The 57,671-nt window shown below is 29.8% G+C and carries 47 protein-coding genes, 2 tRNA genes and 1 pseudogene (2 of these 50 running past the window's edge); 25 read left to right on the plus strand and 25 right to left on the minus strand.

Annotated elements, in window-relative coordinates; genetic code table 11:
* Both HN587_07805 and HN587_07810 read right to left on the minus strand, forming a co-directional pair.
* A protein-coding gene (locus HN587_07805; protein MBT7903742.1) for a hypothetical protein crosses the window boundary here: on the minus strand, window positions 1-3,960 show its 5' portion. Its footprint begins 6,996 nt before the window's first position; 3,960 of the gene's 10,956 nt are visible here — the first part of the coding sequence; the start codon lies at window positions 3,958-3,960; the stop codon falls past the left edge of the window.
* Entirely contained in the window at window positions 3,936-5,093 is a 1,158-nt protein-coding gene (locus HN587_07810; GenBank protein ID MBT7903743.1) for a hypothetical protein, read from the minus strand. Before HN587_07810 ends, HN587_07805 begins: the two co-directional genes overlap by 25 nt.
* 279 nt (window positions 5,094-5,372) lie before the next feature.
* On the opposite strand from HN587_07810, the gene HN587_07815 reads away from it, so the two are divergent.
* From HN587_07815 to HN587_07840, 6 genes are all read left to right on the plus strand, one after another.
* Window positions 5,373-5,819, plus strand: coding sequence for an HIT domain-containing protein (locus HN587_07815; protein ID MBT7903744.1), 447 nt, complete (start codon window positions 5,373-5,375; stop codon window positions 5,817-5,819).
* On the plus strand, window positions 5,816-6,349 hold the full coding sequence (locus HN587_07820) for an HIT family protein (protein MBT7903745.1): 534 nt from the start codon (window positions 5,816-5,818) through the stop codon (window positions 6,347-6,349). The genes HN587_07815 and HN587_07820 overlap by 4 nt, the downstream gene beginning before the upstream one ends.
* Before the next feature lie 141 nt (window positions 6,350-6,490).
* The gene (locus tag HN587_07825) at window positions 6,491-7,630 is read left to right on the plus strand and encodes a putative DNA modification/repair radical SAM protein (protein ID MBT7903746.1); all 1,140 of its coding nucleotides are present in this window, start codon (window positions 6,491-6,493) and stop codon (window positions 7,628-7,630) included.
* Between the two features lie 46 nt (window positions 7,631-7,676).
* Window positions 7,677-8,267 (plus strand): DUF4130 domain-containing protein, encoded by a 591-nt coding sequence (locus tag HN587_07830; GenBank protein MBT7903747.1) that lies wholly within the window; start codon window positions 7,677-7,679, stop codon window positions 8,265-8,267.
* A 77-nt stretch (window positions 8,268-8,344) separates the two neighbouring features.
* Window positions 8,345-8,896 (plus strand): HTH domain-containing protein, encoded by a 552-nt coding sequence (locus tag HN587_07835; protein MBT7903748.1) that lies wholly within the window; start codon window positions 8,345-8,347, stop codon window positions 8,894-8,896.
* A 68-nt stretch (window positions 8,897-8,964) separates the two neighbouring features.
* Window positions 8,965-9,303, plus strand: coding sequence for a hypothetical protein (locus HN587_07840; GenBank protein MBT7903749.1), 339 nt, complete (start codon window positions 8,965-8,967; stop codon window positions 9,301-9,303).
* A gap of 30 nt (window positions 9,304-9,333) precedes the next feature.
* On the opposite strand, the gene HN587_07845 is transcribed toward HN587_07840, so the two are convergent.
* Entirely contained in the window at window positions 9,334-11,031 is a 1,698-nt protein-coding gene (locus tag HN587_07845; protein MBT7903750.1) for a glutamate--tRNA ligase, read from the minus strand.
* Between the two features lie 299 nt (window positions 11,032-11,330).
* On the opposite strand from HN587_07845, the gene HN587_07850 reads away from it, so the two are divergent.
* Window positions 11,331-11,546: a histone family protein gene (locus HN587_07850; GenBank protein MBT7903751.1), complete on the plus strand. Its 216-nt coding sequence runs from the start codon at window positions 11,331-11,333 to the stop codon at window positions 11,544-11,546.
* Window positions 11,547-11,609: 63 nt separating this feature from the next.
* Here the strand turns inward: HN587_07850 and HN587_07855 are convergent, their stop codons facing one another.
* Window positions 11,610-12,044 (minus strand): NUDIX hydrolase, encoded by a 435-nt coding sequence (locus HN587_07855; GenBank protein MBT7903752.1) that lies wholly within the window; start codon window positions 12,042-12,044, stop codon window positions 11,610-11,612.
* A gap of 44 nt (window positions 12,045-12,088) precedes the next feature.
* Entirely contained in the window at window positions 12,089-12,829 is a 741-nt protein-coding gene (locus HN587_07860) for a TrmB family transcriptional regulator (protein MBT7903753.1), read from the minus strand.
* Between the two features lie 65 nt (window positions 12,830-12,894).
* Between HN587_07860 and HN587_07865 the strand changes: the two genes are divergently transcribed.
* The 5 genes from HN587_07865 (at window position 12,895) to HN587_07885 (ending at window position 15,990) form a co-directional block, all read left to right on the plus strand.
* The gene (locus HN587_07865; protein ID MBT7903754.1) at window positions 12,895-13,431 is read left to right on the plus strand and encodes a hypothetical protein; all 537 of its coding nucleotides are present in this window, start codon (window positions 12,895-12,897) and stop codon (window positions 13,429-13,431) included.
* A gap of 67 nt (window positions 13,432-13,498) precedes the next feature.
* The gene (locus tag HN587_07870; GenBank protein MBT7903755.1) at window positions 13,499-14,299 is read left to right on the plus strand and encodes a prolyl oligopeptidase family serine peptidase; all 801 of its coding nucleotides are present in this window, start codon (window positions 13,499-13,501) and stop codon (window positions 14,297-14,299) included.
* 121 nt (window positions 14,300-14,420) lie between these two features.
* Window positions 14,421-14,996 carry an HAD-IB family phosphatase gene (locus tag HN587_07875; GenBank protein ID MBT7903756.1) on the plus strand — a complete coding sequence of 192 codons (576 nt, stop codon included), beginning with the start codon at window positions 14,421-14,423 and terminating at the stop codon, window positions 14,994-14,996.
* 5 nt (window positions 14,997-15,001) lie between these two features.
* The gene (gene rdgB / locus HN587_07880) at window positions 15,002-15,565 is read left to right on the plus strand and encodes an RdgB/HAM1 family non-canonical purine NTP pyrophosphatase (GenBank protein ID MBT7903757.1); all 564 of its coding nucleotides are present in this window, start codon (window positions 15,002-15,004) and stop codon (window positions 15,563-15,565) included.
* Between the two features lie 225 nt (window positions 15,566-15,790).
* Window positions 15,791-15,990: transfer RNA gene (locus HN587_07885), tRNA-Met, on the plus strand.
* Between the two features lie 45 nt (window positions 15,991-16,035).
* On the opposite strand, the pseudogene HN587_07890 reads toward HN587_07885, so the two are convergent.
* Window positions 16,036-16,611: pseudogene (locus HN587_07890) on the minus strand (hypothetical protein).
* Between the two features lie 121 nt (window positions 16,612-16,732).
* Between HN587_07890 and HN587_07895 the strand changes: the two are divergent.
* Window positions 16,733-16,908: transfer RNA gene (locus HN587_07895), tRNA-Ser, on the plus strand.
* Window positions 16,909-16,936: 28 nt separating this feature from the next.
* On the opposite strand, the gene HN587_07900 is transcribed toward HN587_07895, so the two are convergent.
* Window positions 16,937-18,868: a polysaccharide deacetylase family protein gene (locus tag HN587_07900; protein ID MBT7903758.1), complete on the minus strand. Its 1,932-nt coding sequence runs from the start codon at window positions 18,866-18,868 to the stop codon at window positions 16,937-16,939.
* 277 nt (window positions 18,869-19,145) lie between these two features.
* Here HN587_07900 and HN587_07905 point away from each other — a divergent pair, with 277 nt between their 5' ends.
* Both HN587_07905 and HN587_07910 read left to right on the plus strand, forming a co-directional pair.
* Window positions 19,146-19,931, plus strand: a complete 786-nt coding sequence (locus HN587_07905) for a hypothetical protein (protein MBT7903759.1) — start codon at window positions 19,146-19,148, stop codon at window positions 19,929-19,931.
* Window positions 19,932-20,033: 102 nt separating this feature from the next.
* A complete protein-coding gene (locus HN587_07910; GenBank protein ID MBT7903760.1) occupies window positions 20,034-21,212 on the plus strand; it encodes an MFS transporter in 1,179 nt (392 codons plus the stop codon).
* A 381-nt stretch (window positions 21,213-21,593) separates the two neighbouring features.
* Here the strand turns inward: HN587_07910 and HN587_07915 are convergent, their stop codons facing one another.
* The 7 genes from HN587_07915 to HN587_07945 form a co-directional block, all read right to left on the minus strand.
* On the minus strand, window positions 21,594-21,902 hold the full coding sequence (locus HN587_07915) for a 30S ribosomal protein S10 (GenBank protein MBT7903761.1): 309 nt from the start codon (window positions 21,900-21,902) through the stop codon (window positions 21,594-21,596).
* A gap of 137 nt (window positions 21,903-22,039) precedes the next feature.
* A complete protein-coding gene (gene tuf / locus HN587_07920; GenBank protein ID MBT7903762.1) occupies window positions 22,040-23,338 on the minus strand; it encodes a translation elongation factor EF-1 subunit alpha in 1,299 nt (432 codons plus the stop codon).
* 338 nt (window positions 23,339-23,676) lie between these two features.
* Window positions 23,677-25,836: an elongation factor EF-2 gene (locus tag HN587_07925; protein MBT7903763.1), complete on the minus strand. Its 2,160-nt coding sequence runs from the start codon at window positions 25,834-25,836 to the stop codon at window positions 23,677-23,679.
* Window positions 25,837-26,009: 173 nt separating this feature from the next.
* Window positions 26,010-26,495: a nucleoside-diphosphate kinase gene (ndk, locus tag HN587_07930; protein ID MBT7903764.1), complete on the minus strand. Its 486-nt coding sequence runs from the start codon at window positions 26,493-26,495 to the stop codon at window positions 26,010-26,012.
* A gap of 259 nt (window positions 26,496-26,754) precedes the next feature.
* The gene (locus tag HN587_07935; protein ID MBT7903765.1) at window positions 26,755-27,090 is read right to left on the minus strand and encodes a hypothetical protein; all 336 of its coding nucleotides are present in this window, start codon (window positions 27,088-27,090) and stop codon (window positions 26,755-26,757) included.
* Window positions 27,091-27,102: 12 nt separating this feature from the next.
* Window positions 27,103-27,384 (minus strand): 30S ribosomal protein S28e, encoded by a 282-nt coding sequence (locus tag HN587_07940; GenBank protein ID MBT7903766.1) that lies wholly within the window; start codon window positions 27,382-27,384, stop codon window positions 27,103-27,105.
* Window positions 27,385-27,398: 14 nt separating this feature from the next.
* Entirely contained in the window at window positions 27,399-27,746 is a 348-nt protein-coding gene (locus HN587_07945) for a 50S ribosomal protein L7ae (protein ID MBT7903767.1), read from the minus strand.
* Window positions 27,747-28,165: 419 nt separating this feature from the next.
* Between HN587_07945 and HN587_07950 the strand changes: the two genes are divergently transcribed.
* Window positions 28,166-29,065, plus strand: a complete 900-nt coding sequence (locus HN587_07950; GenBank protein ID MBT7903768.1) for a hypothetical protein — start codon at window positions 28,166-28,168, stop codon at window positions 29,063-29,065.
* Between the two features lie 54 nt (window positions 29,066-29,119).
* On the opposite strand, the gene HN587_07955 is transcribed toward HN587_07950, so the two are convergent.
* Both HN587_07955 and uppS read right to left on the minus strand, forming a co-directional pair.
* Complete coding sequence (locus HN587_07955) at window positions 29,120-29,650, minus strand: DedA family protein (protein MBT7903769.1); 531 nt, start codon at window positions 29,648-29,650, stop codon at window positions 29,120-29,122.
* A 142-nt stretch (window positions 29,651-29,792) separates the two neighbouring features.
* The gene (gene uppS, locus HN587_07960) at window positions 29,793-30,500 is read right to left on the minus strand and encodes a di-trans,poly-cis-decaprenylcistransferase (GenBank protein MBT7903770.1); all 708 of its coding nucleotides are present in this window, start codon (window positions 30,498-30,500) and stop codon (window positions 29,793-29,795) included.
* Window positions 30,501-30,615: 115 nt separating this feature from the next.
* Between uppS and HN587_07965 the strand changes: the two genes are divergently transcribed.
* Window positions 30,616-31,479 (plus strand): prepilin peptidase, encoded by an 864-nt coding sequence (locus tag HN587_07965; protein MBT7903771.1) that lies wholly within the window; start codon window positions 30,616-30,618, stop codon window positions 31,477-31,479.
* Between the two features lie 411 nt (window positions 31,480-31,890).
* A complete protein-coding gene (locus HN587_07970) occupies window positions 31,891-32,103 on the plus strand; it encodes a DUF1931 domain-containing protein (protein ID MBT7903772.1) in 213 nt (70 codons plus the stop codon).
* A 97-nt stretch (window positions 32,104-32,200) separates the two neighbouring features.
* Here HN587_07970 and HN587_07975 read toward each other — a convergent pair whose 3' ends face one another.
* A complete protein-coding gene (locus HN587_07975; GenBank protein ID MBT7903773.1) occupies window positions 32,201-32,521 on the minus strand; it encodes a hypothetical protein in 321 nt (106 codons plus the stop codon).
* 165 nt (window positions 32,522-32,686) lie between these two features.
* Between HN587_07975 and HN587_07980 the strand changes: the two genes are divergently transcribed.
* Both HN587_07980 and HN587_07985 read left to right on the plus strand, forming a co-directional pair.
* Window positions 32,687-35,095 carry a hypothetical protein gene (locus HN587_07980; GenBank protein ID MBT7903774.1) on the plus strand — a complete coding sequence of 803 codons (2,409 nt, stop codon included), beginning with the start codon at window positions 32,687-32,689 and terminating at the stop codon, window positions 35,093-35,095.
* Window positions 35,096-35,336: 241 nt separating this feature from the next.
* Window positions 35,337-36,980 carry a thermosome subunit gene (locus tag HN587_07985; protein MBT7903775.1) on the plus strand — a complete coding sequence of 548 codons (1,644 nt, stop codon included), beginning with the start codon at window positions 35,337-35,339 and terminating at the stop codon, window positions 36,978-36,980.
* A gap of 173 nt (window positions 36,981-37,153) precedes the next feature.
* Here the strand turns inward: HN587_07985 and HN587_07990 are convergent, their stop codons facing one another.
* The gene (locus tag HN587_07990; protein ID MBT7903776.1) at window positions 37,154-38,794 is read right to left on the minus strand and encodes a hypothetical protein; all 1,641 of its coding nucleotides are present in this window, start codon (window positions 38,792-38,794) and stop codon (window positions 37,154-37,156) included.
* Window positions 38,795-39,240: 446 nt separating this feature from the next.
* Between HN587_07990 and HN587_07995 the strand changes: the two genes are divergently transcribed.
* The 3 genes from HN587_07995 (at window position 39,241) to HN587_08005 (ending at window position 42,379) form a co-directional block, all read left to right on the plus strand.
* On the plus strand, window positions 39,241-39,984 hold the full coding sequence (locus tag HN587_07995; protein ID MBT7903777.1) for a hypothetical protein: 744 nt from the start codon (window positions 39,241-39,243) through the stop codon (window positions 39,982-39,984).
* Between the two features lie 49 nt (window positions 39,985-40,033).
* Window positions 40,034-40,981 (plus strand): hypothetical protein, encoded by a 948-nt coding sequence (locus HN587_08000; protein ID MBT7903778.1) that lies wholly within the window; start codon window positions 40,034-40,036, stop codon window positions 40,979-40,981.
* Window positions 40,982-41,116: 135 nt separating this feature from the next.
* Window positions 41,117-42,379, plus strand: coding sequence for a Glu/Leu/Phe/Val dehydrogenase (locus tag HN587_08005; GenBank protein MBT7903779.1), 1,263 nt, complete (start codon window positions 41,117-41,119; stop codon window positions 42,377-42,379).
* 83 nt (window positions 42,380-42,462) lie between these two features.
* Here the strand turns inward: HN587_08005 and HN587_08010 are convergent, their stop codons facing one another.
* Window positions 42,463-43,386: a hypothetical protein gene (locus HN587_08010; GenBank protein ID MBT7903780.1), complete on the minus strand. Its 924-nt coding sequence runs from the start codon at window positions 43,384-43,386 to the stop codon at window positions 42,463-42,465.
* A 205-nt stretch (window positions 43,387-43,591) separates the two neighbouring features.
* Between HN587_08010 and HN587_08015 the strand changes: the two genes are divergently transcribed.
* Window positions 43,592-44,071, plus strand: coding sequence for an Lrp/AsnC family transcriptional regulator (locus HN587_08015; protein MBT7903781.1), 480 nt, complete (start codon window positions 43,592-43,594; stop codon window positions 44,069-44,071).
* A gap of 117 nt (window positions 44,072-44,188) precedes the next feature.
* Here HN587_08015 and HN587_08020 read toward each other — a convergent pair whose 3' ends face one another.
* From HN587_08020 to HN587_08045, 6 genes are all read right to left on the minus strand, one after another.
* On the minus strand, window positions 44,189-52,990 hold the full coding sequence (locus tag HN587_08020; protein ID MBT7903782.1) for a hypothetical protein: 8,802 nt from the start codon (window positions 52,988-52,990) through the stop codon (window positions 44,189-44,191).
* A 287-nt stretch (window positions 52,991-53,277) separates the two neighbouring features.
* On the minus strand, window positions 53,278-53,886 hold the full coding sequence (locus tag HN587_08025) for a hypothetical protein (protein ID MBT7903783.1): 609 nt from the start codon (window positions 53,884-53,886) through the stop codon (window positions 53,278-53,280).
* A 134-nt stretch (window positions 53,887-54,020) separates the two neighbouring features.
* Entirely contained in the window at window positions 54,021-54,344 is a 324-nt protein-coding gene (locus HN587_08030; protein ID MBT7903784.1) for a hypothetical protein, read from the minus strand.
* Between the two features lie 396 nt (window positions 54,345-54,740).
* Entirely contained in the window at window positions 54,741-55,031 is a 291-nt protein-coding gene (albA, locus tag HN587_08035) for a DNA-binding protein Alba (GenBank protein ID MBT7903785.1), read from the minus strand.
* A 53-nt stretch (window positions 55,032-55,084) separates the two neighbouring features.
* Entirely contained in the window at window positions 55,085-55,279 is a 195-nt protein-coding gene (locus tag HN587_08040; GenBank protein ID MBT7903786.1) for a 30S ribosomal protein S17e, read from the minus strand.
* A 228-nt stretch (window positions 55,280-55,507) separates the two neighbouring features.
* Window positions 55,508-55,951: an Lrp/AsnC family transcriptional regulator gene (locus HN587_08045; protein MBT7903787.1), complete on the minus strand. Its 444-nt coding sequence runs from the start codon at window positions 55,949-55,951 to the stop codon at window positions 55,508-55,510.
* A gap of 288 nt (window positions 55,952-56,239) precedes the next feature.
* Between HN587_08045 and glnA the strand changes: the two genes are divergently transcribed.
* A protein-coding gene (gene glnA / locus HN587_08050; protein MBT7903788.1) for a type I glutamate--ammonia ligase crosses the window boundary here: on the plus strand, window positions 56,240-57,671 show its 5' portion. It continues 38 nt past the right edge of the window; the window shows 1,432 of its 1,470 coding nt (coding positions 1-1,432); it begins with the start codon at window positions 56,240-56,242; its stop codon lies beyond the right edge, outside the window.

A 57,671-nucleotide genomic window follows, 5' to 3' on the forward strand; every position in this document is an offset into this window, starting at 1 on the left:
GTTATTATTGTTGTCAATACATCCTTCTCTTAGACTATCATAATCTGAATAAAAATTACCTTGATTTGAATCATTAAGTACAACATTACTCCCCAATATAGGTGTGGAAATATTAATAAAATTATTTCCTAATACAACTGAATCCGCAGAATCATCAAAAACAATTCCAAAAACCCCATTTTTAACTAAATTATGAGAAAATAAAGTATTAGGTGATTGGTGTAATCTAATCATCTGAGAATCTGCAGCGCCCAAAATAATTGAATTAATAATTGAATTATTAAAAGAATTTAGGGAAGAATAATATGCATTTCCATAAGTAGTATTAACAATAGTAATTGAATCAAAAACATTAAATGAAGCCGAACTTAACTCAATTCCCGTTCCATAATTTTGCATAGTCAAATTTTTTATTTGAATTCCTTCCAAACCAGAATTTAAAAAAATTGCAGAATCATCCTCAACTTCTCCATCACCATTCAAAATAGAATTATTACCATAAACACTTACGTTGCCAACTTTAAAATCAAATATACCCCAAACAGTACTATCAATATTATAAGTATTAGCACACAATATAACACTATAATAAATATCTAAACTATCAACAACAGGAGTACAATCACCAATATAATATTTAGATGGAGTTGGATCATCTCCATAAGAATAGCCATCATACTCATCATCACAAATTAAATCATCATCTAAATCATCACACCCTTCTCGAATACTATCATAATCACTATAAAAATTACCCAAGTCAGACAAATTATAATTATTGCTTCCTGAAAGTTTTTGGCCAATTTGATAAGAGCCAGGATTGTTATCAATAAAGTTATTCGCCCAGATAGAGTTACCACTTGAACCATCCCAAATTATGAAACCATAACTGCCGTGATTAACAATTAAATTTTGGGACAAATTATTATTTTCAGAATCTCCTGTAAAAAAAATACCATATACTTCCCCATCTCTCACTTCATTACTTAAAATTTGAGAGTTGGAAGTATTTTCGAAATAAATAGGATAACTGCTAGAATTAATTATGAAATTATCCACCATATTAAGATAATTGGAATTAGTTGAATAAAATGCAGAATAATAATTATCAAAAGAACACCCCTTAATTTGCACCCCAGTTAACTCATAAAAACGAATTCCTCTAGAATTAGGTGTGTCATCACTAATAAACCGAGTATCATTACAATACACACTCACATTACTAACTTGAAAATCAACAACTCCTGTTGAACTAGTTGTATTTATGTTATAGGTATCATTACACAAAATAACACTATACTCAATTGCTAAATCTTCAACCGGCACAGTACAATCACCAATATAATAATTAGAAGGCAAATAATCTACCGACCCAGAAAAGGTTATTTCAGAATCACAAATTAAATTATTATCTGAATCATAACATCCTTCTCGAGGACTATCATAAAAAGAATAAAAATTACCTTGATTCGATGAGTTAAACGATAATGCTTCATCTAAAGAACCAAAAATAGAGCTAGAATTACTAATAAAATTATTTCCATAAATTAAACTATTAGTACTAGTACCCCCAAAAGATATTGCTTTCTCATAAAATGTGTTATTAATAACATTTAAGTTATTTACTCCCCCCACTATACTCAAACTATAAATCCCTAAATCACCAACTAAAGTGTTATTTGTTATAATAACATTATCCGAACCTAAACTTATCCCGCCATTTGAATTATTAAAAATAAAATTATTTTCTACTAAAGCAAACGGTCCAACACCATCTACCCCATAAACAGAATTATTCCAAATAGTATTATTTATCAAATGAAAATAATAATCATAAATTGACGTTCGCACACCTCTTGAAAATCCAGAAATATTACAATTAGCTAAGGTAGTATAATTATAATCCCCCATAAGAGTAATATACAAATTAACACCCAGATATGATCCTGATAAACCTTTAATCGAATAACCACCACAGTCAATAGTTGCTTCATTTGCCCCAAAATTTAGTCCATTATCAGAACAATAAGTCCCACCAGTATAATTAACTAAATCTTGATCTAATGTTAAATTACCAATTACATCCACAGCACACACAGGATATATTGTTTCTGCACTATATTGTCTTGTTAAATTAGCACAATTACTCGAATAACCACTAACACCAAGACCATAATAATTACCATAAAATTCATTTGAAGTATTAAACCTATAGTTAGAATGTTTAGAAATCATCGGCCCACAATAGTCTTGAGTATTTGCACCATTAACTATTCCTCCTGAACTTAAAATATTATTTAAATAAATATCAGTTATAGCACCATTAGGAGTTACCAAAATATCTTTATTGTTATTGTTTAAATTATTCCCATTAATAGTTGCATTAGTATTTCCTGAGTGTAATTTAATACCTGATGATTCAAGTTCACCAGCACAATAAGTGATTGTATTATCATAAATATCTACAATTGCAGGATCATTAAAAAAAATCCCATAATTAGAATTATTAATAAAATTGTAATAAATTTTTGTTCCCGCAATATCACCACTCGGCCAATTAAATGCGATTGCTTGATTAAAATTCTTTAAAGTACAACCCAATATTGAAACATCATCTGCAGATGAATTATCAACTTGAATTCCAGTATCGGATTTAATTCCAATAATAACAGTACCATCACAAATTAAATCAACATTTGCAGCACTAATTGAAATATAAGGATTAGACCCCCCACTCAAATTGTACTCTCCAGGACATAATAAAGTATCTTCAGTTATTACCATTCCCGCATATGGTATAGTACAACCACCCCTAGTCCAACCAAATGTTCTTGAAAATAAGTTCAAACCATCACTATTAAGATCATCTAATTCAGACATACCAAAAAAAGAATATCTAACATTAACTGTTTCATTAGTTCTAACTGCCAATACTGAACTTGAAGGCGAACCATATTTATCAATTAAACTTTGAGCACCAATTAAAAAATCAGATTTGTACAAATAATTAAGATGAGTGGTAACATCTGCAATTTGAGTATTTACTTCTGCATATTCAGAAGTAATAATATGAGAATTATTATAAATATCTACATCATCTTTATTAAGAAATTGTTCTGTTGATGTACTATCAACCAATCCTTTAAATCCCGCTTCAACTAAAAGTACCGGAATTAAATCTGTTCTTAATTTACTACCTGGATCAGATCCCAAACTACCAACACTTTCAGAAACAATTGCAACATCATAATTTAAATAATCAGTAGTTGATATGTTTGAATCATCAATATAAATTACGTCATATCCCCATCCAGTCAATTTATCATAAAATGGAACATCATAACTAGCATCAGGACTTGAGGGATTACCAACAACCAGCCCAACTCTTAAAGCTTCATTTAATTTTCTCGTTACAATATGTTGATTAACAACTTCTCCACCAACTATTGGATTTGATGGTAAAAAATCTGCCTCAGTCATAGAATCAATTTGTCGACCAAAAGAAGTCCTTCCAGTATAACTTGAAACAGAACTTATTAAACCTGGCGAGGCAGTATCAAAATAAACCATAAATGCGTATTGATTTCCGTTAAACAAAGGAACATTTAATTTACCGCTTGAAACTTCATTAGATGCACCAATTGAAACACCAAATAATTCTCTTTCAAATATATTTGTCCAAGTTCCACTATCATTTTTCCAAATAACAAATTTTAAATCAACATCACCATCAAGATCTAATCCTTCTTGTACAAAATATGATAAAATAACTGTTTCATCCATATCGTAAATATTACCTATTCCTTCTTGTGCGAAAGTATCAACTTCATCCAAAAACCCTGGCCCAACTAAATCTTCATAATAACCAAAAACATTAGAACTCATAACTACTAAAACTATTAAAACGAGTAAACTTAAAATTCCTCTTTTCAATTTCATTGCACTTGTTGTTTTAGCCATTGTTTAAATATGTTATCTTCTATTTCAAATTTGCCACGTTCTTCATTCACAATTATTTCTTTCTCCTCAAGGATTGATAAAAAACGTCGAACATTAGTTTGTGAATAATTTAGTTCTTTACTTATAGCAGAGGGAGTGTTAAGATCATGTTTTACCATGCAAACTAAAATCATTCTTTCTTTATTGCTTAACCGATTTAATTTCTCTCTAAATATAATAGTGCATTCTTCTTCTAAAAATTCATCAAACACTAAATTAAACTTATCTAAGTTTAAATCACCAACGCAATTTAATTTACGACCTAAAAATTGAAGATAAAACGGAACTCCCTGAGTTACTAAATGAATTTTTTGATATACCTCATCACTCAACTTCATCCCAAGATTTTTCTCAACAAGTTTTTGTCCAGTTTCTAAATCAAATGGTTTTACACTCATAACAAAAAAAACATCAGAAAATAGCGAAGAATCATCAATAATTAATTTTTGTGCAATAACTAAATTAGATAAAGTAATATTTAATAAAGTATTTTCATATCCTGCATGACTTTCTTTTAATATTTTTAAAATATCTTCAGAATCAAAACCATTTTTTAATTTTAATATATCCCCAAACTCATCAAAAAATAATAAACAGCTAGTATCCGTTTCTTTTGCTAATTGATCCGGCAAATCAAATAACGATTTAAACAAAGAATTCATATCCACTTCTTTTTCTCTTTCAAAAGTTAATAATAATTTTACAGAATCAAGAAGTTCTCCATCAAGATTCATTCCCCTAAGTAATGTATCAAGTATTCCTAATGGTGCTTGATATAATTCATCAATGTTAATAGTAAGTCCTAATATTTGTTTATATGATTCAAGAATTGTTTTTGATAATTTTCTAATAAAATTATGTTGTGAATTATCTGTTAAGCAATCAAGTGAAAAATATATTTTTACAATTTCTTTTTCTGGGGTTAACTTATGTATTGCTTGTTTTACTAATGAGGTTTTTCCAAGGTTTTTACTCCCAATTATTGCAAAGCCTTTTTGAGAACTAGGATTTTTTAGTGTAGCAACTAATTCTAATACTTGTTTATCTCTACCCACAAACTGTGTACCACTTACTGGACGCAGTGTAAAACCCACTTTTTTAGTACCTCTTTGTAATAAAATTTCTTAAGTTTTTTTCTTATAACACGAATTATAATAATTATTTTTATTAAAAAACAAATTGACTATTTAAATGTTTCCAAAAAAAGACCAAATAATAAAAAAAACAAACAAAAAAACAAGAAAAATAATTATTAAAAAAACAATAAATTTAATTAATTAATAAAAAAAGTGTAAATAATTTTTTTTATTATAATTTTTTTTAACAACAAGGTTATAAACATATAATCCTAAAACACTTTAAAAGAGGTCATAATGGATAATCAATCATCAATACCTGAATGCATTTTCTGCGAAATTTGTAAAAACACAATAGATTCACATAAATTATATGAAGATGAAATTTGTTGCGCAATCCTCGATATTAATCCTGCAGTTCCAGGACAAACACTCATAATACCTAAACAGCACATACCAATTATCCCATTAGCAAAAGAAGAAGTTTCTTCTCATTTATTTATCGTAGCAAAAAAAATATCCAAAGTTCTCCTTCAAACACTAAACGCGTCAGGAACTAACATTTTTATTCAAAATGGTGTGGCCGCAGGTCAAACTTCATCTCATTCTTTAATTAATATAATTCCCAGAATCAATGAAGATAAGTTAACTGCATTTAATTTAGAAAAAAATGAAGTTAGTGAAAAAATTCAAAAACAAATTTTTGAAATGATTCATCCCAAAATTCAAGAGGTGCTTAAATGAATTGCCCTTATTGTAATTTAATTAAAACCTCGAACTTCCCATTATTATTTGAAGACGATCAAGTTGTTGCATTTCTAACTCCAGTCCCACATATTGCAGGACATATTTTAGTTATGCCAAAAGAACATATCCCAATCTTAGAAAAAATCTCGGATGATCTAGCAAAACATTTATTCAACATCACAAATAAAATTAGTTCTGCTTTATTTGAATCATTCAATGCACAAGGAACAAATATTTTAATTCAAAACGGTCAAGGTGCAGGACAAGAAGTTCCTCACTTTTCAATAAACATTTTTCCCAGAAGAGATAATGATGGATATTCGTTTGAATGGGATGCAAAAGAAATTAACGAAAAAGAATTAGAATCTTTAAAAAAAGAGATTACCCAAAATTTAGATAAGAACCAACAAAATAATGAAAAAATAAATTCCCCTGCACCAACTAATCCAATAATTCAAAAAGAAATTGATGAAGAAAAAGAAGAAGACAAAAACTATCTTATAAAACAACTAAAAAGAACTCCATAAAAAACTATTTCAATAATTTAACAAACCACATCTCAATTTAATTCTAAACAAACACCTAATTCACACACACTCCCTCAGTCTCACTGGACACTGGACTTTCCCGTGTGAAGTATTTAAAGCAAAACAAACTAAAACTCATAAATGGAAATTGGTGAGAAAATTAAAATTTTAGGAGACGCAGGAAAATGGGATACTTGCGCTAGCACGTCTTCAAATAGAACAACCAACACAGATGATAGAATTGGCAATGTTGCAAAAGGAGGAATTTGTCATTCATTCACAGAAGATGGAAGATGCGTCGCACTATTCAAAACTTTAATGACTAATCAATGCAAATTTGATTGCAAATATTGTCAAAATGCAAATAATTGTACAAAAAATGCAACAATGTACAAACCAGATGAACTTGCAAAAGTTTTCATGCATCTGTACACCAGAAATTATGTTGAAGGTTTATTTCTCAGTTCAGGCGTTTGCAAAGATGCAAATTATACAACTGAAAAAATGTTAGAAGCAATTCAATTAATCAGAACAAAATACAAATTTCAAGGTTATATTCATTTTAAAGTTTTACCTGGAACAAGCAGATTTTTAGTTAATGAATCAAGTAAAATTGCAGATCGTTTATCAATTAACTTAGAAGCACCAAACACTTCAAGAATGGCAAATATTAGCAGCATCAAAGACTTCAAAACAGATATTATAAGACGACAATCTTGGATAAAACATTCAATTAAAAATAATAAGCAAACTTCAGGGCAAACAACTCAATTAGTAATTGGAAGTAGTGATGAAACTGATTTAGAAATTTTAAAAACAATTGATTGGGAATATAAAAATATGGATTTAAAACGTGCATACTATAGTGCTTTTGTTCCAGTACACGGAACTGATTTAGAATTTAAAGATAAAACTCCTTATGTTCGAGAAAATAGATTATATAATGTTGATTTTATGATGAGACAATATGATATAAAATTAAATGAGTTTAAAGAAGTCATGAATAACGATAATCTCCCAAAAGGAGATCCAAAAATTCATTTAGCAAGAAATTACTTTGATGGCCCAATTGATGTAAACGAAGCATCAAAAGAAGAGTTGTTACGAATTCCAGGAATTGGTCCCACTTGCACTCAACGAATTATGAGTATGCAAGACAAAGGCGCAAAGATTCAAAAAAAGAGTCAATTAAAATCAATCGGAGTTGTTCTAAAAAGAGCAGAACCATTCTTAAGAATTAATGGAATCAGTCAAAGAACATTAGCAGCATTCGCAGTTTAACAAAAAAATAACACAAAATAAATTAACAAAAAAGAGAATATAAAAAATGAATCCACTAGAAGACATGTTTAATTTAGCCAGCCGTCATAAAAATTTTAAACAACCATTATTAAACAAAGTAAAAGCTCAAGACATTCGTTTAGTTCAAAATCTAGCAACACCTGAAGCCCGACAACTTTACAAATTGCACCGCCAAGTAGGAAGAGAAACACATTTGAAAACTGGTTTTATGCGTTTTGAATCCTCCCCTAATGGAATTCTTTTTGGCAAAACTAGATTGGAACATAATACTCTTGATTTAATTCTTAATCATTTTACTCAACGATTTCCAATATTCCACATAGCAATTCAATTAAATGGAAAAACTTTTGTTCAAGGTCCAAAAATTAAAAAAACATTTAATTTTGAACTTGGAGCTACAATAAAACATTTAGAACTAATGCTTCCAGTAAATCCAATTTTAAGCGAATTAAATTTTGAAGAAAATAATATTTGGGAAAAATTTTATGATTCTCAATATATTGGCCAAAGAAGAAATCTTAGACTGCAAAGACAAATGATGCCATTTAAATACAGAGATTCTATTTTTGAAACCGCTAAAAGCAAAAGATCAAATGATCTAAGAAGTTATTTTTAGAGTAAAAAAACAAAACATTTTTATATAGGTGGTCATTTATATAACCAGCTGGTAAAAAATTTAACCACATAAGAAAAATGAATCAAATATTTAAAAACAACCAATATAAAATTCTTGAAAAATTTATAGAATTACCAACTAAAGAATTTTCAATCAGAGGCATTGCAAGAGAACTTAAAATAAGTCATGCCACAGTACTCAACCACATCAAAAAACTACAAAAATTAAATTTCATAATAAAAAAAGAAGAAACACTCTACCCCACATTCTATGCAAATACCGAAAATTCACAATTCAAATTTTATAAAAAAAATTATTTAGTTTTCAAGTTAATTAAATCTGGTTTAATTGAATTTATTCAAAAAGAAACTCTAGCATTTTCAATAGTTTTATTTGGGAGTGGAGCAAAAGGAACATTTAACTCAAAAAGTGACATAGATGTTTTTGTGGAATCAAAACAAAAAAACCTCAATTTATCAAAATACGAAAAAAAATTAAAACATAAAATTAACATGTTATTTGAAACAAACATAAACCAACTATCTAAAGAATTGCGCAACAACATAATAAATGGAGTTATTCTTTCAGGCTTTATAAAAATCGAGGCAAAACAAAAATGTCAGAAATGAGCTGAAAAGAATGCATTAATAAAAACATAATCACAAAAACAATCCCTGATAAAGAAAGATCGAATCAAATGATCAACATAGCAAACACCTGTTTAAGCTTTTGGGACAAAAAAATCGAAGATAAATATACTGCCCTTAAAGTCGAAGCATATTATGACATAATTAAAGAATTAATTTTCGCACACATTTACAAAAATGGGTTTAACTGCATAAATCATCTATGTTTAATTGCCTACTTAAAAGAAAAAATTCCAAATTTTGATTTTGAAATTCAAAAAATTGATGAACTAAGAAGGATTAGAAATGAAATAAATTACAGGGAAACAACAATACCTAATGAATTTTTAAATAGAAACGAACTAGAATATAAAAATATAATTAAAAAATTAAAAAAAGAACTAATATAAACACAATTAATTTTAAAATAAATCAAAACCTCACTTATGTGTGAACCAAAACTTAAAGACTTTCTTTCCGTCTACTTCGTCAATCGAATCTAACCTACAAAACCCAAATCTTTCGAATTGAACTACATCTCCAATCTTAACATCTAAAACTGCAGGTTCTGCAAGTCCAGTTAATTTGGTCGCATCATTCATGAAAATTTCCACATCAATATTATTATCATCAGCACCTAAAAAATGAAAAATTCCATTTCCATTATTTTTTTTGTAGCTTTCAAAATCTTCAGAATCAAAAACATATTCGTTTTCTTTTTTTCTAAAATTAATGCAGTCCATCAATCTATAAATCCCTTCTGAATTCATTTTAGCTAAATCTTTTGTAGGAATAATAAAATTATTTGTGATTTTTAATTTTCGCTTTCCAAGTTCTGGTTTTTCGGGATGAGACTCAAGTTCTAAAATTTTTTCAGGAGTGTCTTTAACACAAACTTTGTTAAAATCAGATATGAAAAAATATCTTTTAGCAGTTTTATCAAGAATTCTTCGATTATGAAGTATTAAATCATCCCAAGTAAGAGTACTTTCACTTTTAGTCATTCCAGTTGAAACTACAAAGTTTTTAATCGCTTCAGGTAAAAATCCTCGTCTACGTAACGCAACAATTGTTGTAAGTCTTGGATCATCCCAACCAGTTAGATTTCCTGAATCTACTTGTTCTCGAATAACTCTTCCAGAACTTAACACTCCCTCCATATTAAATCGTGCAAATTCATAAGTTGTAGTATTAGGTAAACCCAACAAATTTTGAATGTAAGTTTGTAATTCAGATCTCATTTCAAATTCTTTACTGCGAACTCTGTGAGTTACTCCAAATTTTCCATCCATTATTGCATTTTGAAAATCATAATTTGGCCAAACAGTATATTTGTTTGCATGCCTTGCATGTTCTATTCTAAGTACTCTAAATATTGTAGGATCTTTCATAGTACTATTTTTATGATTAAGATCAATTTTTAATCTAAGTATTGCTTTTCCTTCTTCGTATTGAGGGAGTTCTTTCCACAATTTCATATTTTCTTCAACACTTCGAGCTCTGCATTCACAAGCAACTCCAGTCATTCTAGATTCTTTGATGGCATCGCCATTACAAAAACACATATATGCATCATTACTTTTAATTACTTTTTCTGCAAGTTCATAAAAAAGATCCATATGATCTGATGCGTAGAATAATTCATCCCATTTTACTCCCAACCATGCAAGGTTATCAAGTAAAACTTCATAAAAAACTGATTTTACAAGTTTTGGATTAGTATCTTCAAATCTTAACACAAATTTTCCTTTGTATTGTTGAGCGATAAGATAATTTAACAAACATGCTTTTGCATGACCAATATGCGGATATTTTTCAGGTCCAGGAGGAAACGCAGTTTTAACACAGTCTCCTTCATTTATTCCCAATACCGCAAACATATTTCTCTCTTCTTTTGGTTTTTCTTCGAGCATTTCAGGAGCGATTTTTTTAAGTGTTTCAACTCTTGTGTCTTCACTCATCAAATTTACTTCTTCAACAATTGATTTTATAATTGGCATTAGTTCTTTTGCTTGTGCTCTTAATTCAGGTTGTTCTCCTAAAACTTTGGATATTATTTTTCCTGCTTGTGCACTACCAAATTTAACTGCATTTTGCAATACAAATTTTTTAATTGTTGTTTTAGTTTCGTCATCCATAGTGGAATATACAAAAAAATACTTGTATTTAAACATTACCATTAAAACGCATTCGCTTTGTTACCCCATAAAATTAGTTTCAAACCATCTTCTTTGAACCAAAGCAATTTCTAAGACGATAAATTCTTCAAAGAAAGATTCTAAATACCCTTAAATTAAGGACGTGGGCTCAGAGACCTTATTTTTGCTTGTTTTAAGCTAAAACCGCCATAAAAATAGAAACATTTAAATAAGAAGCATAGTTTTTAACCAATATCAAAATTAATTTTATTAATCAATTATTGCGAGGAGATCATAAAATGGCACGAAAAGTAAACATAATCCCAAAAGCACCTGTTGCTCGTATTATCATGAATGCAGGAGCTAAAAGAGTTAGTGCAGATGCAGTTGATGCTTTTGCAGACGTTCTTCAAGAAATAGCTGAAAGTATTGGAACTCAAGCAGTTAGAATTTCCAAACACAGTGGAAGAAAAACTGTTCAAGAAGGAGACATCAAATTAGCATCCAAACAATAAACAGTTAACATAACTCATAAATTTTTTATTTTATTTTCTTAAAACCACAATCCAAAAATAAAATTAAGAATTATTTTTTCTATCAAATTTATTAATATACCCAACCAATTCTAAAGTATCTTTTAAGCCATGAATTGGATTTGGTAAAGCATATGCCTTTTCTGCAGTAAACCAACCAAAACTATCATGTTCGTTAGAGTTTATTCGAATTTCAATTTTTTTAGGTAATTTTATTCTAAACACAGGAAACTCAACTGTTTTTTCATCAAAATTCCAAGTCCAATCACCCAACAATTCAAGATCTTCTTGTTTTGCGAAGTAACCAGTTTCTTCTTTTATCTCACGAAGAATAGTTTCTTTATCCGTTTCTCCAGAATCTACTTTTCCTGCAACAAGTCCCCACTTACCTCCTTGAGATTTATGTTCAGGTCTATGTAGTAAAACAAACTCATCTTTGTATTGTAGAAAACATCCAACTGTTCGTATTTTGTATGCCATACAAACTTAGACGACTAGAAGTATAAATAATTTATGTATATATTTTACTTTTTCAAATCCCACAACGAATCAAAATAATTAGTTAGTATTAATCCAAGAACTTTATTTTCTATCCAAAGAGAAACATAATCTTTATTGGATTTTTTGTTCTTAGATTCAGATTCTTCTTTTAATCCAATAGTCATTACTTTTCCATCCCACACAGTAAATCTTGTTGATTCAGGAATATAATGTTTTGTTAAAACACCCATTTCTTGCCAAATTTTTACGGTTTTCTGATTTTGTTTAGTAATCGGACCTAAAAATCTTATAGTTGCTCCTCGAGATATTGCCTCTTTTGTTAAATCAAATAATTCACGATCAATTCTCCAAGTTTTTACAATTGCAATAACTGAATTATTAGTCTCACTTATAGATTCCTTAACTCGTTTAAAAAAAGAATTTCGCCCATAAACAATTTGAAAAACTCCTTCAGACATATGTTCTAAAGGCAGAGTTAAAAGATCAATTTTTTTCTTAACTTCTTTTAAATCATTTATTTTTGATTCTACATCAGTTTTTAGTATTTTTTTAGGATTATTAGCTTTATATACTAAAGGTTTTTGAGAAATAATTGAAACATATCCATTTTCATGTAACCATTTCATTACTTCATATATTTTGCTACTCGGAATATTTGATTTTTTACTTAATTCGAGAGCAGATAACGTTCCAAATCTACACAATTCCGAATATGCTCGTGCTTTGTATTCACTAAATCCTAACTGTTGCAAAACTGAAATCATTCACTACCCCGAGTAGTTAATCACCTATTTAAAACTTATCATTTATGAAAAACACAGGTGATAAAATGTTACTCGGCACAACCAAATTATTAGAACTTGTAAAAACAATTAACTTAGTAGAAAATCTCTGCGAAAGAGAACTTAAAACCCCCGAAGGAGCCGGATTTGATTTAAGACTTGGAAATGTTTATCAACTCACAGGTTCAGGTTTTATTGGAATAACACACAGAAAAACGCCAGAAAGAAGATTAGTAGTAGAATATGGAAAAGATTCCAAGATAATTATCGATCCAGGACAATATTTTATTGGACAAACAATTGAAAAAATTAACTTACCTTCAAACATTACTGCATTTTTCGGTCCTCGAATCACAACTTACATGAATGGTTTAATTGTAAGAATTGGTTTAACTGCAAAACCTGGAAGTTCCAGCAATATTAATTTTGCAATTAGCAACCAAGGTCCAGTTCCAGTAGAAATTGAACTCGGTTCTAGATTAATTCATGTTTCATTTTGCAAAGTTGACGGATTAGTTAATCAGTACAAAGGGCAATGGAAAGGTAACAGAACTGGAACTCCTGGAATGGAAAAACAAATATGATAAAAACACATACAATAACTCTTCTCAAACCTAAATATTTTTATAGTTCTTTCTCACCAAATAGGTTATGGTTTTAGAACGAATTAATTTTCAAAACAAAAAAGGACACATACTTCAAGGAATAACTCAGTATATTGAAAAAGAAACTCTATTGCCAGCAGTAATTCTACTTCATGATTTAAATTCTCATTCTCAACACGAATTAATCATAAATTTATCTAATTTTTTAGTTGCGCAAGGTTTATTAGTACTGCGTTTTGATTTTCACGGACATGGTAGTAGTGAAGGAACATTGCAAGAATTCAACATCACTCAACAAATGGACGATCTTAATTGCGCAATTGATTATTTGAAAACATTAGATATTATTGATTCAAACAAAATTGGAATTTATGGTCATGGAATGGGTGCGGATGCAGCAATAATTGCAATTGCAGATGATGAAAAAACAAATATTGCTTGCATGATTTTACATGCTCCAAGAGCAGATTTAAATGATCACATTAATTCACGGTTTTTAGACATTGAACTTGAAGAAATGAAACAAAAAGGATTTATTAAACATGGAATTCATGGACGAATCGATAGAACTTTTTTTGATAATTTAAAAAAACATGCTCCATTAGATGAAATTCAAAAAATTAAAATACCTTTACTATTTATTCACGGTACAAATGATTTTGCAATTCCAGTTGTTAATTCAAAAAGTTTATTTTTAAAAGCAATTGAACCTAAACGATTAGAACTCGTAGAAGGTGCAGATCACGAATTTAGAAATGTTGAACATCGAGAATATTTTTTTGAAGTTTGTTCCCAATGGTTCAATAAATGGCTCAAAGGATCAGCAATGTATTCATATAAGTATTAACACACACAAAAATGAACACAAAAAAGAGTGTTGCCATGGCAAACTAAAAATGAAACAACAAAAATACAAACTAATCGTTTTTGATATGGACTGAGTAATATTCAAAGATACTAATTTTTGGATGCGAGTTCATAAAACGTATGGAACGCTTGAAGAAGGAAAAAAACTTACTGACAAATATTTATTAACTGATTACAATAAATTAGTAGAAGCAGTTGTAGAAACATTATGGAAAAATCTACCTTCAGATAAATTTGAAGAATTAATTCAACAATCAGAATATAATCCAGGAGTTAAAGAAACATTTGAAGAACTAAAAAAATTAGGTTTTAAAATCGCAATAATAACTTGCGGCCCAAATCAATTAATTGAAAAGATTAAAAAAGATAATATTTATTTTGATTATGCTTTTTCTAATCATATTGAAATTAGCGACGGAATAATTAAAGGAAATTTCAAAGGAACAGTTGCCGAAGGAAGACACCACAAAGTAAAATTATTAACTCGAATTTGTGATGAATTAAATATAACTAAAAATGAAGTAATTGCAGTTGCAGATGGAAAAACAGATTTAGAAATGATAGAATTTGTTGGAATGGGAATTGCATTTAGATCCACTAATGAACATATCAAAAAAGCAGCAACACATATAATACAAGGAGATAATTTAAAATCAATTTTAGAATTTATTAGGTGAACATCATGAAAAAAGAGATCAAATCAAAAATATTATTTATCACTGGAAACATGAATAAACTTCGTGAAGCAAAAGAGATCCTTAAAGATTATGATATCCAAAATAAAAAAATAGACTTACCCGAATTACAAGGAACTCCAATTGAAATTGTTAAAGAAAAAACTCGCATTGCATTAAAACTTTTAAAAAAACCAGTAATTGTTGAAGATACAAATCTTAGATTCAATGCATTAAATGGAATGCCTGGACCCTACATCAAAGACTTTTTAAAAGCATTAGGTACAAAAGATTTGCCAAAACTACTCACCGGATTCAAAGATAAAAGTGCAGAAGCAGTTGCATTAATTGGTTATGGTGAAATTGGAAAACCAATAAAAGTATTTGAAGGAAAAACAAAAGGAAAAATCATAAAACCAAAAGGAGATTCAAACTTTGGATGGGATCCAATTTTTATGCCTGAGGGATTTAAAGAAACTTTTGCTCAAATGAGTGCAGAACAAAAAAATAAAATTTCACATAGAAAAAAAGCTTTCATAAAATTAAAAAATTATTTAAAAAACAAAAATTAAATCTCTAAAAATAAATAAGAAACAGTTAAACTCTCCAAATAATCAATAAATACTCTAATTTTAATAACAAGATACTAAATTAAACAGCTATATAAATACAATAAAAAATAACTTGCAGAATATGGTCAAAAGATAGTAAGCTTTATAAAAGAGTAATTTTTGCAAAGTATTGTCTTTATTAAGACTAAAACACAATAATTTCTGAGTTAATTATTATGTTTAAATGGCGGTGTAACTCAGCCTGGTTAGAGTGCTACATTAGCTTTTTATAAAAGTTAAGGCAATGCTCATAAAGTTGAGCGGTGAGGCTTAGGCCTGTGAACAACTCGATCTAACTGGAGTCACGTAGATGTCCCGAGTTCAAAATTTAAACTGTGTTTAAATCTCATAAAAACATAGTTTTAATGAAAGTCTCGGCACCGCCATTTTCTATATTTTTTTAATTTTTGAATATGCTTAGGATTAACAAAACCTATACAGTCCACAAATATATTCAAATTATTCATACCATTAAACTGAATCCTATAAAGATCATGCCACTGATTTTTGTACTTATGACTCACATACAACTTACCTTTCATTCCAATATTTAACAAAAAAGATAAAACTTGTTTAAGCAAACTTTGTGAAATACTTGAAAATTCTATTCGAGGATACATAATTCCATTATTATTTGCAAGAACTAAACATCCATCAGTTGCGAAATAACCTTGAATTATTTCTTTATACAAAAAAGAATCAAGCTTATTAGTAATCTTTAAATCAGGACCTTTTTTACCAACTGGAAAATCATAACTTTCAAAAATAGAAAATAATTTTTTACTAGAACAACTCAATTCTGCTTTATTTTGATCCAATCTTTTTTTAATTCTAATTGATTTACCTCTTAACTTACTTAAAATACAATTCATATTATTTAAGAATTGAAAATCTTCTTTCAAATTACCACAAAGTTCAACAAAATAATGATATTTTCCAACTCTACTTAAACAACCATCGCCTAGCATAGCACCATAAACTAAAGCAAACTCTTTTTTTGACACCATTTTTAAATAAATTTAATAACAATAGAATTAATATAGTTTACGGGCACAGAAGTCCAGTGACCAATGCAAATATTACATAAAGATTTATAAATAAGACATTTTTCTCAATATCACATTATTAGCCAGCGTGGCACAATCTGGTACTGCGCGAGACTGGAATTTTTTCAGACTTTGAAGTCTATCGATTCGTTGGTTACACTTTAATCAAAAACTACCAGCGATCTCGTTCGCTTCGGCGTATCCCGGTTCAAAAAGAATTAAGGTGTTTCCTTGTTCATGAAAGTCCGGGCGCTGGCGTTTTATTTCTTTAATCGCATAGAATCATTCACTCATCAAGATTTAAATCTAAATCTCTTGCTTTAACAATTATTCCCCCATTAGAAATTATAGTTAATACATTTGCTCTATGTTTATTCAAAAGCAATGGATTTTCTACAAGATAAACTCCTTCATCATATGCCATGTTCCACGGATGATCTAGAGTAATAATATATGGTTTTGTTTTTAACATCTTACGCATCTCAGAATGTTTTATATCAGACATATATTTCCAATCTGAATTCCATTGTTTATGTTTAATAGATGTTCCATTAACAACACCTTTAAATTGCCCAAATTGAGAAAAATACTCATATCCCGTAATTTCGAGTGCTTTGGCATGTTGTAATTCATCACCTAGCATCACATTATATGGCGCCCTAAAACCAACAACAGTAGTATTGAAATATTCATTCAAAAATTCTCTGGACAAATTCATCTCCCTTAATGCAGTTGATTCATCAACCAAATTAACATGAGTATGATATCGAGTATGCGAACCAACTTCAATTAAATTTTTATCAACTAACTTTCTAGATTTTTTATCAAGTTCAGGACTAAGTTCTGCATACGCAAGCAAATCTTTCTTAACATAATAATTAGTTATAGGAATCCCATATCGGCCAGGATATTCAAGAATTCGTTCATATCCAACAAGTCCAGAAACGTGAGGATAAGCATAATTAGTAAACAAAACAGACTCATTTAACGGAGTCATCCAACCAACAAACTCAGGTTTATTACACACCAGTTCAGAATCTAAAAGACCTTGCGAATAATTCCCCGATTTACAAGGAGATATTGCAATACCACTCGAATCAAAAACATATCGCCCAGATTCAATATCAAAAGTAAATGCAACATCAATTCCACGCACTTCAGTATTAAGTTCTGAAAGTTTATAATTAATTGCGCCTTTTTCACCAAGAAGAGTTCTTGCCAATTCTTTATGAAGATGATTTTTCCCAATATTTTTGGGCACAGCACCAATCAATGATTTTTCATAACATTTAGTGACATTATTTACAGACTCAATTGTCCAGTAATTTTGATTTTTAGGCAGAAAATAAAAATCAGTATCAATTCCATTTTCTTGGTAAGCTTGTTTTTCACAAAATAAAAATAACATTTTCCCAAGAGAGATAACTGTATCAGTCCCATAAATATAAAATTGTTTTGGAAATCCCAAATCAGCATCATCAAGCAATTTTTTTTGAGATAATAAAATAAAATCTGCCAAAAAATTCATAGTATTCTCAGCTTCACGTTCAGAAATCAACATAAATTTATCATTAGGCTGCAACACAATTTTTTTTGATTCATTGCCATTTTGAACAAGCTCATCCCCTTTCATCAAGATTTGTGTTTCAAAGAAATTATTATAAACATATAATATGTAATCTCCATATATTAAAGAACCATTTGATAATTGTTCCTCATCAACATAATCGCCTAAAATGTTTTTTCCAATAATTTTTATCTTTGGCCCCATTTCAAGCGCAGTTGTAGGATCAAAAAAACTAAATTCAGTAAAACTAATAATTCTATAAGTCAACATTTTTGTTGCATTAATATCCTGATTTATTTTGAACCCTATTTTATTTACTACCTGAAATTTCTCAACTTCATACCCTGTAGAATTTAACACCACAGTATAATTTCCCTTCCAAAGTCTCAACTCAAGAACATGTCTTTCTCCTTCAAACAACACTTCACCTTTAGAATCTAACACAGTAATTTCACTAATAATTGGAGTTTCTTTAGAATTAATAATTGTCAATGCATAATTAAATGGCCACACCAAATAGGTGATAACTGTCGCTAACAACAAAACTCCCAGAACTAACAAAATTATCATCGGATTAAATTTAGATTTAGATCTAACTTTACGTTTTTTTACATGAACTAGTTTCGCTTTTTTACGTTCTTTTGATCTCATTGTTTTAATTCCACAGCAACAAACAGAATAAATCATTCCCTGATTTAAATAAATTCTGATTATTTCTCAAACAAAAATAAAATTAAAATTACAAAATTAAATTTATTCTTTAGAAACAGTAACTATTCTCACAATATCACTAATTACTCTAATCCTACATTCGCATTCTTCATCCCCATTCTTAAGTAAAACACAAGTCGACACCAAACAACATAAACAATTATTACCTAATAAGTAATAAGAAAATAATATAAATGCACTAAACTTAATTTTTCAGATGATCTCAAACTTATCAACAATTCAAATCATCGGTTTAAGTGTTGCAGTATTTCTTTTATTGTGGGCTTTAATTGTATTTCATTCTAGAAGAAAAACACATAGTCTCACAGGAACTGCTAAGCATGAAGCAGCAGCAAAAAAAAGAGATATCCATGCAGAAGATACACTAGCGCATGAAACAATTAAACGTTTGAGAAACGGTTCAAATCCTTTTAGTACAGATCAAATAAGATTCATAGTAACTGAAGGAGAGACAGTTCTTGCACACCTAAAAGAAGAAGTTAGAGTATTATTAGCAATCACTCAAGATTTGTGTCCTTGGTCAAATAAAAATGCATATGTTGTTGCAGATAAAAAAACTAAAAGAATTACATACATCAAACAAGGTCGACGACAAGATGTAGAAGAATCAATTCAAGCATTACATGATAAAGCAAAAACAACTAATTCAAGTAAATTATACAAAAGATTAGAAACATACAAATCAAAGATGTTACAACTAGAACAAAGACTATTAACAAATCATTTACCTGGAAATTATAAATTTAGCGATTATACAAAAAACTCCAAACTTTGGAAATCAAATGAAGTTTTAGGAAAGATCTTATACGGTACGGGAGTTTTAGCAACAATTATTCATGAAGCACATTCAGGAGACCCTCACGGTCAAAAAAACGCATATAAGTTTATTACAGAGATGGAATTAGACTTAAAAGAACTTGCAGATGCAATTGATGCACACTCAAAACATTTCTTAAGTCATCTTAAAAAAGAGTTAAAATAGAATCCCATAAAAAATCAACCCATTTAAGAAACTATTATAAATGATTAAAAGTTATTTATAAATAATTAAAAGTATTTTCAGAATTAAAGGGGTGTAATTTAAGTGCATAAGACTAATCATACTCATTCACTTTTCTTTTTCTTAAAAAACAAAGAAATGTCAGAGCTCTATCTTACCCTCGCATTTCGTAATTTCACATTAGGTTTATTATCATTATTTATTCCAGTTTTTTTATACAAACTAGGTTATTCATTCATTGCAATCATAATGTATTTTATTTGGTTTTATTTATTTGCATTTGTGGGTATTGCTAAAGGAACTTATCTTTGTAGTAAAATCGGAGTTAAACATACTATTTTTCTCAGTCTTCCTCTAACCTTAACATATTTTATTTTATTATATGGGTTAGAACAGTATAAAATTCCTTTAATTTTAATTGGACTTGTTAATGGTATTGGCGCAGGATTTTTTTGGAGCGCATTTCACGTTTATTTTTCTCATAATGGCAAAGATGGACATCGAGGTAAAGAAGTTAGTACTATGAATACAGTTCTTGCTATTGCCAGTGCATTCGCCCCAGTTATTGGAGGTGCAATTGCAGGCGGAGTATCATTCAAAGCATTATTTATTTTTGCAAGTGTTTGTTTGATGTGTTGTGCAATTCCCTTATTTTTAACAAAAGAAAAAAAGATGACAATTCCTTTCAAAACAAAACAATTATTCAGCAAAAAACATTTCTTAGAAGACGTTCCTTATATTGGCGAAGGAATGCGATTTACCACATTAGGTATTTTTTGGCCATTCTATATTTACTTATCAGGACTCGGAGTTTTAGTTATGGGCCTAAGTTTAACTCTTGCTAATTTCTTCTATATTATTTTTACAATAATTATGGGAATGATTACTGATACTGAAAAAAAAATGAGTTTAATTAAAATGGGTGCAGTTCTTCATAGTGCAAGTATTTTTCTTAGAGGATTCGTAACTGATGTTTATTCAATAATGTTTTTGTATGCATACGGGGGAATTACAGGTCCAATGCTCGAAGTTCCATTCCTTTCTTTATTTTATGAGAATACATCTAAAACTCATGGAATTTTAGTTGTAGTAAGAGAGTTTTATTTAGTTATTGGTCGAGTGTTCATTTTATTAACTGGTGCGATATTATATTATACAACCAATAGTTTCTTTTGGACTTTCGTTCCAATTTTCATTCTTGGAGGTTTGAGTTGTTATTTAACTGCTGTTGCTCATAAATTCAAAAAACCTGAAAAATCTTAAAACCTATTTTTTTAAAAACTCATTCATCAGATCAATTTATTCAATTTAATTTCTACTCAACTAAAAAAAACTATCAACTAATTTCAACATAATAATTTATTTAGCAGCCAATATAGACCATTAAGAAGACAAAATTATCAAAGACAATTATGTGGGCCTGTTAAACCTGAACGTTTAATGTAGTCCAAGTAATGAAGAAATAGAGCATAAAAAAAACTAATTCACACAAATTTAACTAACCAAAATAAATAAACCCAAATTTAAACCTAATTCAATCTGAAATAACAATAAAATTCTATTAAAAAACATACCAAAATTTAATTTAACAATCAAATGAATATTTTATTAAAGAAATATAGAAGTAATAAATAATTTTAAATTTTAATCGAGCATTTCAATTTCAATTTTTAATCCATCAGGAATTGGAACTCTCATAACAAGTCTTAACGCACGTTCATCCAGACCAAGATCAATCAGTCTTTTATGAATTCTCATCTCATAACGTTCCCATGAAGCCTTTCCTTCACCACAAGGTGTTTTTCTTGTTGTAATCTTAAGTTTCTTTGTAGGAAGCGGTATCGGACCACGTATTTGAACTCCTGTTTTATCTGAAATATCTTTTATGCTTTTAGATACTTCATTGATTCGATCAATGTTACTTGATGTTAATTTTATACGTGCTTTTTGCATTTTGTACCTTTTTATGTTATTAGTTCTTCAGATTTTTGTGCTTCCTTTTATGCTTTTTGGTTTTAGGCATACAAATCGGTTAAAACTTGCACCCCTTCCAAAAAAAATATGAAAAAAAATAAAAAATTTTAAAAAATTTATTGTTGCATTTTCTTTTCAACAAGATCAATACACATTCCTGCTGCAACTGTTTGTCCTGAGTCACGAATAGCAAACCTACTCATCTGAGGAATGTCTTTTTGTCGCTCAATACATAGTGCCTGTACAGGTTTGATCTTGATAATCGCTGCATCTCCATTTCTAATAAAGTCAGGATTTTCTTCTAAAACTTCTCCAGTTGTTGGATTTAGTTTTTTCTCAATTGCAACGATTCTACAAGCAACTTGTGCTGTGTGAATGTGGAATACTGGTGTATATCCTACAGTCATTACACTTGGATGGTTCAATACAACGATTTGTGCAGTAAACTCAGATGCTACTGTTGGTGGACTAGATACATGACCTAATACATCTCCTCTTGTTGCGTCTTTTTTACCAAGTCCTCTTACTGAGAATCCAATATTGTCTCCTGGTTCAGCTTGTTGCATCTGATCGTGATGCATCTCAATACTTTTTACTTCACCAAGAACTCCTTTACCTTCTCGTCCAGGTACAGCAATAATTTTATCACCAACTTTCATAATTCCTGTTTCTACTTTTCCCACTGGAACTACTCCAATACCTGTAATGTTATAAACATCTTGTAAAGGCAGTCTTAATGGTAATTGTGTAGGTTTATCAGGTTTTTCTAGTTGATCTAATGCTTCTAGAAGTGTAGGTCCTGTATACCAAGGCATATTTTCACTTTTCTTAATAATATTGTCTCCAACTAAAGAAGCAATAGGCAAGAATTTTACTGTATCAGGTTTGTACCCAACCATTTGAAGTAATTTTGATACTTGTTCTTTTACTTCATTAAATCTTGCTTCACTATACTCTACTCCTTTAATATCCATCTTATTAACTGCAATCATAACTTGACCAACACCTAATGTTTTGGATAAAAAGATATGCTCTTTTGTTTGAGCCATTACTCCATCATTAGCAGCAACTACTACTACTGCTGCATCTGCTTGAGATGTTCCAGTAATCATATTTTTAATAAAATCCTTGTGCCCTGGAGCATCGATAATCGTGTATTCGTATTTATCAGTTTCAAATCTTTTGTGAGCTAGGTCAATTGTTACTCCTCGCTCTCTTTCTTCTTTTAAACCATCCATTACGAAAGCGAATTCGAAACCAGATTTTCCAAGTTCTGCTGCTTTCTCTTTTAATTTTCTCATTGCTTGTTCATCAATTGTTCCTGAATCGAACATTAGTCTACCAACAGTTGTACTCTTACCGTGATCTACGTGTCCAATAAAGACAACATTCATGTGGGTTTTATCTTTTGCCATAAAATATCCCTCCGTTTTTATGCATTACGATAATCTTATCCTTTTTTGTGAATTAGACCAACATGTGGCCTTTTAAGTGGGTTTAAACAGTCATTCCGCCCCAACCCCAGATTTAAAAGGATAATGAGTGTATTTAAAAGGTTTTCGTCTTTTAATATGAAAAAAATACTAAAAAACCCTTTTTAACACCCTTACTTGTCTGATTTTGATTTTTGATATGCTCCTTAAAAAATCAGTTAAACAAGGAAATAATAAAAAAATAATAAAAAAATATTAAAATTTAAAAAATATTAAAAAATAATTAACGAATTCAAAAAAAAAAAAAAAATTATTCAAAATTAATCTTTAAGTCCTTTTCTTTGTCGAATCTGTTTTGCAACTTTATCTTGAAGTTCTCCAGGTAATCTTTCGAATGCTTGCTCAACTAAAGAGTAGTTTCCTCGACCACCAGTTGCACTTCTTAAATCATTACTTAGCCCAAACATGTCAGCTACAGGTAATTTTCCAAGAACAGTTACTGAATCTCCTTCTTGAGTCATATCTAATAATTGTCCTCGTTTGTTGCTGATTAATTTACTAATCTCACCCATGTATTCAGTAGGTGCTTCAAATTGTAATGTTTGTACTGGTTCAAATAATACTGGACTTGCAAGCGCCATAGCTGCTCTAATACCCTCTCTTACTGCAGGATAAAGCTGTGCTGGACCTCTGTGAATTGCATCTTCATGTAATTTACAGTCCATTAATCTTATCTTTACTTTTAAGCAAGGTTCATTTGCAACAGGTCCTGTTTTCATTACTGATTCAAACATATCAAGTACAAGTTCCATAATTTCTCCAATGTGAACTATTCCCCTTGTTGCATCAATAAAAACATTCCCATCAAATATATCTCTTACACCTTTAGAAATTTTTGTGTCATAACCAAGTTCCACGAATTTTTTTCCAATTTCTTCATCTTTTTTAGCTCTAACCCTACCAGATCTAATTTCACCTTTTTGAATTGCTTCAACAATAGCAGGCTCTAGTGGTTCAACTCTAAAATATAATTTGTTGTGTTTGTTAGGAGATTTTCCTTCAGCTTCTTCTGTGCTTGGTTTCAAAATACATTCTCTATATACAACAATTGGTGGAGAAGTTTGAATATCAATTCCTTTATCTTTTCTAATTCTATTTTCGATTACTTCTAAATGTAATTCTCCCATTCCACTCATTAAATGCTCTCCAGTTTCTTCATTAATTTCAATGTGAATACTTGGATCTTCTTTTCCTACAATGTGTAAAACTTCGATTAGTTTTGGTAAATCAGCAGGTTTTTTTGCTTCTACTGATTTTGTAACAACCGGATCAAATATGTGTGAGATCTGTTCAAATGGTTCGCATTCCACTGAAGATACTGTTTCTCCAGGACGACTTTTCAAACCACCAACTGCAACAATGTTTCCTGCAGGTACGTGATCTACAATCTCTCTTTTTGCGCCATTCATAACAAATACTTGTTGTAATCTCATATTTTGTTGAGCTTTACTCATATACATTGTATCGCCACGATTTAGCGTTCCCGAAAATAGTCTTCCAGTAGAAATTTCTCCTGCTTGTGGATCTACTACAATTTTTGTAACTACAAAAAATGCAGGCCCATCAGGATTACAAACCATCAATGATTTTCCATCTTCAGATTCTAAATCTCCGTGCCAAATTTTTGGGATTCTATAATTTTGCGCAACAATTGGATTTGGTAAATGTTCAACTACTGCATCAAGAATTACTTGGTGAATTGGAGCTACTTTTTTCAAATCTTTCCAGGTATCATTCTCATAAGCATCAATAATGTCTTTAAAACTTACTTCATGTTTCTTCATGTAAGGAATAGATAATCCCCAATTATGAAATGCACTTCCAAAACAAACACTTCCATCTAAAACATTGTTTTGCCATTTCTCACCGTATTCTTGCTCAGCAATTTTTTTAATAAGTCCATTTACTTGATTAATTATTTTTATGAATCTATCTTGCATAGCTTCAGGAGTTAATTTTACTTCTTTGATTAATCGATCTACTTTATTAATAAATAAAATTGGTTTAACTCTTTCTTTTAGTGCTTGTCTAAGAACTGTTTCAGTTTGTGGCATTACACCCTCTACTGCACAAGCAAGTACAATCGCACCATCAACTGCCCTCATAGCTCGAGTAACGTCACCACCAAAATCTACGTGTCCAGGAGTGTCAATTAAATTAATTAAATAATTATCATCGCCCATCTTGTGAACCATAGATACTGATGCTGAATCAATTGTGATTCCTCGTTCTTGTTCGTCGTCATGAAAGTCAGTAACTCTTGCTTTTCCTGCAAGATCTTCACTCATCATACCTGCACCTGCAAGTAAATTATCTGAGAAAGTTGTTTTTCCATGATCGATGTGAGCACAAATTGCAATGTTTCTAATTAATTTAGGAAACTTCATCGCGTCTAAAACACGTTCACTCATTTTAGCCATTAAATATCACCTTTTAAATTCATATTGATTTGTTAATTTGTTTGATTTTATTATAATTTGATTCTGCTTCAATCATAATTATTTTATTTGAGCATAATCATATTATTTGATCAGCAGTTATTTTCGATCAGCATTATTTTTAAAAAAATAATTTAATTAAACAATTAAATTTCTTAAAACACATGTTTTTCATTTACTGTTTCATATGTATGTAATTCTTCTGCGGAAAACCACAAATTAATTTCATATTCTGCCTCTTCATTGTTTCCTGAAGCATGCACGATATTTTTCATTGCAATTCCTTTACTATCTGCTTGAGAATAACTAATATGAGAATAATCCCCTCGGATAGTTCCAGGTGCTGCACTTTTAGGTTCAGTACTTCCAACAAGTTTTCTTACAAGTTCAATTGAATGAACTCCTTCAAGAACCATTGCAATAACTGGACCTTCAGTAATCATTGCTTCTAAACCAGGATAGAATGGTTTTTCTACATGAGCTTTGTAATGTTTTTTCGAAAGCTCTTTTGTAACCCAAACCATTTTCATACCGACAACTTTAAGGCCAGTTTTTTCGAATCGAGATATAATCTCACCGATGAGTCCTCTCTGAACAGTGTCAGGTTTTAGAGCAATAAATGTTCTTTCTATCATAAAAATCACCTTTTTATTATTAAATTCAATAAATTTTGTTAAATTCAACACAATTTTCCAACAAATTTAGTTAAAATTTATTTTATTCAACAAATTTATTTGAGATTAACAATCATTAATAATCATTAAATAAATAAAAAAAATTTAAATTCATAAAAAAATAAAAAAAATATCAACAACAAACAAATAATTATTAATCAAAGATTTAACAAATTAAATATTTAACAAATTAAATATTTAACAAATTAAATCTAAAATTATATTCTTATTCCTTAGCTGCAGTTGTTTTAGTTTCTGTTTTAGATACTGATTTAGTTTCTGTTACTGGCTTAGTTTCTGTTTTAGGTACTGTTTTAGCGCTTGATTTAGCAACAGGTTTGCTTTTTTTCGCTACTGCAGTTCCTTCTTTCTTCGCTTTTGCAAGTTTTCTCTCTTTAATACTATCTTCAGTCCATCTAATGTTTCTTGGTTTTCTTTTCAATAACAACATATTTTTTTCACATTTTCTACTACAGAAATTTAAGACTCTACCGTCAGTTTTGATATATAATTTACCGCAACCTTGAGCAACTTCTTTTCCGCAAAATGAACAAATAACCATTTTTAAACTCACCTACTTACGTCTACTTTGAAGAGGTCTTGCCTCAATCTCAGTTTCTCGCAGCATTAAGACATCATTTAACTGTACAGGACCTTTAACATTTCTTCTAAGAATTTTGTTTTGATCTCTTCCAGAAAGTACTTTACATCGTACTTGAATTGCTTCCCCTCGAGTTCCTGTTCTGCCGATAATTTCTTCAACTCTAGCAGGAACTGCAAACGTAAAGTTAATTCCGCCCTTACCTGCATCTCTTCCCTTTGAATCTTTTCTTGATTTTGTATCGATTTTAGCCATATTTTAACACCAATTTATTTTGCAAGTTCTGCAAGTAATTGTTTCAATGACTTTTCTGCATCTCCTTCATTAACTACTACTACCGCACTGGTCGGTATTGCAAGTCCTGACGCAGCACCTAATTCTTCTCTAGTTCCTACTTGAATACAAGGCACTTCTTTTTCTTTTGAAAGAACAGGAAGATGCATTACAATCTCAGCTGGACTTACATCACTAGCTATTGCTACTAGTTTTGCTTTTCCTTTTTCGAGAATTTTGGTTACTTCATTTGAACCTTTTTTTACTTTACCGGTTTTTTTTGCAATTTCAACTATTTCATAAACTTTTTCCATAATTTCTTTACTAACTTCTTGACCTACCATTTGTATACACCCCAAATTAGTATTTTACGCAATTTAACTATATTATTACGTGCTTAGATCGTTGGATTAATAGAATATTAACCCTCATTCAGGCTTGATCGCCGTCATAAATCATAGGTAATTTCATAAGAAAAAGTGACTATTTATAAATATTATGGTTAATTATGCCCAACTAGAGGTATTTTAACCAATAATTAAATTCTAACACACAAATTAAAACTCAAAACTTCAGTAATTTTTATATATTTAATAAAATCATACAATCACCACACATCAACAATACAATATCAACAACACAATATATGATAACTATAACAACACAATATATACTAAATATAACAACACAATATGTGCTAATTATACTAACATAATAATAAATAATCAACAATACACAAATCAACATAATAAGGGGGATTTATATGAAACTAAACAAATTAAAATCAATCATTATATTATTAACAATGGTTTGCATAATGGGATTAATGTTTGGCTGTGCAACCAGATATGTTTGCGATGATGGAACAACTTCAACCAGCCCAGAGAAATGTCAAACTAACAATCTAACAGAATCAACAAATACTCAACAAACAAACCCAACAAACACTCAACAAACAAAACCAACAAACACTCAACAAACAGACCCAACAAACACTCAACAAACAGACCCAACAACAACTCCAAAAAATGATGATCCAATCATAAAATTAGAAAATAAACCTCAAATTCTACCTCAGCCAGAACAAAAAGAAGAAATTAAAGAAAAAACTATGACTGCAAAAGCAGTAGAATTATTAGAAAAACATGAAAAAATTGAATCATATTATTATTATTTAGACAGCGGAACTTCTCAAGGTAAAGAAATTTGGGTTAAAGGAGATTTAATTAAAACAAAAAGAGCATCTTCATCTTATACTCCCGCAGAGCGTGTTGACGCAGTTTTTATTGACAGATCAAAACAAACTACAACCGGTTATTGTTATCTAGCAGAAACTGATAGTGATTGTTTAGATGAACGAAGAGGAAAAACATTTGATCTTAATTTTAAAGAAGAAAATATTGTTACTCCATTAGATTTAATAAAATCAATTAAGTACGCTGAAATTATTAGCGAAGAAATGCTTGAAGGAAGAACACTAAAATTAATTCAAACTGATGATAATAAAAAATTTTGGTTGGATAGTTTTTCAGGAATTGTTATGAAGTATCAAAAAATTAAACCTCTTGAAGTAGGCGAAGAAGTGTTAGAAGAACACACATATACAGAAGTTGCAATTAATACCTTAACAACTGATGATGTTAACATTCCCGTAGAAGAATAAAACAAACTAAAACTTCAACAAAAACTTTTAAAATTTTTTATTTTTTTTAAATTATTATATTGCAATTCCAATTAATCCAACAATTAAAAATCGAGTAAATCTACCCAAAAAACTAGTAAACACAAATAATTTCAAATTCATTCTATAAATTCCTAAAACCCAACATAATGGACTATAAGGTATTGGAGTTATTGCACCAATAATAAGTGCCCAAGCACCATACTTATCAAATAATACTTTCCCATTTGCCAAATGTTCTTTACCAAACCATTTTTTAAATTTTCTTTTTCCAATTTGTTTTCCTATTTGATAACCAATAAATCCACCAACACAACTAGCAAAAGCTGCAACAAAAACAACTGCAAAGAAATTTGCGCCACTTATTGCAACTCCAAAAACAAATACGTCAGGAGGTATGGGTTGTAAAAAACCATCAATTATTACTACTAAAAAAAACATAGCAATTAAACCATATGTGCTAACTAATTGCAAAGAAACTGATCTATATTCATAAAAAAATAATCCGCCTAGCGTAAATATTGCTATAACTACAAAACTAAAAAGCATCATTTCTGTTTTATTCATAAAAAATTGCCTCAACCTCTTTTTTTTAAAATTTTTAACACATAAACATTAAAAATATTCGCGCGCATCAAACGAATAGAATACACATCATTTCGCATTAGTATTTTAATTTATCTAAAAATAAATTCAGAAACCAACTTAATTATCTAGAATTATTTTGATAATATTTTATAGATTCAACAAAATCTTTTTCAGTAAAATCTATCCAAAAAATATCAGTAAAATCTATAATTGCATTAGGACTATCCCACAGAAGAAATGTACCTAATTGTTTACTCCTGCCAGTTTTAATTATCAAATCAGGCGGAAGAAAATATGAAGAATATAGATTATCTTTTATTGCTTCTTCATTTATTGCATCAATATCAATTTTATCTGCAAGAATTTTTCTAGAAATCATTTTACAACTATCAACAATTTCTTCTTTCCCATCATAATTTATGCACAAATTTAGAAAAAAATGATCATAATCTTTTGTTTCATCAATAATTTTTTTTATAGGATCAACAACTCGATTTGGAAGGTTATACCATTTACCCAGTATTGAAATTTTAATTTTATTATCATGAACCAATTCATTATGGGCCAAAACATTAAACTGTTCAACCAAAGAATCAATTATTTCAGTAAAATATTCTGAATCTGATACTTTACTTGTTAATAAATAAACGGTGGTGAGTGGAATTTCATATTTTAGTTGAAGTTCAATTATTTCATTTAATTTGGCAAACACATATTTGAATGTAGTTTGTATATCAACTTCATTTTTGGAAGCCCACCCTAAATGTCCACTAGCAGTTAATGCTACGTGTTTTGGCATTTTTTCTGGTTTTAATCTTGGTTTAAACATGATACTCCTCTAAAAAAAAACTCTAAAAAAAAAACATAACAATCTCAATTTATATAATATACTATTTCACAATAATAACATAAGTTATTAAATATTTAAAGTTTATCATGAATTTATGATATTTGAAGTGTTTGCATATTCTTTAATATTTCTAGCTTTAATAGTTGGAAGTTATTCTGATTTCAAAATTCGCGAAGTTGCAGATTGGATAAGCTATGGCCTTGTCTTTGCAGGATTAGGTTTAAGAATTATTTTTTCACTTATAACTTCCAATCCTTGGTTTATTTATGAAGGACTAATTGGATTCACAGTATTACTTGCATTCGCACTCATCATGTTTTATACAGGCCAATGGGGTGGAGGAGATAGCAAAATATTAATTGCAATGGGCGCAGTTATTGGAATCAAATTAACAACCACAACATTCTTAATTGGTTTTTTCATCAACTTAGTTATTTTCGGAGCAATTTATGGATTTGGTTATTCTCTTTACTTAGTTTACAAACATAAAGACAGATTTAAAGAAGCATTTATTCAAATAATAAAAGATCAAAAAATAGAACAAATAATTTTTGGAGGAGTAGCACTTCTCGTCGGAATAACTGCATTTTTAGTACCAAAAGAATACTTAATCGGACTCATTGGAATTTCCATTCTAATTATCACATCTTACTTTGCAATAGCATATCTTAAAGCAGTAGAATTAAGCGCAATGATAAAAGAAGTTAGTCCGGAAAAACTAACAGAAGGAGATTGGATTGTTGATGATGTAATTGTTAATAAAAAAATAATTTGCGGACCTAAAGATTTAGGAATTGAACAACACCAAATAGATACGTTAATTGCATTAAAGAAAAAAAAGAAAATAAATTTAATTACAATAAAAGAAGGAATTCCATTCATTCCAAGTTTTTTATTAGCATTTATTTCAACATATTTTTGGGGTAATTGGTTATTTATTTATTTACAAATTTTATAATTATAGTTTATAATTTAAATTTAGATATTCTTAATTAAACATTAAAATTAATCAATTAAAAACAACCACTCACTTTTCTGATTCACCACTCACAAGCCCTGAAACATCAAAATCATACTAATCTAAGCAAAACCTTTATATACCACTTCAAATTCTGTTAAAAACAACCATATGGTGTTTTAAGTGGTTTAAGGGGGTCTTAAACAAATACTTAGAATAAATATAAAAATATAAGATATTAATTTCGAGGTGATATATATGGCAGATATTTTAGTAGTAAAAGCAAAAATTAAAGACGCATGTCCAGGATGTAATGTTGCTGGAGATTTAGCTGAAGCTCTTAGTAAAAAAGTAGAAGCTGCAATTTCTGACGCAGTAAGTCGTGCTGAAGCTAATCAAAGAAAAACTGTTATGGCAAAAGACGTTCCTTTTGGATTTGCTTGTGCAAGCAAACACGGAGAGAACTTAATTGTTAAAGCAAAAATTAAAGAAGCTGCAAAAGGCGCTAATGTTGCAGGAGATCTTGCTGAAACATTAAATTGTTACGCACATTGTTTACTTAAAGCTGCTTGCGAAAGAGCTGAAGGAAATCAAAGAAAAACAGTTATGGCAAAAGATTTATAAAATTTTTAACCTAATTTTTTATTTTTTTTCTTATCTTTTTTTAAAAATTAATTCTAATTAAAAAAGTTTAAACACAAAAAAATCGTTCAATTTAATTTTATTGTAACTTCTCTAAATCTTTTATTTTCTCGAGTAGAATACGATTTTCTTCTTGATATTTTTGAAGTTGTAATTCTCTATGATCATTTTTTGAACTTTGTTTAAGCGCAGTTTTAAGAATAATCTCATTTTGTTCACGTAACGAATTAAGTTCATCAAGTCTAACTTTAAGCTCATGAGAATAATAATCTATCATTTCATTAAATCTTCTTGCGGAAACATCCGAATTTACTTTTTCCTTAATAGGCTTAACAACTGATCTTGATTTAACTTTCAAACCCTGTTTTTTCTTTTTTCTACCAAATAATGATTCAATCATATAAACTGTGATCTTTAGAATATATTTAAGAATTTCTTTTAAGTTATGCCAAAATTAAAATAAAACCAACAAGTTACAATTATTTACAGTTATTTAATAAATTCGTATTTATTTAGTGAATATAACATTATTTAAAATTTAAAAACAACCTAATTCAAGAAATTCATGGCTGATAATAAAAAATCAAACAAACCAGCGGATGATGAAAAAACAAGCGAATTCTTAGAAATTGGAATGGGTAAACGAGGAATTGTTGATCCAGAAACTTTTTTTAATGCAGCAGCAGATCATTTCAACTTACATGACAGACCAGATTATGAAGAACTAAGAACAAAATATTTAGAACATGAAGCAACCAGACCAAAAAATTCTGAATTAGAACAAATTATGATTGAAGAGCAATTACCCCCTCCCTCTGAGGAAATAACAATTTTCCCTCAAGGGTATTTAGATCATTCTGACGTTCTTGATTTTGATTGGGACTTCGCAGGTTCTCCCGAAGATAAAAGATTACGAGAAGATCCAAACTTTCTTGGTGAATGGGTCAGAATTAAAGAAGAAAAAGCAGCTCAAAGAGATCTTGATTCCATCGTACTTGAAAAATCAAAAAGAGATACTAACCAATTAGATTCTAAATTAAATCAAGAATTAGCACTAAAATTAGGTGCAAAAACAAATTACGAATTAGATTACGAATTAGAAAAAACAAGCAAAAATAATAATTCAAAAAGAAACATCATTAGAGTTGGAAAACAAATGTATTCCCGACCAGTATTAACCACCGGAGCAATTCATGCGGTGGCAATTTCAGGAATATTTGCTGCAAATTATTTTGGAATTTATTTAAATCCCCTAATTGATTTATCAGATTTAGGTTTTGATACTGCTACAACTCAAACGCAATTAGGACTAATACCATTTCAAATTAGCATTCCTTCATTCCTCAGTCTTTATGTTTTAAATCAAACAAAAGGAATAATTAATTTAGCTCTTGTCACAAAAAGTTGGACAAATGCATTATTGTTTAGATATCAAGCAAAACAAACAGATTTAGAAAAATTAATAGAATTAGATCCCAAAAGAATTTCATACAGATTAAGACTCGCAGAAGTGCATCACAAATATCAAGATAGTTATGGAGTTTTAGAACAAGTTTATTTTGCAACAAAAATAGCAACTGAAAAAAAATCAGAAGTTACTTCTTTTGATATGTTAGCAACTAAAATGTGGTTTGCTAGAAGAAAATTAAGACGCCATACTTTTTTAGATATTGCAACTAAATTATTACAACTTCAATTAAAAGAAGATTATTCGGGCGCAATAAAAGTTTGGCAAGAAATTATTGCAAAACGACCTACTGACTATAATTTAAGAATATTTTATGCTCAATCTCTTGAATTAATGAAAAAACAAAAACTTGCAGACACTCAATGGAAAATTGCAATTGATCAAATAGAAACTGAAAAATTAAATTCAAGCGATAGTGTTGGTGGACGAAATTTAGTGTTAAGAATTGGAGATAATGATTATGTGAGAAAAACTTTATTATTCAAAACTCATGCAGATCCGAAAAATCCAAATTCAAAAAAAGAAATTCAAGATCTTGAAGCACAACTTCTAGAAGAAAATAATAAAACAAAAATTTTTAGAGAATATTTGCCACCTCAAGTCGCTGATTGTTTAGATGTGCGCAGATTTAATGATAGATTAACACTTGTTTTAAAAATTGCAGGTAATGAAAGTTTATATGATTTATTAGCAAAAAGATCTCAAAAAAGTTTAGTTCGCGCGATTAATGAAAATAGTTCAAAACCAGTTTTTGATCTTTCTAATAGAGAACATATTTATGGACATCTTGAAGAAAGCGTAAAGTTACTCGCTCAAATCCACAATAAAGGATTTAATGCTGAGCAAGATGAAACTTTTTCTTTAGATGATATTGTTCAAAAAAACTTATATTATTTTACAGAGAGAATACATAATTTATTTTTAAACTCATTTGACAACGATCCAGATTTTAATATATCTTCCGAAACTAAAAATAAAATAACACACGCATATTTTGCAGTTAATAATTTTTTAGTTACTCTTCCAAGAGATTATTATAAAGATCACAACCCAAAAAATATTTTACTAGGATTTTTTGGAAATGTTATGGCAATTGATTTTGAAGGAAATAAAAAATTACCTTGTCAACTTGATTTAGTTAGTTTATTAGAATTTGGATCAAATTATGTGAGTGAAAAAGATAAAAGAACTCTTTTAGACATTTATGTGAAAACTAGATCAAAAGAAGGCCAAAATATGGATGAGTTTTTTTTAATGGGATATTATGCTTCCTCAATTCAAAGAAATTTAGAATTATTTGCGTATAGATCAAGAGATAAATTAAGAGCAAAATATTCACATGAAAAATTTGCACTTAGATTTGAACAAGAATATCATTTAATGCAAGCAAGGGATAGTTGTGAAAGTTTAATTCAAATGTATTCTCAACTAGGCCAATCAGATGAGGCAAAAAATGTATTACTCCTACGACAACAACTTAGCGAAATTGAAATAGTAAAAAATTAAAATAAAAGACAATAAAAAAACAAAAATAAATAATAATGCAGAACAATAAATAATATTGCACAACCACGAATAATAATGTATAACAATAAATAATAATCATAAAAGACTAAACCTTTTTCTTCTATTAGCGAAACCTTTAAATATGACCAAAAATAGCTTAAAACCAGCTTAAAAACGCTAAATCATACACTTAAAGAGTGTAAAATCACAATTCAAACCATTTTTAGGGGGTAAAAATAAAATGTCAGGAAAAGAAATACAACCAATTTTTATTCTTCCAGAGGGAACTCAAAGGAGTACAGGAAGAAACGCTCAAAGAACAAATATCATGGCAGCTAAATTAGTTGGCGAAACAGTTAGAACCACTCTAGGTCCAAAAGGAATGGATAAGATGATTGTTGATAGTCTTGGAGATGTAATTATCACTAATGATGGAGTTACAATTCTAGAAGAAATGCAAATTGAACATCCCGCAGCAAAAATGCTTGTTGAAGTTGCAAAAACTCAAGAAGCAGAAGTTGGTGATGGAACGACCACAGTAGTTGTTCTTGCAGGCGAACTTTTAAAACGTGCAGAAGATTTACTCGAACAAGATATTCATCCAACAGTTATTGCTAAAGGATATAGAATGGCTGCAGAAAAAGCAAATCAAATTCTTGAGACAATTGCAGAACCAATTTCCAGATCTGATACTCAAACACTAAAACAAATTGCGATGACTGCAATGGTTGGTAAAGGTGCTGAAAGTTCTAAAGAAAAACTTGCAGATTTAATTGTTCACGCAGTTGACAATATTACTGAAGAAAATAATAACGAAATAGTTATTGATGCTAACAATATAAAACTTGAAAAGAAAGTAGGCGGAGCAGTTGATGATACAGAACTAATTCAAGGAATTGTTCTTGATAAAGAAAAAGTTCATCCTGAAATGCCTTGCAGTGTAGAAAATGCAAAAATTGCATTAGTTGATTCTTCTCTTGAAATAAAAAATACTGAAATCGACGCTAAAATTCAAATTACAGATCCAAATCAATTACAAGCTTTTTTGGATATGGAAGAAAAAATGCTAAGAGACATGGTAGATAATGTTGCAAATAGTGGTGCAAATGTACTTTTATGTCAAAAAGGAGTTGATGATTTAGCTCAACATTTTTTAGCAAAAAAAGGAATTTATACAGTAAGACGAGTTAAAAAAAGTGATATGGAAAAATTAAGTCGTGCAACTGGTGCTAAAATTGTCAGCAAACTATCTGAATTAAAAGAATCAGATCTTGGTAACGCAGGAATTGTTGAAGAGAAAAAAGTAGGCAATGAAGAAATGACATTCATTAAAGAATGTAAAAAAGCAAAATCAGTTACTATTTTAATTAAAGGCGGAACTGAACATGTAATTGCAGAAGTTAAACGCGCAGTTGAAGATGCGATAGGAGACGTTGCAGCAGCATTAAGAGTTGGAAAAATTGTTGCAGGCGCAGCATCATCAGAAGTTGAAGTTGCAAAAGAATTACGAAAATTTGCTGAAAGTCTTAGTGGTCGCGAACAATTAGCAGTAGGTGCATTTGCAACTGCTCTTGAGATTATTCCAAGAACTCTTGCAGAAAATGCAGGTCTTGATCCGATTGATGTGTTAACTAATCTTAAATCAGCACATGATAGCGGCAAAAAATGGGCAGGCATTGATGTTTTCTCAGGAAAAGTAATTGATGCTAAAGCTGAAGGAATAATTGAACCTTTAAAAATTAAAAGTCAAGCAGTTAGTAGTGCTAGCGAAGTTGCAATAATGATTCTTAGAATTGATGATGTGATTGCAGGCAGCGCAAGTGGTCCTGGTCCAGGAGGTCCTCCAATGATGCCTCCAGGAATGGGTGGAATGCCTGACATGTAAGTTAAAATAAATTTTATCAAAAACTAACTTTTAATGTAACTATTTAAAAAATTTTTATTATCTATTTTCTTATTTCTTTTTTTTATTAATTTAATAAATTAGAATAAAAATAACCAACAAAAGTAAAAAAAATTAAAAATAATAATTAAAAAAATTTAAAAAATAAATTCAGTTTAATGTTGTCGTCCAAGCATACTCCAAACAAGGTTATCATCCCCAACTTGTGCAAGTTCAGGATGTTTTGAAAGAACATATGCTCGAGCTTGAGTAATTCCTTCTGAATCAATAACATTTCCACCAAAAACAAAATGATAGTTTAATGCTCTTTGAGGATTTGCTTCAATTAACGCAGTTCTAAATTCAGCTAATCTTTCATGCCCAAATTTTAACGCAACTCGATAACATTTTTCAACACTTGCAAGATCAGCACCAAAAGATTCAACATATAAATCAATTGCTAATGGATCTTTCTCACTCAACATCAAATCCGATTCAACCCCTTTTGAATCAAAAACTTTTAAACGTACTTGAGTTAAAAACTCTAAATCAACTGAACCATCACCCGACAAATGTAATCGATACGCTCGTTCAGGATCACTTTCTTCAAACAAATAACTTAATTGTCGATCATGATCGGTAACACCTAATCTTCCAAACATATCTGCAGCTTTTTTTGGATCTTCTTCTATTAATTGTTTTGCACCTGCTAAAACAACTTGAGGATAATTTTTACCATATCCATGTTCTTTAAATAATTCATCAGAAGAATTAGAACCAACCAATTCTTTTGCAAATTGCAAATATTCAGGTCCAACATATTCCGATTGAGAAAATGCAACTAATAAATTATATGATTTTGAAAGTCGATCTTCTTGTTTCATCAAATGCAACGCATATAATTTAAATCCTTCTTTATCAACTAGTCTAGTAACTGTTTGACCTGATTTTTTTTCTCTAAATTCAGAACTTGGATCATCACCACTTTCAGCATATGCTTTTCTTGCTCGAGCTAACAAGTCTAATTTTGATTCATCATCAGTTAATCTTGTTTGATGAACTGTTGCTCTTGCTCTTGCTTTTTGATATACCATTGAAGGCGCAATATAAACTGCTAATTCTATTGCTCGCACATTTAATATTTCTTTTTCTGCAACTGAATCCATTTCATAATTTGTATCCAAAGAAATCGCCTCAAACACAAATCTTAATTCGCGAGACGTAATAAATTCTAAAACATGTTCTCGATTCAACAATTTCTTTGCAAGACCCAACAATTCATGCACTCTACCTGCAGATTTATAACAATTCAATGTAAACATAGGATTTTTACTAAATTGTTTATCCCCTAATGCTTTAATTGCATCTTTATCACCTAATTCACGATAAAAACCAAATGAACTTTCTGGATCAACTTCTTCTGCAGCTCGTGCAAATAATCTTTGATCAATTGATTTTTGAACTTTATTTTGTTCACAATTTATTTTTCTCACCAATGATTCTCGATCATCTTTAACTTGAACTAGTCTCCCAATTAATCCACTCCTCAAAGAATTATCCTCATCAAGTATTAAAAATTTTAAACCACTATTCATTGCTTCGTATGCTGCCATCAATACATGAGATTGCCCTTGTTCAACCATGGCAGACATATACCCTCCAAGCAATTCTCTTGATTGATCATGAGATAAACCTTTTTCTTGAATGGTATTTTCAAGTCCACTTGGATAAAATCCAAAACTAACCATTTGTTCTCCTAAAACTCTAAATGGATCTTTACTTTCTAACCTATCTTCTACACCTGGATCATCAGCCATTTTTTTACCCTCTAAAAAAATATATTATTCTATTTTTAATAAATATAAATTCATTTTATGATAAATATAAATTAGCACACTCATTTAAAATAATTTGTTCTATTCATAATATAACTTTTAAAAACAAAACATAAACCAACACCAAAACATAACCTCAAAACATAAACCCAAAAATAAACTAAACCATAAAATCCCAAACATAAAACCAAATAACCCCCCTACCAACAACAATTTTGACCACATAAACAACAATCACAAACACACATCACCTAACCCATTCTCTCCGTCCACAAACCACTTAAAAAGCAAAGCTTTATAAATATAAAAATATAAGTATTTAAAAATATAGATTAAATTATATTTAATAAAGATATAATAAGAATCAATAAAAAACAAATAAATTTTTCATTTAATTTAATATTCGTTTAAAAAAAGAGGTGTTTATCATGGCAGAAGATGAAGAGTATGCTATTGTTTCTCAAAAAGAATTTTCTGGATTAAAAAAAGAATTGGAAAAATTTAAGAAAAATCCATTTTCTAGTGCTAAAGAAGGCGAGTCATTGCAAGATTCTATTTCAGGTTTAAATTCTAGTTTAACTACCATGATGGAAGTTTTTAAAACTGCTGCAGATGAAATGAAAATAGAAGAACATGACACTGAACTCGTAACAAAACAAATGGGACCTATTAAAGAACAGCTTGATATGTTAATTGAACAAAATCAAAAAATTGCTAAGGGTATTGTTGCAATTGCAGATATGGTTCGTGAAAAATTTGAAGAAATGGATAAAACATTATCAGAATTCAAAAACTCACATCCAAATGATTCTGCAAAACCAAAAGCTCCAATTCCTCCACCTCAACCAAGTCTTCCCCCTTTATCAGGCGGACCAGCACCCGATTTTGGAAACCCTACACAAAATAATAATCAATTCCCACCTCAAGGAATGCCCCCCGGACCTGCACCAGATTTTGGAGCGCCTATGCCTGACAACAATCAATTTGGACCTCCAGGCAATTTTGCACCTCAAGGAGCACCAGACCTTCCACCTTTAGATGGACCTGGAATGCCACCCGAAATGCAACCTCCTCAAAACATGGCACCACAGGGTATGCCCCCAGGACCAATGAATGCACCACCTCAAGGAGCACCTGAAAAGAAATCACTATTCGGCGGACTCATGAAATAATTTTTTATTTCTTAAATTTTTATAATTAAAATTTTAAAACTTAATTAAAATGGATCAAGTAGAACCTAAAAAAAAAATTAATCCTAAAAGAATTAAACACTACATTAATGCATTAGCACTAGCTTGCAAAAAAACTGCTGAAAAACGTCAATTAAAAAGTCAAATTTCAAAAAAACTCTTAGAACTTAAAGAAGTTGCAATGCATAAAGATAGTTCTAAATCAGATCTTTATGGACATATAAAAGAACTTGAAACTCAATTATCTAAAGTTTTAAAGGATGAAAAAGAATTAATTACCGAACAACGTGAAGAACATAACATGATTAATTTATTAAAAGAAAAAATTGAAGAATTAAATAATCGTGTTGAACAAATTAACTCACCCTCAAAAACACGAAAAAACAATTTAGATTTAGAAAAAAATACAATCGACATTAACAAAATAGAAAATAAAATTCTTGAAAAAATTGAAGTAAGAGAAAGTAAATTTCAAAAAAAAGTTGATGAAATTGATGATATTCGTGCAGAATTAACCAATCTTGAAAAAACGCATTCTCGTCTTGCAAGTTCAGGTTCACACCCAGAAGAACACATCAATAAATTAAAAGAAATTATTAATTCTCATAAAGCAGCAATTAATGAAATAGAAAAATCAAAAATCAAAGCAATACCTAAACTAGAATTAAAAATTCCTCACGACGTTAATAAAAAAGTTAAAAAAATAACAAAAAAAAAGCTTGCAACAAAAAGCTCTAATAAAAAACAGACAATAAAACAAAAACCAACTGTACTTAAATCAAAATCATCAATTAAATCAAACATAATCACCAAACCAAACTCAACAACAAAACCTAAATTACCCCAAATCTCAAATCCAACAACTAAAATCAAATCATCCAAAAAAACAACCTCAACAATTAAAGTTAATTCAAAAAAAATAGAAATTAATACCACAACCAAAACAAATTCAACTAAAAAGAGTACTGCCAAAAAATAGAAGTATATCGCAGCTCAACCAAATCTATATAAATATAGAATTCTTTCAAAATAATTAATCAATCAAATTATCTTACTAAAAATTAAAATATAGATTAAAATTAATAAATTTAAAATCTAACAGGAGGAGATTATAATGAGCAAAATTAACCCATTTCAAGACACAATAAATAGAATTAATGATATTCTTACACAAATAGAATCAATTGATGAGCTTAAAATTTCAACTCAAGAAGCAAGCATATTATTCCAACCTAAACGAGTTTTATCAGTTAATTTTCCAGTTAAAACTAGCCTTGGTTTAAAAATTATCAATGGCTACAGAGTTCAATATAATGACGCATTAGGACCGACCAAAGGAGGAATACGTTTCCACCAAGATGTTGATATTAATGAAGTAAAAGCGCTCGCTTTATGGATGGCTTTAAAAAATTCAGTTATGCAACTACCTTTTGGAGGAGGAAAAGGAGGAGTTACTTTTGATCCTCACGAATATACAACAGACGATATTGAAAAAATTTCTAGAGAATTTGTAAAACAACTTCATTTATTTATAGGTCCAAAAATTGATATTCCCGCACCTGATGTAAATACAACACCACAAATTATGGGTTGGATTAATGACGAATACAATAAAATTAAAGGAAAACATCTTCCAGGAGTAATTACGGGAAAACCAATTATTGCAGGAGGAAGTTTAGGACGGGGTTATGCAACCGCACTTGGTGGTGCATTTGTTTTACGTGAAGCACTAAAAAAGAAAGGGTTAAGTGATGTTACCGTTGCAATTCAAGGTTTTGGTAATGCAGGAAGTCACATGGCAAGAATCTTAAGTGAATGGGGCCATAAAATTGTGGCAGTTAGTGATCGTCATGGCGCAATTTATCAAGAAAATGGACTTAACATATCAGAAGTAACAGAACACAAACACAAAACTAAAAGTGTAAAAGATTTTCCAAACACAAAACAAATGTCTAACGAAGATCTTTTAGAATTAGAAGTTGATGTTTTAGTTCCCGCAGCACTAGAAAATGTAATTACTGAAAATAATGCATCAAAAATTAAAGCTAAATTAATTATTGAACTGGCTAACGGACCAATAACACATAATGCAGAAAAAATTCTTGATAAAAATAATATTGAAGTTTTCCCAGACATTTTAGCAAATGCCGGAGGCGTTACTGTTAGTTATTTTGAATGGGTTCAGAATAATCAAGGATATTATTGGGATGAAGAAGAAGTTAATCAAAAACTTGAGAAAAAAATGATTGAAGCATTTAATAGAATTTATGATCTAGTGAATACACATAAAAATAATAAATTTAGCTATAGAACTGCAGCATATATTCTTGCAATCAAGCGAATCATCGACGGTGAAAAAGCTCGAGGCAGAATATGAATAAATAAATTATCTAGCTTAAATCAAAAACATAAAAACTAAAATTTTAAAAAAAATTATTTTAAATTTTTTATTACTTTTTCTTACATTTTAATTCCAAGTATTGGCCCATTTAAATCAAACGTACTTTCAACTACAAAATTAAGATACATTATAACTTTTAAATCGTTTTTTCCAAATTTAGATTCTCCCAATATTTGTTCAAATCGTTTTTGCAATAAATATCTTTGTTTACCAAATAATACAAATGAATCTAGGTCAAAATTAAAATATAATTCATAAAACATTTTAAAAAATTTATTTGTTTGCTTAAACAATCCAATAACTTGAGAAGATAACAACTCCCCTTTAATTTTATGTTCAGAAAGATAACTGGAAATATCCCTATACATATCAGATATTTTTTCTAATTGTTCCACAATAAAATATCCAGGTCCAGTTCTTTTATAATTTTTATTTCCAACAGTATTTAGAATTCTTCGACAAAAATCTGCTATTTTATTTACATCCTTATCAATTAAAACAATTGAAGTAAGCCAGTCATAATCTTTATTCACCACCGCTTCAATTATGTGTTCACTTGTTTGAATAATAATCCTCATCATCCGTCGCATCATAACTTCATAATCTGTTGATTCTAAATTACTCACTTTTTTAAAAACTAAATAATTTTTCCCCTGATCTACTACTTCAAATCCAATAAATTCTTCTCGAATTACTTCTTTAACTTGTTTGAGTTCTAAAAGTGTAGAAAATCTAACTTCTACTTCACAATATCCACTTTTATACAATGCACCAAGAATTCGTTTTATCATAGGGTTTTTCCCACTAACGTCAACTTCAATACGACCATAATCAGGCGCTTTATCTAAATTAATAATAAGTGAGGATTTGTGTTCTATTAAGTTTAATTCATCACCCTTCTTAACTCCATATTGTCTCACCCACTTGCAGGGTAAGCTCAGAACATGTGTTTTACCAGCAAGTTGTATTACTTTTCGTTTCATATTAATACAAGGCTAAACAGGCCAAATATTTAAACGTTTCTAAATTATATAAAAAAGAATCAAATATATAATTATAAGTTACTATATAAGTTTTAAGAATTAATTATATAAGCTTTAGAATCTTATACCTCCTTAAAATAAACTTAAAACAAACTAAAAAAATAAAAAAAATAATTTAAAAAAAAGCAAAAAAAGAGGGATAAAAATGAATCAATATATTGATAAAAAAGATTTAGAAATCATTAGTTGTTTACGAAATAATGCAAGAACTCCACTTACAACAATAAGCAAAACCACAAAGGTCCCAATATCAACTATCCACGACAAACTTAAACTTCAAAAAATCCATGCGTTAAAAAAGAATGTTGCTTTAATTGATTTTAATAAAATTGGATTTAATTGTATCACAAAAATTTTTGTAAAAACCGAAAAAGAGACTAAACTAAAACTTAGACAACATCTTTTAAACCACACAAATGTTAATAGTTTATTTCAAGTCAATAATGGATTTGATTATTTTTGTGAAGGAATCTTCAAAAATTTAAGAGAGGTTGAAGAATTCATTGACGAATTAGATAATAAATTCACAATTAAAGATAAACAAGTTTATTATGTTTTAGAAGAAATAAGTCGAGAAAACTTTTTATCAAATCCAGATCATATCTACACTGCACTCAGAAATTAAAACTAAATAACTTAAATTCAAAAGATAAAAATTACGGCTCAAGTCTCAATAAAATAAAATTAAAACAAGAAATAAAAAATATTTAAAAAAATTTAAATTAAAAAAAATAAAAAATATTTATTCATCTTTTCTTCGAATGATTACGAATCCACCAACAGTTAATGCCAACAATAACATAATTGCATAGTCACTAAACTCAGGAACTTGTGCTCCACCTGCAGAAACGATGGTTATAGTATCATTTGTAAACAAATTATCATAATCTGCATGATCACAAGTTACATTCCAATCATAAGTATCCGCACTACTAAACCCACTAGCATTAGCATAATAGTAATAAGAATCACTTTCAGTCATTACTGCATCCGTAACCATATCAGTTATTGTAACATTACAACTTCCACCAGTAATTAATGACCCGCTAGTTTTGTTTACGTAATATGCATAAAATGTTGCAGGTTCTCCAGTAAAAACCGTTTCTACTTCTTCAGTGTCATTAATTGTCAAATTTGCATTCGAACCATAAGAATATCCTGAAAAGCCAAGAGGTTTAAATCTTGCAGTTAATTCTTCTAAGTCAAAAATTGCAAACTCAGGATCTGAAAAATTTAATTTATCAGTTAAACACACAGATTTAATCGCCCCATCCCTATGATACATAAGTTTACAATAATCTGCTTCCTCAGCTTCTTCCAGAGTTATATTAAATATCAGAATAGAATTTAAATTTCCAACATATGGCTCTGCATAATCTTCCATATCAGGTTTTAATCTAAAAATTGTTCTTCTTACATCATCATCTACTGCTTCAAAAAAGTCATCAACTGAAGTTGGATTAGCTACACCCGCACTATCAGCAAATATTTGTGCAGCAATATGAGTAAAATTAAATTCATCTTCAAATTCAACTTCAACTCCATCTTTAACCATTCCCGTAACAATATCATCGTCAAGAGTTGTAACAACTATCTCAGGATCCATTCCTGAAAAATGAAGTAATCTTAACCAAACAACATTATTCTTTTTATCAACTGAACAAAGTGCACTATCATTAGTAATTTTTGTTGAACAATTAGTTCCTATCGAAGTAAATAATGGAGTATAATCCATAGGTTCACCACACCAATCAGTTGTTGTCACATAATCTTCATAATACTCAGGTAATGTGCCAATTGTACCACCCGCAGTTTGATTCCAAACTTCATTCCAATCATGATCATATAAGGTATGTAGTTTCATATTGAATGTCCCAAACTCATCAATTTCTGATTCATTATAAGGAATTCCCACCATCAAACAATCATAATTTACTGCACCACTACTACCAAATTGCCAAGCAAGTTCTAATGCTTCAGGACCAAATTCAGTTTCTACAGCTTCCGCAAGTCCTTCAGTTTCAGGAGGTTGTGAAGTTTCTAAATCAACACCTAAATAAGTAACTTTAAACGAAGGATTTTCAAATAACGCAGTTATTTTTTTCCCTTCAAACATTGCTTGACCTAATTCTGGAGGTTCAGAATCTAAACTCATATCCGAAACTAAAACACACTCATTTGATAATTCTTTATAATTTAAACAAGTTGAATTATATTCAAACAAATCTAACGTTGTAGTTAAAACGTTTCCATCACGATCTTTTGATCCGATATCTGGCAATGCTAAATGAACTGGATTCGAAAATAAATCTGAACCATCAAGTCTAGCAAATAAAGAAGCACCCGCATTACTAAAAACTTCAACATTATAAATTGAAGAAAGTAAAGGCATCACTAAATTACCTGTGTATTGATCATGCCCAACTGAAAATTCCATCCCATCACTAACTCCCAAAAGTGCTAAATCCGCATAAATTTGAACTGAACCTTCAATACTCTCATTAGACGCATCAGTCAAATTAAACGTAACAAGTTTAGTAGTCACATTAACAAATCCCGAAGGCGATACTAATTGAATATTTCCTTCAGCACCACCAAGCGGCAACATAGGAATAACAACATCAGTTAAATTACTTGTACCCTTAGAAATTATTTTAAATCCACCCACATATTCAGAACCATTATGAACTGTTGCAAATAATGCTAAATTCAAATTTGCAGGAACACTAACATTAAATTCTCCAGTTAATTCATCAAAGGTGTCATCCCAACCCATTTCATAATATGCCATATTTTGATTAAATGTTGCTCCAGAGTAAATATGTTTACCACCCTCTGCATCATAAACTATAATTGACATATTTTCATAAGCAGGACCAAAATTATTAATATTCCCACTAACTCTCCTATAATCACTCGTTGCATTAATTTGATGAGTAATATAATCAGGTTCGACATATGAAGATATATTATCAAACGTTACCGTAACTGGATTTTCTTGAGTTGGATAAATAACAAAAGTATAATTCTTATCTGCAGGTAAAATTACTTCATCAGAAATTACTGCAGCACCAGATTCAGAAACCCATTTATTATATTCTAATTCTCGAACATTATATTGAAATGTAATTGGATCTCCAGACTCATTAACAACCGATAAATTAAAAGTTATCGCAGGTTTTAATTGCATTTTCAAATCAACTCCTTCAGTAAAATTTAATAAAAAATCTGAAGGGATAAAGTCTAATGATGAACTTACATAAGTTGCAATTCCTTCTGAATCAGATTTAGAAAATACTACTTGAACTTCAGAATAATCATATACTGAAACATTAAAATAACCAGATCCATTCGCTTGTCCAATTGTTTCATTTAATGTATCTCCCCAATTATCATAGCCAAAAACAGATATAGAAACATTAGGAATAATTTCACCAGTATCGTCAGCATAAGCATATCCAGTTAAATATCCTGCAATAGTTTTGGCAGGTTCTGCTTCTCCTTGACCTTCAAGATCTGCAGTCAAAGTATAATTCAAATTATCCATAGTTATGTTTCCTTGAGCAGTCATATTAGAATTATTCAAATCACTATCTAAATGAAGTGGAAGTACAATTTGAAACACATCAGAAACAAGCGGCAACTCAAACATTATTAAATCTTCACCATAACTACAAATCGACATATTATTAGAGCTATCATAATCATATATTAATGAACCATAGCTTAAAACACCTGACGTCACATCCACAACTCCCAATTCACCATTCATACCTGCAAAATAATAACCAGTACTGTTTGCAAATAATATACAGCCATAAACAGACTCATCAAACTTATTTATTACCACTAGTCCAGACATTAAATAAGCATCCCCTTCTAACATTTCAGTAACGGGTTCAAGATTAATATCTGCAGATAAACTAAAATTTTCTACAGGTAAATAATCATTAACAGTTATATCTAAACTCGGATTACTATTTTGAAATACATTTCCTTCTACAAATAATGCAGGAGATGTTGCAATACTTAATCCCAACGAGCTTTCAAGCATATAAAATTCATTATCAAAAATACTTGAAAAATCATCAAAAAATGAAGTTAATTCATCACCAGAACTTACAGTAAATGTTAAATCATCAAAAGATACATTTCCGGTACCTGTAACATTATTCCAGTCATCATCCCTACCAAGCCCTAAACCCAGCACTAAAACATGATCTGTTCCAACTGTTGCATTAAAAGTAATTGTATTTCCATCATAAACACAAGTAGATTGATTAAGTTCAGAATCAAATGATAAATTAATAAAACCTGAACTAGCAACCCCTGATATTGGCAAGTTAGTTTCATCAGTATTTGATACTCCTTTAAAATAATATCCAGATAAATTATAACCAAGTTCACACGCAAAAAATAAGTCATCATCAGCCTCACTATATGCTTGTAACACACTAATCAAATAAGCATCATCTTCAAAAGAACCAATCTCAGGAAATAAATTAGCATATACTGCTGCTTCAAAATCAGTATCAGTTTCAAGATAATCTAAAGTAGCAATATCAACATAAGATTCAGATTCTTGCGTTAAATTCCAGACACCAAATAAATAATCTGCACTAAAAAAAGACTCCACAGTATCCCCAACATCAATATCATAAAATGTAACATTTAACACAGGACTAAAGTCATCAACAAATGTTTCTAAATATGTCGAATCATTCATCCCCGCATCATTAGAATCTGAATAATAAAGAAAATCATCAAAGTAAGCATCTAAAGTTCCATTTGCAGGACCTACCCCTCCAACACCAAATAACGTACTCATAATACCAATTGAAAATGAATCATTAATTGCAGGATTAGACGGTAAACTTACAGAGTAAGAATCCGCACTACAAACAAACCCAGTTTCAGATGCATAAGTTAAATTTACTGTATCAGTATAATTTGAACAACCAACACAAGGCAGCACAGTAGAATTTGTAGTTATACCATCAAACAACAATAATGAATATTGCCCAGATTCATCAAATACGAATCCACAAAAAGGAAAAGGAGCTCCCTCTAATGGATGATACAAATTTAATCCTGAAAACATATTTACATTCGTTGATAAAGTATCATTTGTTAAAATTAAACTAACATTAACAGTTGAATAAAAACCAGTTGAAGATATATTTTCATAATAATCATATAATACTACAAAATCTCCAGAACTATTAGTATGAGTTCCATTCATATGAATATACCCATCTTCAACCCAATCATAATCAAAAGACTCTTGGCCAAAACCATCATAAAAAAAACTTTCATTTATTCCATACGTAAAAGATTCCAAAAAACCATAAGGATCAGAATAAATTACAGGATAAGAAAAGCCTCCAGATGTTGCAGTTACTAATGTATATTCAATATTAAATTCTGAATCATATGAGTAAAGTTGTTTATCATTCCAACTTTCTGCTGAGTCTAACATAAACTCAAATGCATTACCACCATTATTCCAATATAATGAAAATGTTTCCAGCCCTGCAACACATTGTTCATGTCCCTCTCCACCAGTAAAATTATACCAACCACCTAAAGTTTCGTTCCAACATACAATGAATGGCCCATTAAACGTATCCCAATAACCAACTAGAACGTCAGATCCATTTAGTAAAGGATCACAAGTTCCTTCTCCAGCAGAAATACATCCAGTACTAATATTATTATCCCAATCAATAAAATAAAGTTTGTTTGAACTATCGGAATTATTAACAAAAACTTGCAAGATATTATTTTCGGAATCACCTACAAATCTAAAAGTATAAACCCCATCATCCCAATTTACTGTGTAATTTAGTGGAGTATCACCATCTAAATCAGGAATTTGTGGGATAATAGTTTCTTCATTAGCCTCAGAAATTATATCAAATTCAAATGATGAATTACTTGAAAAGCCATATTCACCCGCAGGTTCTTCAGGCGCTCCACCTTCTTCAAAACTTGACTCTGATGCGATTGTAATATTTACTACATTTGTTTCTTCAATAAGTGAAATATCATTATTTAATTGCACTTGTGCAAACATAAGATAAGATTCGAGCAATGTTCCAGTAGCATTTACATACCAAGTAACAGTTTCTGATTCACCAACAACTAAAGAACTTGTTTGCGTAAATCCTGAAGTATTTGCATAAAATACATCACCAGAATTTATTGGAACTGTCCCATTGGTATAACTCACTCCAGAATCAAGATCTAAAACATCAAACGAAACTAAACTAACTATAGTTCCAGTATAATTATATTCTCGCTCATACTGTGCATTATAATTGTGAATTATTATTTTTCCATTTCCTTCAGTTGATGTTGCACCCACTGTAGTTATTGGATCATTACCTGTTTTTTCAACTGTTAATACATAATTAGAATAATTTTCACTTATGTTTCCCGGTCTAACTTTATTGTTTGCCCATACAGATGCAAAATTCCATTCAAAAGATAAAAAATTATATGCGTTAGAATCATCTTTATTTTTAAATATTGCCAAAGGATACGCCCAAGCAGTCATATCTGCAGCAAGCAATGCATCTGAATCTGAACTAATATTCTGATCAACAGGTGAAAAAGATAATGTTCCGACTAATTCATTTCCTTCCCACACCATCCCATCATCATCTGCATATTGATAAAATGAAAAATTACCATTTGTATCATCTTTTGTAACAACGAAAAAATATCCCTCATCATGTGCAGCAGATACTGCTTTAATTGTTTCTCCCTCATAAGTTAAATTTGCATAAAATGTTGGAGCGCCTAAATTTAAATCAGTTAAAATTGTTAAATTTTCAGTTCCATACAAAAATAATTTACCATTTCCGCCTAACTCAATCCCTTCTACTGATTGAGATGCTGAAGGATCAAAAGAATAAAGCCATTGCAAGGCTCCTGAAGAATTACGTTTTGCAATTACTTCACTTGCAATTCGACTATAGTAAAAGTTACTTTCATTATCTGCAACAATTTCAGTTGCCCAACCAATATCCCATTCAATATCAACATTATCCCAATTATTTGTTAATGCACCTGTGTTACGATCATATTGATAAATATCATCTTCCGTACTCGCTAAATAAACATAATCTCCACCTTCGGAAATAGAACTAAATGATTTATTATAATCACTTTCATAAAATACTGATTCTCCAGAGGAACCATATCTTGAAAGAAAAGTCGTTTGATCAACAGAATAAAAAGAAAATTCTTCTGTTGAGTCAGTAACATTTTCAAAAAATAATGATGCGTTTACGATACCACAATCATTATTGCCTGAACAAGTAACATTAATACTAAATGTATTAAAATTATTTTGTGAAAAATTTCCATCCGTATCTGGAGTGATTAATGCTACGGACACATTTAAATTTGCAATCGACCCATTAATTGAATAATTTCCAAGTGATGATAATCCATCATAAACAACTTCACTATCTAAATATTCACAATCATTTTCAACAATACATGAAACACAGTTTTCTAAAACTCCACTATTGTTTTCACATACTTGTAAATTAGATGGACCAAACATTAACTCATCAACTACAAGTGAAGGAAATGAATTGTTTAAAACAGATGCACCATTATAAGTTGTGTATTCTACAAAATTTTCAGCAAAATTAAAATCATCCTCTCGAGATATATTATAAAATCCAGTTAAATTATTTTCTTCCCAAACAAGCCAAGGCCATCTAGGTTGTTTCTCACCATATTCAATAATATTATACGCACCTAACCCACTCTGATCAACAATATACGAATTAGAAAAATTAGTATTAGAAAATTCATTATTTGCCCCATAAATTTCTATTCCTCCAGAAATTATGCTTCCCGCTGAATTAACATAAGCAGGGTAAGTTCCAGTGTTTGTTATATTAACAGTTGAATTAAAAGCAGCAGGATTAAATGTAAAATCATTTCCAGCTCCATTTGAAATAAAAACATCAGGAACTTCTCCATAACAAGTAATACCCATACCTTCAATAAATGAACAATCAATATCGGAGGCAAAGTAAAATGTAGCATTATCATCCGCACCAAATCCTGATAAATCAAGACAAAAAGCACTTATATTTTCAGATCCATCAATTAATGAATCCGCAATAGATTCACCATCTGAACTAATAAATGCACTTTCATCACCACCAACTCCAAACATCACATAACCCATACCACCATCACAAATCCTCCCACTTACATTTAAGGGAGAGTATGATGCGACATAACCTGAAACTTCAGAACCAAATCCTTCAAAAGTTACATTATCTGATTCAAAATTAGATGTGTTCAAAGAAAAAATAGATGCAAGACCACCATCAACAATAAACTCAGTATTTTCAATATTAACCGCATAACTTGGAAGATTAATATTCACACAATCATAATTAGAATAGGATTGATTACAATTAAAATATGAATTTGAAATACTTAAACCATTTGCTCCAGCATATTCTTGTATTTCCAATAACGAATCCGTATAACCCCAAACATCAACATTATTTAAAGTAAAATTTCCAGAACTTAAACTAATTCCTGAATTACCTGCACCATAGCCTTCTAAGGTAACATTTGTTAAATTTGTGTTACTCGCAGTACTTAGACTTATTCCAGTAATAAAATAATAAATCATGCAATTTTGTACCGCGCCGTAACCTTCAAATACATTAATTCCAGTTGGTTGCCCATCACCAGTTTTTAGTGAACTATAATCCCAATCATCACGCTGTCCGTTAATATATGCACCATCACAATCAAAAACAGAATTAGCATCATTTCCTGTCAAATTAATAAAAACAGTATTATTATTTTCGACAACATAAGTACCAGGACACAATAAAACACTCTCATTAATTGAATACATACCACTATTGTTAACAACTACTGGATAACCCGCAGTATAATTATAGGTTGAACTATTTGACAAATCTACACATGTATCTCCTTTAGTGCCAAGATATATTCCTGCATACGCACTAAAATGCTCAACATTAAATTCTACATGAGTATCATATTCAGAATATTGAATGTTAGTTGCTTCCCAATCACCACTACATTCAAAAGAATTAAAATTCCAATCATCGCACCTAGCAATTGTATTCATCGGACCATTAAGTTTAGCTAATTTTAAAGTTGCACTTTCAAATTCTAAAGGATTTACTGCCGCAACTTTTGTTCTTATATTAGTTACTTTTGCACCCTCCGTAAGTTCGGGTAAAAACTTTTGTTTGGGATCATCAATTTGTGCATGAACTTTTTGACCTTTTTCTAAGTTAGAAATGACCATCCCACTTATTTTATCAGTCTTTGGTGGTAGAGCTATCGCTACATCAACATTTTCTCCATTATCAGTTACAGTTGTTTGTGCAGCTAATTTTTTTCCTGCAGAATCTTCAATAACAATTGCAGTGTCACCCGTGCTCAATAAAAAATGGGTTGCTAGAAGAGCAATAATAACAAGTAGAACTATCCCACCTAATAATAGGTCTCTCTTTTTATTCATTAATTGGTCACCCTTTTACTCGCTTTTATTAAATTAATTTTTGATTAGTAAAAAATATAATATTAATATACGATTTACATACATAAAGTAAAATCTTATTTATATACTTTACGGTATACTTCAAGAAAAAAAATCAAAAAAAAAATCAAAAAATACCATCATTAAAAAGTGAAAAAAAACTAAACAAAAAAATTCCCACAGCAATCTAAAAATTATTCAATTCTAACTAGAAAAAAACAAAAAAAATAAACAAAAAAAACTAAATTAAAAAAATTTTATTCTTATAATTATTCAATAATTACTTTTCCTTGAACAGATGGTTTTGCAGTGGAGAACCAAGTTATTTTTCCAGGTTCAGTAAATGTATAACTCCACTGATCACCTTTTGCTAATGGTTCACTTTTTACTCCTTTCCATCCAATAATATGATTAAAGTAATCATTTTTGTTTTGCCAAACAACAGTAGTTCCAACTTTAACTTTTAATTCTGCAGGATATGCTTTAAAATTTTTAATAAGAATCATAGCTACGTTTTCAATTGCAATATCCGAATCAGCAGTTAAATTCAAATCAGATTCATTATTTACTTCATCCAAAACATCTTCAGTTTCGTCAGATCCATCCAATAAATCATCACTTTTTGAATCATCTGAAAGAGCTTCTAAATCTTCTGCCATTTGTTCAAGTTTCTCTACTTCGTCGAGCAATTGCTCTTCTTCACTAATTGTTTGAGTCTCATCTAAACTTTCATCAACAACTGTTGTCTCTTCATCTAAAACTTCTCCAGTTTCTAAAGATACTTCTTCAACTATTGTTTCTTCAGTTTGAACACTAACACATCCAACCACGAATAATAAAAGAATTAACATTGTTACAAAAAATATTGTTTGTTTCATAAAACATTTTAGAATTAAATTAGTATATAAATTTGTTGATAATAAAAATAAATTTGATAACGCAAACAAACAAAAAATTACAATAAACTTAAACATTAAAAAAAACAAAAAAAAATTAAATTAAAATTAAAAATTTATGATAATTCGAAATATTCTTCCATTTCTTCGCCTTTTCTAGTAACTGTTACTTCTACTTTGTCAAATCCAGCTTTTTTGCCTTTAACTTTATCTTTTAATTTCAATTTCAATTTATGATCCCACACAGACCATACTTTATCCACTTCTTCACCATCTTCTTTGGTTACAAAGCATTTAAACGACGGTCCATTTCCAGAATCAACAATAAATTCCCAGTGAGAAATGAGTATTTTTGCAGGAACATCATGTTCTAAATATAATTTGTTCCCATAATCATATACTGGTTTTGGTTTTTGATATTTCCATTTCGGGTTAGCCATTAACATCTCCTCATAAGAAATGAGCCTGCAGGGACTTTCTACAAAATTCCGCAAATAATTATTACGTAACTCCATATTCGAACCCCGATTAAGCGGTTACACCACAAATATACTTAATAAATTAAAATCATTAAACAATATTTGTACCGAAGCCGCTTGTGCTATCCATTACACCACAGGCCCAAGTATTTGTAATTAATGAGCGTCCATTTAAAAATGTTTTGAACATAAGTTATCAATATAATTAAAATAGGCGATTAACATAATTAAAATAACAAAATAATGATATCACAATCCAATACAATAATAATACTTTAATAATGAGAATAATAATTGTTAACAGAATAAAATTAAATATTTCAAAATAAATTTAATTAAAAAAAATAAGGGAAAAAATTAATTAGTTTGTTTTTTACCCAGTGCAATTTCGATTGTAGAAACTCGTACTTGTTTTCCTTCTTTATTTTCGAATTCTTCACTATTAATACGAATATTTTTTACTTCCACTGACTCTTCTAAAAATCTTTTTGAGGCAACTTCGGCAATATCTACTGCTCTAGAAATAAATTTTCCTCGTGCTTTAACTGTTACTTCAGTTGCATTTTTAGTTGTAAACTGCATCACTACACCAGTAACATAGTTCATAAAAGGTTTGTTACCCACAAAGATTGAGTTATCTCCTGTCATTTAAATACACCCCCTAGTAAAATACTAGATTATCCATGTTTTTGATAATTGATTTAAAGATCGTCTTGATTTCTTGTAAGTCTAGTTGCGTATCCCGCAATTACATTTCGTAATTTTTTTGATGAAACATCAGTATATCTATCTACAACAACCTTGTTTTTATCAAAATCTTCTGTAAACTGCTCACCATGTTTTTTCATGAGCTCATTTGTTTTTCTTTTTGCTAATTTTGTTTTTATTCTTCCCATCGTAATCTCTCCACAGAGTATCTAATATAGTATCTAAATTAGATTATTCAGTTTAATAAGGCAAAATAATGGGTTCATGTATTTAAACCTTTCTAAATAATATAATATAAGCAGCCCTAAAAACCCCCTAAAAGCTATGTTTTACCCATTTAAACAAAGATAACACCCCATCCAACATAATATTACCCCCTCATTTAATATACAATTATCCACCCATTTAATGTGCAATTAAACTAAGATATTTTTCTCTTTGATTATGTTTAAAACAAAAGTTGTTTGAGTTCGTTCTACAAATTCATATGTTTGTATTTTTTTTAAGAAAGAATCTAGTGATTTTCGAGATTTGAACTTAGCAACAACTATTGCATCAAATTCTCCCGTTACATCATATACTGCAAACACATTTTTATGCGATGCTATTTTTTTCTCAACTTCAAATAACTTACCTTTAGAAATACGCATAAACACTAATACTTGTACGTCAAAACCTAATTTTTCATAATCCAAATAAGTCGTATACCCTTTAATCAACCCAGTTTGTTCTAATTCCCGAACATGATTCATCACAGTTACAACTGAAACTCCCACCTTTTTTGCAATATCTCTAAGCGACAATTTACTATTTTCAAGCAAAACATTCACAATTTTTTCATCAGTTTTATCTAAACCCATTTTTAACGCACCAAACCGCAACCACACTCAATTCAAGACTCAAATATTTGTTAACTCAGCAACACAATTAATCAACAAAACAAAACAAATATATAAATTTTACGCACAAAATAGAACAAATGTAAACCAAAACAAAGAAAAAATATATTAATCATTAAGATAATCACTAAAAATAAGCACATTAGTTTAATAAACTTAACAAAACATAAACAAATTATCAATAATCAAACAAACAATAAAATTGGAGGATTATGACAAAATAATCAATGTCAATAAAATATTAGAAAAATGAAAACCAAACTAAAAACAATAAAATCAAAAAAAATTAAAGAAACAAGTAAAATCAGCAAAAAAGCCATCGAAGAAAAAGAATTAAAAGAAATTCTTAAGCGAATAAAAGACGACGAAGTAAAATTTATTGAATTACAATTCACAGATGTTTTTGGAGCAATGAAAGCAGTTACACTAACAGTCGAAGAAACAGAAGGTGCAATTAAAAAAGGTAAATGGTTTGATGGATCAAGCATTAAAGGATTTGCAAGAATTTGTGAAAGCGACATGTATTTGAAACCAGATATGAAAACATACACAATATTACATCCAGTAAAAGAAGAATTAAAAACTGCAAGATTTATTTGCGATATTTACAAACCAGATGGAACACCATATGAAGGAGATCCACGAGGAATTCTAAAAAAGGTAGTAAAAGAAGCAAAAGATAGGGGATATGATTTCATGGTAGGTCCAGAACTTGAATTCTTTTTATTAAAAAGTGATAGTGAAGGAAAAATATTGCCAGTTCCAAATGATTGCGGAGGATATTTTGATAGCTCAACGAGTGATAAAGCAAGCGAAGTAAGAAAAAAAATTATGTTACTAATGACCAAAATGGGATTAACTGCAGAAGTAGCGCATCATGAAGTAGCAGTAGGCCAACATGAAATTGGATTTAGATATGATTGTGCATTAAAGATGGCAGATGATGTAATTACATTAAAACACTTAATTAAATCAGTAGCGCATAGCGAAGGATTACATGCAACATTTATGCCAAAACCATTTTTTGGAGTTAATGGAAGTGGAATGCATGTTCATTTTAGTTTAATGGAAGAAAAAAAAATCAAAGTAAAGAAAACCATTAAAGGAAAAATTAAAGAAACAATAGAAATTAAATCAATACCTGCATTTTATGACGAGACAGATAAATACAAATTATCAAAAACAGCAAAATATTTTATGGCAGGAATAATGAAACACATAAAAGAAATGTGCGTGTTATTAGCGCCAACAACAAGCTCATATAAAAGATTAGTTCCAGGTTATGAAGCTCCAGTTTATGTTTGTTGGGGTGGAACAAATAGAAGTGCATTGATTAGAATTCCAAAACCGTTTGAAGGAAAACCAAAATCAGTTAGAGCAGAATTGAGATGTCCAGATCCAAGTGCAAGTCCATATTTAGCATTTGCCGCAATGTTAAAGGCAGGGTTAGAAGGAATAAAAAAGAAAGAAAAAATATGTGAAGCAACAGAAGAAAGTGTTTATAGGTACGACGCAGATACAAGAAAATTAAAAGGAATTGACACATTACCAGAAACTCTTGGAGAAGCCGCTGAAGAATTTAAGAAAAGCAAATTATTAAAAGAATTTTTTGGTAGTGAATTTCATATCAAATATTACGAAGTTAAGAAAAGAGAATGGGATGAATACAAAATTAGAGTAA

Source organism: Candidatus Woesearchaeota archaeon, from assembly GCA_018675335.1.
In the GTDB taxonomy this organism is placed as follows: Archaea; Nanobdellota; Nanobdellia; order Woesearchaeales; family UBA11576; genus JABJCP01.

Bases quoted from the DNA above. Each gene is read 5' to 3' on its own strand.
- HN587_08030 (MBT7903784.1), bottom strand. From the start codon at position 54,344: ATGGCTAACCCGAAATGGAAATATCAAAAACCAAAACCAGTATATGAT.
- HN587_08040 (MBT7903786.1), bottom strand. From the start codon at position 55,279: ATGGGAAGAATAAAAACAAAATTAGCAAAAAGAAAAACAAATGAGCTC.
- HN587_07965 (MBT7903771.1), top strand. From the start codon at position 30,616: ATGATATTTGAAGTGTTTGCATATTCTTTAATATTTCTAGCTTTAATA.
- HN587_07990 (MBT7903776.1), bottom strand. From the start codon at position 38,794: ATGGCTGATGATCCAGGTGTAGAAGATAGGTTAGAAAGTAAAGATCCA.
- HN587_07840 (MBT7903749.1), top strand. From the start codon at position 8,965: ATGATCAACATAGCAAACACCTGTTTAAGCTTTTGGGACAAAAAAATC.
- HN587_07945 (MBT7903767.1), bottom strand. From the start codon at position 27,746: ATGGTAGGTCAAGAAGTTAGTAAAGAAATTATGGAAAAAGTTTATGAA.
- albA (MBT7903785.1), bottom strand. From the start codon at position 55,031: ATGACAGGAGATAACTCAATCTTTGTGGGTAACAAACCTTTTATGAAC.
- HN587_08010 (MBT7903780.1), bottom strand. From the start codon at position 43,386: ATGAAACGAAAAGTAATACAACTTGCTGGTAAAACACATGTTCTGAGC.
- HN587_07940 (MBT7903766.1), bottom strand. From the start codon at position 27,384: ATGGCTAAAATCGATACAAAATCAAGAAAAGATTCAAAGGGAAGAGAT.
- HN587_07905 (MBT7903759.1), top strand. From the start codon at position 19,146: ATGATCTCAAACTTATCAACAATTCAAATCATCGGTTTAAGTGTTGCA.
- HN587_07850 (MBT7903751.1), top strand. From the start codon at position 11,331: ATGGCACGAAAAGTAAACATAATCCCAAAAGCACCTGTTGCTCGTATT.
- HN587_07925 (MBT7903763.1), bottom strand. From the start codon at position 25,836: ATGGCTAAAATGAGTGAACGTGTTTTAGACGCGATGAAGTTTCCTAAA.
- HN587_08015 (MBT7903781.1), top strand. From the start codon at position 43,592: ATGAATCAATATATTGATAAAAAAGATTTAGAAATCATTAGTTGTTTA.
- HN587_07860 (MBT7903753.1), bottom strand. From the start codon at position 12,829: ATGATTTCAGTTTTGCAACAGTTAGGATTTAGTGAATACAAAGCACGA.
- uppS (MBT7903770.1), bottom strand. From the start codon at position 30,500: ATGTTTAAACCAAGATTAAAACCAGAAAAAATGCCAAAACACGTAGCA.
- HN587_08025 (MBT7903783.1), bottom strand. From the start codon at position 53,886: ATGAAACAAACAATATTTTTTGTAACAATGTTAATTCTTTTATTATTC.
- HN587_07955 (MBT7903769.1), bottom strand. From the start codon at position 29,650: ATGAATAAAACAGAAATGATGCTTTTTAGTTTTGTAGTTATAGCAATA.
- HN587_07970 (MBT7903772.1), top strand. From the start codon at position 31,891: ATGGCAAAAGACGTTCCTTTTGGATTTGCTTGTGCAAGCAAACACGGA.
- HN587_07900 (MBT7903758.1), bottom strand. From the start codon at position 18,868: ATGAGATCAAAAGAACGTAAAAAAGCGAAACTAGTTCATGTAAAAAAA.
- HN587_07855 (MBT7903752.1), bottom strand. From the start codon at position 12,044: ATGGCATACAAAATACGAACAGTTGGATGTTTTCTACAATACAAAGAT.
- HN587_08000 (MBT7903778.1), top strand. From the start codon at position 40,034: ATGGATCAAGTAGAACCTAAAAAAAAAATTAATCCTAAAAGAATTAAA.
- HN587_07995 (MBT7903777.1), top strand. From the start codon at position 39,241: ATGGCAGAAGATGAAGAGTATGCTATTGTTTCTCAAAAAGAATTTTCT.
- HN587_07845 (MBT7903750.1), bottom strand. From the start codon at position 11,031: ATGGATGACGAAACTAAAACAACAATTAAAAAATTTGTATTGCAAAAT.
- HN587_07870 (MBT7903755.1), top strand. From the start codon at position 13,499: ATGGTTTTAGAACGAATTAATTTTCAAAACAAAAAAGGACACATACTT.
- HN587_07835 (MBT7903748.1), top strand. From the start codon at position 8,345: ATGAATCAAATATTTAAAAACAACCAATATAAAATTCTTGAAAAATTT.
- HN587_07830 (MBT7903747.1), top strand. From the start codon at position 7,677: ATGAATCCACTAGAAGACATGTTTAATTTAGCCAGCCGTCATAAAAAT.
- HN587_07875 (MBT7903756.1), top strand. From the start codon at position 14,421: ATGCGAGTTCATAAAACGTATGGAACGCTTGAAGAAGGAAAAAAACTT.
- HN587_08005 (MBT7903779.1), top strand. From the start codon at position 41,117: ATGAGCAAAATTAACCCATTTCAAGACACAATAAATAGAATTAATGAT.
- HN587_07935 (MBT7903765.1), bottom strand. From the start codon at position 27,090: ATGGTTATTTGTTCATTTTGCGGAAAAGAAGTTGCTCAAGGTTGCGGT.
- HN587_07915 (MBT7903761.1), bottom strand. From the start codon at position 21,902: ATGCAAAAAGCACGTATAAAATTAACATCAAGTAACATTGATCGAATC.
- HN587_07815 (MBT7903744.1), top strand. From the start codon at position 5,373: ATGGATAATCAATCATCAATACCTGAATGCATTTTCTGCGAAATTTGT.
- HN587_08020 (MBT7903782.1), bottom strand. From the start codon at position 52,990: ATGAATAAAAAGAGAGACCTATTATTAGGTGGGATAGTTCTACTTGTT.
- HN587_07820 (MBT7903745.1), top strand. From the start codon at position 5,816: ATGAATTGCCCTTATTGTAATTTAATTAAAACCTCGAACTTCCCATTA.
- HN587_07865 (MBT7903754.1), top strand. From the start codon at position 12,895: ATGTTACTCGGCACAACCAAATTATTAGAACTTGTAAAAACAATTAAC.
- HN587_08045 (MBT7903787.1), bottom strand. From the start codon at position 55,951: ATGGGTTTAGATAAAACTGATGAAAAAATTGTGAATGTTTTGCTTGAA.
- HN587_07975 (MBT7903773.1), bottom strand. From the start codon at position 32,521: ATGATTGAATCATTATTTGGTAGAAAAAAGAAAAAACAGGGTTTGAAA.
- HN587_07980 (MBT7903774.1), top strand. From the start codon at position 32,687: ATGGCTGATAATAAAAAATCAAACAAACCAGCGGATGATGAAAAAACA.
- tuf (MBT7903762.1), bottom strand. From the start codon at position 23,338: ATGGCAAAAGATAAAACCCACATGAATGTTGTCTTTATTGGACACGTA.
- HN587_07985 (MBT7903775.1), top strand. From the start codon at position 35,337: ATGTCAGGAAAAGAAATACAACCAATTTTTATTCTTCCAGAGGGAACT.
- rdgB (MBT7903757.1), top strand. From the start codon at position 15,002: ATGAAAAAAGAGATCAAATCAAAAATATTATTTATCACTGGAAACATG.
- HN587_07825 (MBT7903746.1), top strand. From the start codon at position 6,491: ATGGAAATTGGTGAGAAAATTAAAATTTTAGGAGACGCAGGAAAATGG.
- HN587_07950 (MBT7903768.1), top strand. From the start codon at position 28,166: ATGAAACTAAACAAATTAAAATCAATCATTATATTATTAACAATGGTT.